Raw genomic sequence first — 57,671 nt, forward strand, 5'->3', positions numbered from 1 at the left:
AGCAGCAAAATGCAGAAGCAATCACTATGATTGCTGATGGCGGCGCGGCGTTTACAAAAGCCCTAGGCCTAACCATGGAAACAGGTGACTTTGGGGGGACACGCTCGCAACGTTACGCCATGATTATTGAAGACGGCAAGGTAACAACATTGAATGTTGAAGAGCCTAAGCAGTTTGAAGTCAGCAAAGCGGAAACGATCCTAGCGGCTCTTTAAAACTTCTTGCACTAGCAATAGCTACAAAAGCTACAAAAAGAGTTACAAAAATCTATAAAAAAAGCCCTAAGTGATTATCAGCTTAGGGCTTTTTTATGCGTTGTATCAATAGGGGATATTGACCAACTTATTGGCTAACGCGAATACCTTCAACGTAAAGCTCAAGGTAAACTGTTTCAGCCGCAGGGCCTAGGTTGTAATCGATACCAAAGTCTTTTAGTTTGATTTCCGCTGTGCCTTCAAAGCCCATACGGTAATCGCCCCAAGGGCTATCACCTTCACCCATTTTTGTAACAGCCATCGTTACAGGCTTAGTCACACCGTGCAGTGTTAAATCGCCTTGTACCGTAGCGGAGTTATCGCTGCCTGGCTCAAACGATGTGCTCACAAATTTCGCCATTGGAAATTCGCTTACATCTAAAAAGTCTTTGCTACGCAAATGCTTATCACGCTCGGCGTGGTTAGAATCTACGCTTTCTGTATCGATCTCTACCGCTACAGTCGATGCTGATGGGTTGGCCGGATCATAACTGAAAGTCCCTTCGAAGTTATTAAAGCGGCCGTTTAACCAGCTAAAGCCTAAATGATTAATCTTAAACTCAACAGCCGCGTGAGCACCTTGCGAGTCAATGACGTACTCGGCAGCAAGTAATGGCGAACTAGCCAGTACAAGGCTGCCAACGGCTAAAGTTTTAGTCATAACGTTTTTCATGGAGTCTCCTGTTTCCCCAACATGCGGTTGAGGGTTTCATCTTTATCAATAAAGTGGTGTTTAAGTGCCGCTACCGCATGCAAACCAGCCAAAATAACCAGCGAGGTGGCGGCATACCAATGTACAGAACCGGCGATATCTTCTTGGTGCTCTATCAGTTCGGGAATAGCAGGCACCATAAACCAGTTAAACACTTCAATACCGCGCCCATCGGCGGTAGAAATTAAGTAACCGGATGCCAAAACAGTCAAAATCAGAGCATACAACGCAATGTGTGCAGCATGAGCGCCTAAACGCACCATTGGGCTGTGTGTTGCGATAGCCGAAGGCGTTTTGTTTACCAAGCGCCACACAATACGTATGCCAACAACAGCGGCCAGAATCAGGCCAATGCTTTTGTGAATATGGGGAATAGTGCGGTATTCAGGATCGTAATACGTGAGGGTATCAATGTACCAGCCTAACGGATACATGCCGATTACTGCTAGCGCAACAATCCAGTGCAATGCAATTGCTCCCCAACCATACGTATCTGTTTGATTAGTGAGTGTGTTAACCATTGGCATTCTCATTTCCCTTTATAGCCATAATTGATATGACCAGTGTAGAGGGATATAGTTCTTTCATATAATGCATTTTGGTGAATCTAACTATGCGCGAAGTGAATTTGCGATCCATTGACTTGAATCTGCTGGTGGTCCTAGAGGCTTTATTAGAAGAGCGACAAGTCACCAAAGCTGCTGAGCGATTACACATGAGCCAGCCCGCCGTGAGCCGAGCATTACAACGCTTGCGCCATACCTTCTCGGACCCTTTGCTGGTCCGATCCGGCGATGGTTATGATCTGTCCGAAAGAGCCAAACAGATCAGCACCGATGTGAAATCAGTGTTGGCTAACATCAAACAGATTATTGCTGAGCCGCAGTTCGATCCCGCCACGTCCAAACAGATCATTCAAATAGCGGGCCCTGATCTCGAAATGGCGCTGTATTTGTCGGATCTTTTAGGCGTGTTGCAAGATGCCGCACCCTTGATGCAAGTAGAGCTCGATTCACGCCCCGCCGATTACTTCGAAATGCTCGCACGTGACGATATTCACTTTGCGGTGTCTGGCTTTGGGCCAAACGTAGGTGAAGACCAGTTCCATCGAACGGTTCTTGGTCAAACGGGCTTAGCCATCGTGATGGGAGCCAATAACCCACTGGCCAATAAAGAAATAACATTAGATGAGTACCTAAATGCGCGTCATGGGTATGTGTCATTAACGGGGCAAGGCCCTGCATTTATGGATACCCACTTAAAAGAACTACGCCGTAAGCGAACAACCGTACTGCGCCTAACTAGCTTTATGGGAGTGGCCGATTTTTGCGAAACCACCGACCTGCTTTTTATGTTGCCTGTCTCGCTTATAGAACGCCTAGCGATAGGGCGCAATGTAGTAACGCGGCCTTTACCCACCGATTTAAAATTACCTAACTTAAATATTTATCTGTACTGGCACGCCCGACACCACAATGACCCTATGCACCGTTGGGTTCGAGAGCAAATTGCTCATACTTTAAACAAAAAAGTACCCAACATGAGATAGCTGGCCACTTAGTTAAGGAATTTTTTGCAATCCATTTTCATGCTGTTATACTTCGCGCCAGCTAACGAGTTAACCACTCTGATTGCCGTTATGGTAGTCCTGCTGGTCCTCTCGCAATGATAAACCGTGAACCTGGTCAGGCCCGGAAGGGAGCAGCCACAGCGGTGGATTCATGTGCCGGGATGTGGCTGGTGGGGCTGCCCCCATACCTTCCTCTTTGTTATTTTTAAGCCTCATCCAGCAGGCTTGTACAATTCCTCTTTTTTATATTTCTAAAGCAACATTCTTTGCAGCTTAACAGTGGCTCGTCTTCAACTACGCGCCTTGTGGATAGCTATGTCTTATTGTTTGTGTGCTTATACCGTGCATTTTGGATAAGTATAAAATATGGCTTGGTTTGCAAAGCGAGCATACACTTTTTGATACTGGACAACGGCTAGAAACGATCTAGAATCAATAAACTATCGTTATCAACAAGGAAGATAACGCGCACAGCCAAGAATGATCATGCGCAAGCGCGAATACAGGGAGCTGTACTTTTTGAATAACTCCACTTATTTACTATTAAATAATACGTTAAGTGCTATTCCTGACCTTATAGTCAGGGGTGTAAACGCGCGTACGCATGAATAAAAATTTTAGATTTTAAAAAAGGAAGTTTGTGCCCATGCTCCCAGTTCAGACAATTGAAGAGCTAATTAGCGAGTCCTACGTTAGTGCGATTGTCGCTCGGTCTGGCTTTGTTCCAAATTCGATTTCAAAGGACTTCGGTATTGATCTTGAAGTTCGCAATATCACTTCCTATGGAAACAAACGTATTGATATGGGGGCATTTCTTTCTCTACAGCTTAAAGCAAGCGTAAATTGGTCTTTGGAAGATGATTATGTTGTCTACGATTTAGAAGCCGATGCATTCAATCGACTTGTTTTCAGGCGGGACCAGTCAGCTCTGCCATGTGCTTTGGTTTTGTGTTGTCTACCGGGTGACAAATCTTTGTGGATGGCCGCATGTGAAGACGAGTTGACCATAAAAAAATGCTGTTACTATTACTTCGTCGAAGGGCCTAAATCTCCTAACTCACGCTCGAAGCGTATTAGAATACCTAGAGATCAATTACTTACACCAAAATCATTGCAGAGCCTTAGAGAAAAGCTACTAGTGGGAGCTGTCTCGTGATTCGCTCGGATAAAAGGTTTTTGAAGAACATAGATCGAGTTAGGTTGTTTGATCTAAAAAATTATTTGTATCGAAAAGGTTGGAAACAATCTGCAAATAATGGACAAAAATGGCAGATATTTAAATTTGATGTGGATTCCACAAATTCTTTGGATCTCATACTCCCAAGTAATGAGTCATTCATCGATTTTAGAGAACGTATCCAGCAATCTATAGAAGCTTTATCTCAGATAGAAGATAAGTCCGTTTCTGAACTACTTGCAGAGTTAATGGTAGAAAATGCGGACTCGGTGAAACTTAGACTTAAAGTGCCTAAATCCGTCAACTCATTGCCGATTGAAGATGCTTCTAGACATATCAAGGCGATAAAAAATCTTTTTCTTTACTCGGGCTGTTCAGAAATAAAAAACTTTCCTCATTTCGAGCAACCTCTACCGGCTGCTCAGGAATTTCTTAGCGATTTTGAATTTTGCCATACCTTCCGAGGTAGCTTTGGGTTTGAAGTTTCAAGTACGATTATTAAGGAGAAAGAGGATCGAGATTTATTTGAAATACCGTCAAATAGACGAATTGTAGAGAGAATAGCTAGAGGGCTTTCTGCTCTAGATCAAGCTGTTCGAAGCGATGACCCAGATATCCTAATTTCGTCCTATGAAACGGCGCTGAACGCACGCATGTGTGATGCTTTAACTCAAATTGGTTTAGGGGGGCAGATAAACTTCGCTGTTGATATCGATTGGGCAAATATTTTGGAGCCTTCCGAAGATGTCCTTTTTTTTCATGGCCTAACCATAGGTGAAGCCCAAGTTAGTATACTTAATTATGCATCCGAAAAGTTGAAGGTTGTCGAACCAACGATGCAAGAAATATCTGGACGAGTAGTAAATTTACACTGTGTTGCGAATCCTTCGGAGGGAGGCGCAAGACGGTCTGTTGCTATTAAGGTAGATCATTCAGAACATGGTCTGATCGAAGTTCGTCTAGCTCTTGGTCCTGATGCATATTTGCAAGCTATAAAAGCTCATACGGAAGGTAGGGAATTGGTAGCATCCGGCCAATTACAAAGGAAAGGAAACACATGGAGTCTGGACGCTATAACTTCGGTGAGGGAAGGTCTAGAATCTAACAAATGAATTAAACTGACCATTTTTTCGCTGTCGCTAAAAATTCGCGGTTTATTCAAAGCGTTATATGTGAAGGAGGGAGAAGTTTATGCAGACTCTATTGGATTTTTTGGGGTGGGATAGTGGAGATTTGGATAAGTCCGGTGGATTTTGCACTATTGAGGTTATGGGGCCGTTAAAGAATATTTGCTTTAAATCTCATCCAACTGCTGACCGCTCGAAGCATAAACTGGTATCAGATGTAATAGAGGTTGGAGATAAGATAAAGTTTTCCAAGGCTATCAAGTATCAGAAGATGGAAGCAAAGTTTTCGTTCAACCCAATGACTTGGCTCGTATGGATAGTTGAGTTTATTTACTCGAAGTTTAATGGGAACTATAAAAGGCTTAATATAATGGAGCTATCTATGGAAGGGTTTAACAATCCTTCTTTTGATATAAATGACTTCCCTTTTGATGAGCCTTTAAATGTTGATATGGTTATATCTAGCTATGATGATATGAGATCTAAAATTGTGGGTAGAACTTTAATATCGCTCTTGCATGGTGAAGAAAGGTGGTTTTTATCATTTGATGTTTTCTCAAATGTTACTCTGATTGAGATCGATAAAGCGAATATAAATTGATTGCTATTATGGGATATTGACAATGCATTCATATAACAAAGCGTTCAAAATCAGTTGCTACGCTCTTTGGGGGCCATAAAAGCTATGCTTCTTTAACGCAGCGTTAGGCAGGACAATATTCAGGTAAAAGAGTATAACTGAACTAATAAAAACTGATGAAGAAAAAATTGGCTGGTACCCAGTATCCATTGGATAGCTTGAAGGGCTTCTCGAAAGCGCTATCCATACAGACTTGGTTATAGCACTCTTAAGAGCTTCCTAAGAACCTCGCTTACGACCAGCAGTATATTCAATTTCAAGACAGGATTTTGCAAGACATAAAGCTGAGTTCGGTTCTATATACCCAAACAGTAAAAACTATGGTTCTAGTTGGCTGCGGTGTTATCAAGTCAATCTTGCACTTTATGCCATCATCAATGAAGTCTATTCCGCGACCGAATGGAAAGAAAAGGTGAAATTCAAAGGTAATCAAAAGGAAATAAATGGTGCCAATGTTAAAATTGATACCATTATGTATGAAAAACTATATAACCAAAAATTAAAGTAATATGACATTCGATGCAATAATAAAAATGCAAAGGCTAATAATATATTTGGCTCTGGCCCAGCCATCTACCAAAAGCTCGAATTCCTGAGGTCTTTACGGAACAAGGTTCACCTCCAAGTTATTAATGAGCCAATAGGTACGGATTGGAATTCATTTAATCCTGTACATTTATCTGATATTTGCAAAGTGCTACACGCCGTAATGACAAGTAGCATCTTTTCGCCAACAACTGACCAAAAGGCGTATTTTGTTTACTTGCGTAGAAACTTCATTGCCTAAAAAGCGACGAAATAGCTGCAATTTACTGCGGCGTTGTGGCTGCTGAATAAGTCCAGCATCTTCCAACTTACCGCCAAAAGCTCGAGTAAACTGTCCCAAACAAACTTTACCCCGCTAGGTGCAACGGATGGCGCGATTCAAACACTACGATTACGAGCAAACCAAGATGATCCCGCTGCGCTATGCGGATCAGATACAACCGGGTACGTTTGAATATACCCTCAGCCACGTTGTTGATATTGAACGCGGCCTCATTTTTTGGTGATCATGAAGCTAATGGTTGTCTGCCGGTTTTCAATACATTAAAGAAGGCTCTTGATCCCAAAAAAACCATGCTAATCCCGAATATTAGTAGTGATACATTTCAACAGATATGTATTCTGAATAATTGGTTCGAGTAATAACATTATTGTCTAGAACGTATTCGTTGTTAACTAGTTTATAACCATTACCTGAAAGATAGATATCTATCTTTTGAAGCGCGCTAGCATTACATGAGCTCATTTCAACTTTTTGAATTTCTGGTGAAACACCGTCTGCAGGTATGTACGAAAATATAGAACGGCAATCAGAAATTTCACTCACTTCCTTTATAAGATCGTCAACTAATAAAAAGTAGGTTATTGAATTTTTCTTTATGTTATTATGCTCTTGTAAGGAGGTGTAAAGAAAATAAAATAGAAATAGAATTATTAGCGTTAAAACCGCTGGTAAAACTATTTTAGCGTACTTCATTAAAATAGCTTCCTTCTTGGGTAGGTTTGATTGTGTTCAATATTGCAGGTAAGACACTTTTCCTCGGGTATGTCGTCGAATCATCTTGAAGAGGGTATAAATAGGGAGAAAGCGTTCTGTTTTTTAAGCCTCCTACTGCACCAAATTTATCCCAAATATAAGTGGATTCTGATTTAGAGACAGGTTGACATATTTCTAAGAAGTTAATGGTAGGATAAATTGCTCTATATACGCCAATAATATTAGATATTAAATCCTCAGAGCTAAACCCACTATCAGTAATTAGTGAGTAAAACCAGTTGCTTTGCATGGTTTCGAATTCCAAAGAAACCTTTAAAACTATGCTTAGAGCAATAGATTTTTTTATATCTAATGATAAGCCTTTCTGTATTTCAAATTTTTTTCTTTTACCCACAAAAGTATTGGCGTTGTATTTTTTGCTTCCCATGCTTTGCGAATATTCTACGGTGAAGTTATTTTGTGAACTCGAGTCATTGTGTTGACTCCTTTCATTCAAGATGCTTTCCCAAAGCTTACTAGCTGAGTCAGGGTAGGCATGGCCTAGATCTATCCAGCCGCACTTTTTAGTATAGATTAATCCGAATCTTTTATTCGCAAGATTGTTGTTATCAATAATATGATGGCGTTTGGACATATTCTCAACTTCCTTGTTGTAGATTTAAAGATGATCCGTGTGTGATGGTATTCCAGAGATCTGATGCGATCAAGTTAAAGTACTACCTATCTTAAAGACAGTGTTACATCGAAAAGTAAAAAGCATTACGATGGGGCTGCGGAATATAAGGGAATACATTGAAAATGGAAGGTTTATCATCCTCACATGATGCTTTAACACTGCATTTATCCACTGGTAAAGCTTCCCATCAAGAGATAGCTAACTTAGAGAACATCTACTGTCTACTGGTTGGTAGTGATGTACAGTCAAATGATTCAATCTGTTTTATGTTCAAGTTTAAGAATGAATTATGGGTTGTTCCTGAATCAAGTCAGTATAGGTCACTCAAAGAGGTGTTAGCTAAAGAACCATACAATGGCATGGTTGTTGTTGCTCAAGTTGACTACTTGCCATTTACATGGCGCAGAAACAGGTTCCTTTTAGGAATGGAGGGGAATTTAGCTATTAAGGATATTTCGAAATTTTCTGAAATTGAAGATGAATTGACGATATTAAATGACTGCACGTTAGATAGTGTTTTTTATATACTTGGGAAAGGATGATCAAGGAATCTAGAATATGGGTACGTTAGAAAAAGCAATTGCAATTGCGGCGAAAGCACATGAAGGCCAGTCCGACAAAGCAGGCGAGCCATACATACTGCACCCTATTCAAGTGATGCTACGTGTTACGGGTACAGAGGCCCGGATCGCCGCTGTTCTTCACGATGTCGTTGAAGATTCAGACCTTACAATCGAAGAGCTGCGCATCGAGGGTTTCTCGGAGACAGTGCTCGAAGCAGTTGAGGCCCTCACTAAACGGAAGGATGAAAATCGAATCGAGGCAGCGATGAGAGCCGCTGCGAATGAAATCGCACGGGTTGTAAAGTTGGCCGATAATGCAGAAAACATGAATCTTGGCCGAATTCCGAATCCTACTGAAAAGGATTTTGCGAGGATGAAAGAGTATGAAAAGGTGCGGGAGATCCTACTTGGGCACGGTAGCGCCTGATGAGGTTCTTTCATTGAATTCAATTCATTTTCAATGAAAGAAATCTCTTATAGGTAAAAAGCCACCTAAGGGTGGCTTTTTACCTTGCGGCCTGCAGACCATTTGAAAATAAAAAAAAATAAAGCTGACAAAGCTAGAGTGTAGTAGGGGGTGATAAAAAACTTAATATCACTAGCAAGAAGCCCAGCCTTCGTATCAGGTATGAGTAGCCACCCTTTAATCATTGTTACTGCAATAAATAACAAGCCAGATAAGAGAATGTAATAATACTTAGCTTTCTTATGTTTGAGAATAGACGCTGTAAAGGTTATGAAGCCACCAAGCGCAAACAAGCCGAAAGCATAAAAAATGCCATGCATGCCAGACTCTCTTGGCGTCGTATAAACGACGTTTAAATCAAAAGTCGATAAAATGCTGTTGTATAAAATCAGTGATAATAAGAATAAAAAAGCACCGAAAATTAGAGATAGGATTAATGATCTAAACATTGTGGCTCTCTATTTTATGAGTTCAGATATTATTTGTTTCTTTTTAACCGGATCTAAAATCTGCTCAATTTTTCGCGCTTCTTTACTATATTTTGCAACAGCGACAGGATATGAACCATTGCCTGGCATGCTAAAAGTAACGCCCGGTCTACCAAAAAGTTTGATTTCAGGGATAGGGTCTTTCCCAAATGTGAAAAGTTTGCCGAGATCACCTATGAAGTAATCCTTCGAAAGTGCTTTAACTAAGTCGTTGTTATAGTTAAGATCTGATATGGGTTTTACGTAATTTCTACTGCCCATGTAGCGTGTGATAACTCTTTGCTCACCGGTGTTCTCTGTACGTACTCTCTCACCACCGCTCAAAAAATCCTTCAAAAGTTCCAAGCCTGACAGTGGTCGATCAATTTTTTGTCATCAAAATAAACCTCTTGAAAATTACATACACTGTAAATTCTACGGTAAATTTGTGTTGATACAGAAACTTTATGTATACCGGCTGTGTGTATAGACTCAATGATAATATATGTGTCTTCGTTTGGGATGCAGATTTGCTCGTCCATGATATTTATCTCCTTATAAATTATGAACCTCGCCTAGTATAAAAAAATGTACTTTCATTACAACCAGTAATTGTCTTTGTACATGCGTAAAACAGGATGCGAAGGTGCGAATAAGCTCTTCCTACCCTTTGCGATTTCAATAAATCCTGCCTTTAGCGTTACAAAGGCCAAACCAGCAAAATAAGCGGCACGGCGAGCAGTACGATCATTATTTCAAGTGGTAAACCCATGCGCCAGTAGTCTCCAAAGGCGTAGCCACCTGGGCCCAGTACTAGTGTGTTGGACTGGTGGCCGATAGGGGTGAGGAATGCACAAGAGGCACCTACAGCAACCGCCATGAAAAACGGGTCCGCACTGACGCCTAGCCCCATCGCAATACCATACGCTAATGGCGCCATGATCACGGCCGTGGCGGCATTATTAATGATGTCCGATAAAAACATGGTAACGACTAACACCAGACCAATAATAAGATAGACGGGCATCCCTTGGGTGAGCGTTAATACTTGCGTGGCGAGTAACTCTGTTAGGCCTGTGCTTTGTAGGGCAGAGCCTACCGGGATCATGGCGGATAACAGGATAATAACCGGCCAGTCGATGGCGTCGTAAAGGTTACGAACAGGCAAAATATCCAGTAACAGATAGACGATAACGGCAAGGCAAAATACGATCGCCAGTGGCAGTATTTTGGCCATACCCAGAGCGATGGCGATGGTAAAGATAGCCAATGAAATGGCAATTTTTTTCGGCTGGCCTAAGTTGATATTGCGCTCGGCAAGGGGAATCATACCTAGTTCGCTAAGCCGTTCGTTGATGTCATCTACAGCGCCTTGTAATAACAAGATGTCGCCTGCTTTAAACTGTTTACGTCGCAGCCTGCGAATATGCTGCCCTTCGCGCGCTAGGCCCACTAATGCTAGTGAGCCACCACTTCGCCTACGTAAAAAGGGTACATCACGGCCTTCCAGTACCGAGCCTTTTTTGATTACACCTTCTACTAATGTGAGTTCGCCTTGGGTTAGTTTAGAAAACTTTTTATCGGCACTGGTGATCAGTTCTAGCTCGTTTTTGTCGAGCAGGGGTTGGACTTCTGAGGGATCAGCCTGCAAGAGCAAAATGTCGCCAGCATTAAGCAATTGCCCTGCACGCATCGACATCGTTTTACCATGTCGGTGGGCTATGCCCACAATTTCGATGCTAGCGTCTTGTAAGCCATCTATCTCGTCTACTGATTTACCCACTAAGCTTGAGTCGGCGGTGACGATGACTTCGGTGAGGTACTCGTCTATAGCAAATAGCTGATCGGGCGAGCTGCTTTTAAGTCGAGCGGCGGGGATTAATCGCCATCCAACTAGTGTAATAAAAAGAACGCCCATGATGGCGATAGCAACACCGACTGGCGAAAAATCAAACATGCTGAATGATTCACCGCTGGCTTCGGCTCGCATCATGGCAATAATGATATTGGGCGGAGTGCCTATGGCGGTTGTCATGCCGCCCAAGATGCTGCCAAAAGCTAGAGGCATCAAAATTAGCGCTGGCGAGCGTTGATGTTTGCTACAGGTGGCGAGTGCCACAGGTAACATGAGCGCGAGGGCTCCTACGTTATTCATAAAAGCGGAGGCCACGGTGACGACCGTTGTCATGATCAGAATATGGCTGAGCGGGCTTTCGGTGTAGGGTAAGATTTTTTGTACAATCACATCTACCACACCTGAGCGGCGCAGTGCATCGGATATGACCAGTACGGCCGCTACGGTGATTACCGCTGGGTGGCTAAAGCCTACAAAAGCTTCATCAGCCGCGACTAAACCTGCCAGTACACACAGCCCCAAGGCGATGGCTGCCACAATATCATGGCGATACTTTCCCCACACAAAGAGAACCAGCGTTAACATCAAAATTGCAGTAATCAGCCATTGATCGGTATTCAAATGCAGCTCCCTATAAAAGCCTTAGACGGTGAGAAACAGTGCCGCTTACTATTCAGAATACGTAGGTAAGCCCAAAAAAACTACTGGCTTTTCAAAGCATATGATTAATGGGAGTGTAGCGAACCATACAAAGTGTGAGGTGTTGATCGGAGATAAGGGCCTATGGAATTATTCATAACTGCACAGGCATGAGAAGCGTTAAATTAAAAACGGCGCTCTTAAGAGCGCCGTTATTGATGGTTACTGACTAGTCTTGGTCTTTTACAAAGGTCTTATCTTTCTCACCTGCAAAGAAGTCGCGGCCATAGACCAGTATGCATAGCACTACACCCACGGCGAATGCCCATGTTGCACCTCGGGTGGCTAGAACAGCGGCCACTATACCGGCAATACCCAGGTCTCTTTGAGAGCGTGCTTCCATAATGCCTATTTTGACCGATACATAGCCTTGGATCAGCAGTGTTAGTGCTAGGGCTACGCCCAAGATCGGCTGCACTAGGGTTACGATTGGCATAAATAATAAGCCAGTATTGGTACCCCAGCGGAAAGAGCCTGCACCGCCAAAAATAGAGTACATGGCTTTTTTGCCTTGGCTAAAACGCTCCACAATAACGACATGCATTGCTGCCCATAATGGACCGCACATGGTGACATCTGGACCTAAGATAGACATAGCTGAGTTACGTGCACCAAAGATCATGTGAGCACGGTCTGGGCTGTAATCAATCTTCTCATCGGGGCGTGCTTGGTCTGCTTCTTCTAGAATGGCGCGGCTTTGTAAAACATCACCAAATAGAACGATGTAGGCTGCTAGTACCGTAGGAATAGCGCTGATAAACATAGCGATTGGTGGGAAGCCAATACCAAACACTGTGTACTCATTCCACAGTGTGACAAAGTCAGGAGAAGAGAAGCCCCATTCAAGCGTAGGCCAGTTTGTTTCACCGACGGTAGGCGCAATGATGATCGCTAAGACAATGATCGGGAATACACCTAATTTTCCGATGAGGTTGAACAGTGCATTGCTTTGTTTTAGCTCGGCAAAGTGACGAGAAAAAATGACATAGAATGCGATACCAACCGCTAGGGTAATGGTGATTGGGTACAAGTCAAAGCGACCATCTACCTTAAATACGGCCATTACGGCAGCGATACCGGCACCAATAATGATCCCTGATTTGATCGCTTGCGGGATAAGCGATACGACTCGGTGCGCGAGCCCCGAGGCGCCAATGAAGATGGCAAATACCCCTAAGAGCAGTTGGAATGAGACGAGTGCGTGTATTCGTTCGGGGCCTTCAGGGAAGGCGGCGCAGTAAGCCATGAGTAGTGGGATAGCAGGTGTGATCCAGCCTGGTACTACAGGGTCACCTAACAGGTGATGTAGTAAGTAGAATAGACCGTTAAGCATAACAACAGCCAATGCGACTTCAAACGGCATGCCCAATAGTTCGGTCATCAGTGGTATTGCCGCTAAATCTACGGCACACATCAATAAGCCTTGAAAGTAATCTGGCCACTCAAAGCGGTAATGTATAAAGGGCAAGCGCACCTTGAAAGGTCCCATAGACCAATACGGTGTTTCTTGGCCGTCTATGCGTTCTTCTCTCATTATTATTTCCTTTATTTTTTTAATAATGTAGGAGCCTCAGCGTTGATGGCTGAGGCAATCAGGGCCTGTTAAAACAGGGTTTATTAAAAGGCTTCTCGGTATAAGTTAAGGGCGTCTTCTTCTGTCACTGGCACAGGGTTGTTGCCAAGTAGACGAGTTTGAAGCATGGCGTCTTTCGCTAGGGTAGGCAGGCTCTCTTCTGTCACATCAACTTCCCTCAGCTTTTGTGGCGCGCCAGATGCGTTCATTAACGATTGCATGTGGTCTACGAACCGGCTTGCTTTAGTGGCCGTATCTTCTTGGCTTTCGCCTAACAAGACATCGGCTAGCTCGGCATACAACTCGGCGGCTGCTTTCATGTTGAAGCGAAGCACAGGGCCAAGCATTAAGGCGTTAGTTAGGCCATGAGGTAAGTGATAGTGGCCACCTAATGGGTAAGCTAATGCGTGAACGGCCGCTACAGGGCTGTTCGAAAAGGCTTGGCCAGCTAGGTTGGCTCCCAATAGCATTGCTTCGCGTGCTGCTCGGTTTGTGCCGTCTGTGCAGGCGGTAATGAGGTTGTTAGCAAGCAAGCGTAGAGCTTCTTTCGCTAGCGCATCCGATACGGGGTTTTTTAGGTGCGCTGAAGTGTAGGCTTCAATTGCATGGACCATGGCATCGATACCTGTCGCCGCCGTCGGTAGGGCAGGTAAGCCGACGGTGAGTTCGGCATCCAGCAGTACTCTGTCTGCATAAAGCTGTTGTGCCACTACACCCATTTTGGTCGTTTCGCCGGTCGTCAAAATCGTAATATTGGTCACTTCGGAGCCTGTGCCCGCTGTTGTCGGCACTTGGATCAGCGGCGTTCGAGAACCTTGAACGTTTCCAATGCCGTAGAGTTCTGACAATGGCTGCTCTGATGTCAGCATCACGGCGACCAATTTGGCGATATCCATTGACGAGCCGCCACCCAGCCCTAAAACAATATCGGCCTGCTGGGATTTACCCAGTTCAACACATGACATGAGTACGTGTTCTGGTGGGTCCGCAACAACATCATCAAAGATAATGGTATGAAAACCGTGCGCTTTTAATGAGGCTTTGGTTTCTTCTAGTAAGCCACTTTCGTTTAGGAACTTGTCGGTAACGATTAATAAGTTACGCTCTTTGAACCAGCCTGAAAGCAGCTCTCCTAACCGTTTTGCGCCACCCCATTCAACATGCATTGATCCGGGCGTGTTAAAAGAAAAAGGTTTAATGCCGTTGTTCATAGTGATCTTCCTAAAGATTAAAGAGCGCTGCAGATGTATTTCAGCTCTAGATACTCATCGATGCCGTATTTAGAGCCTTCACGGCCTAAACCTGACTGTTTTACACCGCCAAACGGGGCAACTTCGTTTGAAATGATGCCGGTGTTGTGGCCAACCATTCCGTATTCCAGTGCTTCGGCAACGCGTATGCTGCGGGCGTAGTCTTTGGTAAAGAAGTAAGCGGCGAGGCCAAAAATGGTATCGTTTGCCATGGCTACGGCTTCTTCTTCGGTATCAAACGGGAATAAAGGAGCCATTGGGCCAAAGGTTTCTTCTTGGGCGACTTTCATGTCTGGTGTGACGTCGGTCAGGATAGAGGGCTTTAGAAAGAGTCCGCCTAGACGCTCGCCACCATAGAGCAGGGTAGCGCCTTTACTCACGGCGTCTTGGATATGCTCTTCGACTTTGGCTATGGCTTTTTCTTCAATCATAGGACCAATATCAGTGCCGGGTTGTGTGCCATCTCCAACGTTAAGCGCTTTGACTTTCTCAAGCAGCTTTTCTGAAAAAGCTTTATAAACCCCGCGTTGTACCAAAATACGGTTTGCGCACACGCATGTTTGGCCAGCGTTACGGTATTTAGAAGCCATGGCTCCTTCTACCGCTTTATCTAGGTCGGCATCGTCAAACACAATAAAAGGGGCGTTACCGCCAAGCTCCAACGACATTTTTTTAATGGTCTCGGCGCATTGAGCCATTAATAACCGGCCCACTTCGGTCGACCCTGTGAATGACAATTTAGTCACCGTTGTGCTGTCGGTGAGTACCTTGCCGATTTTGCTAGCTGAACCGGTAACGACTTGGAAAACACCGTCAGGAATACCCGCTCGTTGTGCTAACTCACCTATTGCTAAAGCGGTAAGCGGTGTGAGGTCGGCAGGTCGTACAATCATTGAGCAGCCCGCGGCTAATGCCGGTGCCGCTTTGCGTGTGATCATGGCGGCTGGGAAGTTCCATGGAGTAATGGCCGCAGTTACGCCGATAGGCTGTTTGATGACGGTTAAGCGCTGGTTAGCCAGCGGAGCTGGAATCGTATCACCGTAGATTCGTTTCGCTTCTTCGGCGAACCATTCAATAAACGAGGCTGCGTAAGCGATCTCGCCTTTGGCTTCGGCTAGGGGCTTACCTTGTTCAGTCGTCATGAGTAACGCTAAATCATCGGCATTTTCTAATAGCAGCTCGAACCAACGTCGCAGAATTTTTGAGCGTTCTTTGGCGGCCATCGCAGCCCACTCGCGCTGAGCCACTTGTGAGGCCGAAATGACGGCAGGGATTTCAGAGGCTGATAAATGAGGGATGCTGGTGATGACATCGCCTGTGGCCGGGTTGATGACATCGATTGTGCTTTTGTTTTCAGCTTCTACCCACTGTCCATTGACTAAACAACGGTCTTTGAGAAGGGACATGTCTTTTAACATGAGTGCTACCATTTATTATATTAAGTTTTGCTCTGCCCAACGAAGGTGTAAACGTAAGGAGTTAGCAGAGCACCAACAGAACTGTCTTTTCAGATGAGATTAACGATGAGTAGAGTGGCCGTACGAGCGCCGATCATCTTCGTTTTATTGTTGTTCTGAAGAGAGCAGTGTTGTTTAGAGGTAGCAAGCGAAGTGCCAGTTTTTTGATTGCAGGTAAGTTGCTGAAAATATTGAATAAAAATCGATGTTGGGTGAGGCGTGGTAAATTTTTGAGCGGAAACCGCTCATCGAATTTTGAAAAGCGAGCGCTAAGCGCTCGTTATCGGTTAGCGCTCAGGATAATAGATCTTCCAGTGGCTGAGTAAGCGGGGAAGGGATAGCTTGCTGTTTGAACCTGTGGTTGTTCCTATCGCTATGACCTGTTGCAACTGGTGGGTCTTTGGGTCCATGAAAGAGGAGAAGCCTTCGGGGTCTTCGGGTAAGCGTAATGATAGGTGTTCCAGTGCCGTCTTTAATGCGTCGTTAGAAGCATCGACCCCTGTTAAGTGAACGGCCTCGGCTATTGCCATGATTCCAGAGTAGGCACCTTCAGCGGCATAAGAAGGGTATCGGCCACTGAGTTCATAAAAACGTGATACAAACCATTGATTTAGCGGCGTATGAGGCCAGTTATTATGATGTCTGGCTGACATGATAAGCCCTTCGGGGAGGTCTTTACCCAGCTCGACTAATACTTCGTAGTTACCGCCTGTATCAAAGTTTGCAAACTTTGCGTGGCTAAACAGCGATGTATTGTTGGCCTGTTGAATGAAGGCGACCAGGTCGCCACCCCACATGGAATTAATCACTAAGTCCGTAGGCTTTTCTAATAGCGCTTTAATAAATGCGCTGTAATTAGGTTCGTAAAGCCGTGGCCACAGGGTCGTCACTACCTGATAGTGCACGCCGAGTGAGTCTAATGCGTCTACTAGATCTTGCCATATGGTATAGCCGTAGTCGTAATCAGGCGCTATATGCGAGATGCGAATAGGTTTTTCGGCGCTGTTTGGGAAATACTCTTTAATGTATTTAGCACCAGCTATAGCGCTCTGTTGGGTGTTGTTGTTCACTCTAAAATAATACGGGCTTACCAACGGTGATGTCATTCGGGAGGATGCATGATCTGTCCCGATAAAAAATACCTCTTCTTGGGCGGCGACTTTGGCAACTTGCCAAGCAACCGACGAGTTCACCACGCCACAGATGAACCGGCTACGGCCTTTTTCGACAAAGTCTTTCACTATGCGTGTTGCTCGTGAAGCCTTTGAGCGCGTATCTTCAATAACGACTTTTAGCGTCGGATAAACATCGGGGCTTTGTGCAAGTTTTTCCAAGGCTATTTGAATACCTATCTGGCTATCGCGGCCGTATAGACCTCCGCGGCCTGTCAGTGGAAAAAGGCAGCCCACATTGATATCAGCATCGTTTTGTTCGCCCAACACAATAGCGCCAGCCACTGTTGAGGGGTGCAGTAATGTGCTGAGTAAAATGACAAGTACATATCTATGCGTCAGATTTTTGATCATCATTGTTGTGCGTATCATGTCGGTTAACTTTCAATGTTAAGGCGCTGTAAGCGTCTTTTAAGTGCGTGCCTAGAAATGCCCAGTTTTTCAGCCGCCACACTCTTTCGTCCATTGCTGTCGCTCAGTGCTTTAAGAATGATTTCTCGCTCTTTGCTTTCTACTTGAGAGGTAAGCTCGGGGGTGTTGGACTCGGGTGTTTGTATCGCCTGTTGCGGAGCGTACTCGGGCGGTAAATGCTGCGCTGTTGCCGTGATACCTGGGTAAAGAATCGTAAATCGCTCAACAAGGTTTTTCAATTCGCGTATGTTGCCCGGCCAAGCGTATGTTTGTAAGAGCTGGATGAGCGCAGGGTCCCACAATGGTGCTTTGGAGCCTTCTTTGCTGGAAAATTGCTCGGTAAAGTACTTAATCAGTAATGGGATATCTTTGGGTCTTTCACGTAATGCGGGTGCGTGAATGGGGAGTACGTTTAATCGGTAAAATAAATCTTCCCTGAAAGCACCGTCTGTTACCGCTTGTTTGAGATCGCGGTTGGTGGCTGCTATTACCACGACATTTGCTTGTTTTATACGGTTACCACCGATGGGGCGATAACTCCTGTTTTCTAAAAAGCTGAGTAATTTTGTTTGAGCTGATAGTGGCATTTCTCCAATCTCATCAAGAAATAAGGTGCCAGTATCCGCCAGAGCGATCAGCCCATCCCTTTTTTGAGAGGCCCCAGTATAAGCGCCACGTTCAGCGCCAAACAGTTCGGCTTCGATAAGTTGCTCAGGTAAGGCGGCACAATTAATTTCGATGAAAGGGGCGTCTTTAAAGCGCGTGTCATGGACGCAACGGGCAATAAGTGATTTGCCCGTACCAGACTCTCCGGTAATAAGGACCGTTTTTGCCGAGCTATTCCCGATTTGTTCAATAAAGGCTTTGAGTTGTGTTGTAGTGGCGTCCAGCCCAACAATGGATTGTGTTTCGCCTTGTTTGGCACGTAAAAACGATAGTTCTTTTTGTGTGCGTTGTTGCTCTGCACAGCGGTGGATTAATACTTCTAATTCATCAATATCAAAAGGCTTAGTGAGATAATCCACGGCGCCATCTTTAACGGCTTGAACAGCTGTACGTGTATCACCATGTGCCGAGATCATAATGACGGGGGTGTCGGCATTGAGTGTTTTTAGCTGATGCAATACGTCTAATCCGGACATGTCGGGCAGGCCTAAATCCAGCAGCACCACATCGGGACGACTCTTTTGAAACTGCTCAACCCCGTCTTTACCGGTGTGAGCCGCGGCTACTTCGATGGAAGGGTCGCTCAAAGAAAAGATAATACTGCGTATTAGGTTTTTCTCATCATCAATAATTAAAACCGATAAGTTACTCATGGGTATCTGCTTGCTTTGGAGGAAGGTTAAAGGAGAGGTGAACGCTTGTACCGACACCTATTTCACTTTCGATCGTTAATTCTGCATGGTTTGCATTTAATAAGGTTTTACAAATTGAAAGGCCTAACCCTGTTCCTGCTGTTTTAGTAGTAAAGAATGGCTCAAAAACTCTCGCTAGTTCTGTATCACTGATACCTGGGCCGTTATCGATAACCGATAAAACGATGTGGTGCTCCTGCTTTTGCCCGCTTAATAATATCTCCCCGCCTGCAGGCGGCATCGCTTGAATGGCGTTAAGGATCAGGTTCATCAATACTTGGCGAACATGCGAAGGGTCGGCGAGTATGGTGAGATCCTGTGGACATTCTATTGTGAGGATAACATGTTGCTTTCTTGCGGAGGCATCCACAAGAGCCGCAATGCTATCTAATTCATCAGAAAGGTGTAGGTGTTCCTGTTTGGGGGGATTAGGCCGCGCGTAATTTAATAAATTATTGACGACTTGCTCAACCCGATCGATTTCTTCTTCAACCATATGCAGCATTTCTACATGCTTGGGTTTGGCTTCGCGTTTTATCAGCGTTTTTATGGTCATGCCGACAATCGTTAATGGGTTTCGTATATCGTGAGCTAGCCCAGCAGCGAGTTGACCCAAAGAGGCTTGCCGCTCTATATCGATGGTGGCTTTAATGGTTTGGTTGAGTTGTCCTCTCATGCGCTCGATAGCATGCGTTAGACGCTCTACTTCGGTGCCCGGCTGTAAGGGCACGGGAGAGTCTAAATCGCCAGCGGCAACTCGCTCTACGCCTTTAATAAGGCTGTCCAGTTGTCTTTCTAAATGCTTAGAAACGTAGAAATGCAGAATCAGTAAAAGGCCAGCGGTTAGGAGCACTAAGCTAATCAGACCATTACGCATGGCTGCACTGGGTGGGCTGACTAAATCTTTATTTTGAATAAGTTGTAAGTTCCACTCGGGGATTAACGGATAGCCTTTAACGGCTTTGGTGTGGTGCTCTACTGGCTGCCCGACAATATCGAATAACCGGTGGCCAGGCACTTCAAGCAATGGAGTGTAGATACCTTCTGCACCTAAGTTTTTAGGGAGAGAAGCCAGCGAGTTAAACCGAAGTACTAACCCGATATAGTATTGTTCAGATGCGTTAAAGCTTGCGGCAATGGGTTTGAGCATCAATACTGCCGGTGGGTGATTAAAACTGTATGGCTCAGGCCCGTAGAGTTCTGTGTCGTCAAAGGCGATTGGGCCATAACTTAGTGATGATTGATAACGTTCAGCCGAGTAAGCATTGTCCGGAAAGCTCCATAAAAAACGTCGCTGTTTATCAAAAAAAACAATGCCATACACATTGTGTAAGTCGGTTTGTAGCCGTAACAGTGTTTGCAGTTCGGTTGATAGCGAGTTGACTCCCGATTCGCTGTAAATGACGGGGGAGTCTAGTTCGTCGGCGAGCACATCTAACTGATAGGCTCGCTCTCGTAAATGCACTTGAAATTCATTTTGAACCGCGGCTACTCGGCTGCCTAATTGGGCGTTAGTCACTTTGCCTAGCAACTGAAAAAAGTAAGAGTCATAAATACTGGCAAACAGCAGCAATGGAACGAGCGCAACCAGCAAGGATAAAAGCAAATATCTATTGGTGAGGCGGCTACTGCGTTTGGGATTCAAGGGGAGACTCTTGCTGGTATGTTTTGTTTATTATGCGAGTAATAATGGCGAAGTTTTCTTGTTCAATCCAGTATTGTATGACTTAGTTGTTATCTAATGCAGTCAAAGTTAATAACGGCTCCCGCTGTAATCCATATTAGGCAGGTTAATGCGTCTCGATAAATACATTTGTAAAAGCACCCAGCTCTCTAAAGCTGAGGCCGTTTGTTCTATACAGGCGGGGAGGGTGAGTGTTAATGAAACCGTGGCGATTGATGCCGCGCTACAAGTACATGAAAACAACACAATTGAATTAGACGGGGTACAGCTTAAACCCAGAGCATTTCGTTATCTTTTGATGCATAAACCCGCTGGTTTGGTCTGCTCTAATGTGGATGAGGCCTACCCATCGCTTTTTAATCTATTGGATATCGACCGAGTGTCAGAGCTACATATTGTTGGGCGTTTAGATGTAGATACCACAGGTTTAGTGCTAATAACTGACGATGGCCGATGGTCTTTTCATATAACGCAACCAGCTAATGCTTGCCCTAAAGTGTATCGCGTTGGTTTAGCGCGGGCTTTATCGGCAGGGGATATCGATGAATTAGTTGCGCAATTTAAGCAAGGGATTCGGCTACAAGGTGAACAACGCTTAACATTACCTGCTACCCTAGAGGTCATATCCTCCAAAGATGTGCGTTTAACGATTACCGAAGGTCGGTTCCATCAGGTGAAGCGTATGTTTGCTGCCGTGGGTAACCGAGTCGCTTCGCTGCATCGTGAGCAAATAGGTGATGTTCTCGTCGATGTTGATGAAGGCCAGTGGCGTTATTTACATGATACCGAAGTTCAGTCCTTTAGCCTGGCTCAATAAGCTTTATGTAGGCTATTAATCCATTGATTTAACCAGAGTAATAAAGCGATACCATGACAAGAAAGACACTCAGCTTGAAGGTAAAACGTACCCCCGTCGAGCCAATTGATACAGCGCAAGATTTGTATCCCAATGACCCTAAACAGCGTTTTTTGAATGGTGTAGCTATACACCCTTCACCCTGTATTCGTTTGGAGTTGGGCTCTCAGGAATATTCTACCCGTGCGATGGACTTAATAACGCCCATCGGTATGGGGCAGCGCGGTTTGGTCGTTGCGCCACCCGGATCAGGAAAAACAACAACCCTAAAGCATATCTGCCAAGCCGTTGGTAAGGCGTATCCTGATATCAAGCTTTATGCATTGTTAATTGATGAGCGCCCAGAAGAGGTTACAGACTTTACTCGGGGCGTAGCGGCCGAAGTGCATGCATCATCGTCAGATCAAAGCTATGCCCACCATGCGCGGTTAGCGGATGAGTTACTCGATAAAGCCTGTAAAGAGGCTGGAGAAGGTAACAATGTCATGATTGTTATTGATTCACTAACGCGTTTGGCGCGTGTCCACAATGCCGAACGCAAAAGCAGTGGCCGCACTATGTCGGGCGGCGTTGATGCCAGAGCGCTGGAGATTCCGCGCAAGCTGTTTGGTGCTGCTCGTAAAATTGAAAACGGTGGCTCGCTAACGATCTTAGCGACTATTTTGGTGGATACCGGCAGCCGCATGGATCAGGTGATTTTTGAGGAGTTTAAAGGCACAGGTAATATGGAGTTGGTATTGTCACGCGAGATTGCGAACCATCGTATATTCCCCGCGATCGATATCGCAAAAAGCAGCACACGCCGTGAAGAGTTCTTATTAGACGCTAAAAGTATTGATCAGGTAAGAAGCTTAAGGCGTGCTTTAACTTCACTTAAGCCAATCGAAGGTGCAAAGCGATTAGCCGAATTACTTGAAAAATACCCGACCAATACTGAGTTGTTAGATGCGTTTAAACCGAGTATCTCATCAACGTGAAAAGCTGTTTTTGTCGCTGCTCCGGCGTATGTGTTTTGTATTTTAGTTGAGTAACGCATCTTGGCTAATGACTCCTTTTGCGATCAGCTGCTTTAATACTTGGGTGCTTTTTTCTTTTAATAAATCCCGTAAGTTGCACGTCTATATGGCCAAGCGTTACTCGTGATTATAAAGCCCTACGGTTTGTCCGTCGGGCTTTGTGCTTTAGGGCTAAGTGACGCGCATCGTTTGGAGCAATACTTAACGTTGGGCCAGTCTCGCTCCCATTTTTTTCGCCATGTAAAAGGGCGGTTGCAGGTACGGCATATTTTGCTGGGAAGCTGCGATTTTTTCATATGTCATTTCATACTAATGGGCCAGCCAGACGCATCAAGCGAATCCAAAGCGGCGGTGTGCTCATCGCCTTGCCATTTGTGAATAAATTCATGGTGTGGATCAAACATTTGAGTTTGTTTTTCAAGGTTAAAATGACGTCCGCCGCGCGGGTCGGTCCCCACTCCGGCAATGTATTGCCAATTGCCCCAATTGGAAGCGACATCGTGGTCAATTAACCTTTCTTGAAAATAGGCAGCGCCATATCGCCAATCAATACCCAACTCGTTGATTAAGCAGCTAGCGGTTAGTTGTCGGCCTCTATTTGACATATAGCCTGTGGCATTTAATTGCTTCATGCAGGCATTTACTAGTGGGTAAGGGGTACTACCTTGGCACCATTTGGTAAATCGTTCGGCAAAGAAACTTGTGAGCGGAGGTGAGCTTGCCATACCTCTAAAGCGGAAAAGTGTAGACCCTATCTTGAGGGCTACCCAATTAAAGTACTCACGCCAGAGTAGCTCAAACTTAATCCAATAGGTGTCATCATTTTTAATATTGATCGCTTCGTAGGTGTTTACAGCCTTCCATATTTGGCGAGGCGATAAGTTACCATGGGCAAGGTAGGGGCTAAATTTTGTAGAATTATCCCATCCGTCCAGCGCGTTACGGGTTTGTTTATAGGTGCTTGGGGAGCTTGTACCGAAATAATCATTCAGGTGACACTGAGCCGCTAACTCTCCGGGAATGAAGGATAAGTTTTGAGCATTCTCAAGTCTAGATAACTTATTGTCATTCATTTTTAGAAAATCGGATAAATCCTGCACTTTTTTGAAAAGCCCTTTAAGGTCTAGTGGCTCTGGTAAGTTTAATGGCTGTTCTATTTGGGCTGGTGTGGGAAGGATATCGCGTTGCTCAACGAATTGCCGGAAGGTCGAAAAGGATTTTAATATCGAGAGGCTTTCCTTTTTTGTGCTGCTTTGTTGATGGCTGTTTAACTGTTCTGGGCTGTACAGGTAGTTATTCCATCTTGCGTGTATACTATTGGGTCTAAGCTTTTGTTGAATGCTTTGGTGTGTTTTACGCTCGTACCAACCGCTGTGAGCGTTACAGCCCATGATATCAATTCCGTTTTGCTGAACTATGGTGGGTATGATATCGACAGGGTTGCCGATAAGAATATGGAAACGGTGCCCCATTGCGCGGAGCTGTTGTTCCAAATCGATTAAGGATTCAATAATAAATTGTAGGCTGAATTCACCAATTAATCGGTGTTGATAATTTCTTGGGGCAATCCATGCTGGGTTAAAAACATAGAGAAAGGCCAAACGTTGACTCTGACGAGCCACATGTTCCAGTGCCATATTGTCTTTAAGTCGTAGGTCGTTAGTAAACCAGTACAGCGCTGTTTTATCAGACAAAACGAATTTCCCGTATTCGAAAATGTGTTCTATCTCTACGAGCTCTAGGCGTGTTTAGTTCATGTAGGCTTAACTGGTTTGGTTGAGGTAACGGCGCTCGGGACGGCCGACACTGCCGTAACTTACTTCGGCCGTTAATTCTCCACAGCTCACTAGATATTCTAGGTAACGTCGCGCGGTAGTACGGCTGGCTTCAATTTGTGAGCCGACTTCCTCGGCATTGCGCGAGCTATCGGCTTCTAACAAGACTTTGCGTACTTTGTCTAAGGTGAGGGCATCAATCCCTTTAGGTAGGTTTGTATTCGGTACCGGTTGGCTGGTGTTGGGGGTGGCATTACGAGGTAATAGGCGGTCGACATCGCCTTGGACAAGGGATTCCATATTACGCAGTTTATCTAAGTGCTCGGCGTAATGGTTAAGTGCATCTCGGAGACGCTCAAACACCAGCGGTTTTAAAATATAGTCGAACACGCCCCCATGCATGGCGGCTTTTAAGGTGTCTACCTCGCGGGCAGCCGTAATTAATATAACATCTGTCGAGCTGTTGCCAGAGCGTAGTTCCCGCAGTAAATCTAAGCCCGTGCCTTTTGGAAAGTGAACATCCAACAGCAGCAGTTCGGGTTTGAGTATGTCCACCAGATCGCGAGCTTCATCTAGGCCGTGGGCTAGGCCCACCAGTTCAAATCCTTCGATGCGTTCTAAGAAACGTTGTTGAATTTCGGCTATTTGGTGGTCATCTTCGGCGATCACTACACGAATGCTGCTCATGCAGGGCTTCCTTTTGTGGACTTGGGTGTATGGTTTGGATTTATTTTTGGTATATACACGGTAAAACGGCTGCCGCCTCGTTCTGTGGGGTCTATGGTAACGGTTCCGGCTAAGCGATGCAGCAATGTCTCAACTAAGTGTAGACCAATGCCGTGTCCGGGTTCATGCTTGCTCGACACGCCTTTTTCGAAAATACGTGCTTGTTCGTCTAAGGGGATTCCCGCGCCTTGGTCTTCAATTTCGAAGATAAGGTCGTTGCCGAGGTCCGTCATCGTTAAGAAAACTTCACCGCCAGCGCCGGTGTGCGCCAATGTGGCATCAAAGGCATTATCAAGTAGGTTACCAATAATACTGACAAGTTGATCACGCGGCAGGCGCTCAGGTAAGTCGGTCATTCGGCTTTCGGTATCCACTTTTAAGTGAAGCCCCAACTCGCGAGCACGGTTGTACTTCCCAAGTAGGCAGCCTGCTAATACGGGGTCGGGTACAGCTTCTACCAACAGGTGAATGAGCGTTTGGTGGTTTTCTGTTTCTTGCCCAATCAGGTTAAGCGCTTCATTGTTCGCCCCTATTTGAATGAGCCCTGCTATGGTGTGGAGTTTGTTGGAGTATTCGTGAGTTTGACTGCGCAAGCTGTCAGCATACTGCTGGATGCGGGTTAGTTTTCGGCTAACCATATCGAGCTCATCTTTACGGCGAAAACTCGACACCACACCGATGATTTGATCGTTTTGGCATACGGGAATACGGTTTGCAATGAGGCAGGTTTCACCGACCCAAAATTCTTGGTCAAATTGAGGCTCACCGTTGGCGAGGACTTCTAATAGCTGGCTGCCAGGCAAGATTGTTTGGATAGGCTTACCTAGCAAAGGGGTCTTATCGGTTAGCTCTAAGGTGTGTAGCGCTGCTCGGTTGAAGGTGGTGATCAACCCTTGGGAATTAATGGCGATTATGCCTTCACGGATAGATTCGAGAGTCGCATTGCGCTCCTCAAATAATAGCCCGATTTGTTCTGGCTCTAGGCCAAAAATAGCTTTTTTAAAGTGGTTAGCAAACCAAATAGCCGTAAGGACGCTAAGCAAAAACGCAGATAAAATGGCGACAGTGAGGGTGGTGCGATAACGTGCAATGATGGAGTCTACGTTGTCCAGTAAAAAGCCGACTGATACGACGCCTATGACTGTTTCTCCTGTGGAATCAAATATAGGCGATTTCCCGCGGATCGATGCTCCTAAGCTACCAATGGCTTTTTGTACGTAAGGCCTTCCTTCCAGCAGCGCAGGCTCGTTGTAGTCGCCATCATCGTCATACATTGGCTGTCCAACCCGTTCGTAGTTAGGGTGTGCTAAGCGTATGCTGTTGATATCACCAATGACGACAAAGCGAGCATCAATGGTGTCTGCTAATTGCAGACTAGTCGGTTGTAGAAAGTCGCTGTCCCTTTGTTCCACTGCGCTGATTATTTGCGGTATGACTGCGATGGTTTTAGCGACATGAACAGCTTGCTGCCCCATTTGCTCTTCAAGCGAGTTATCAAGGTAATTGAGAGCAAATATGCCAAGTAGCCCTGTTTGCAAAAGGGCCATAAGCCCTAAGACTAGCGACATACGAGTTCTGATTTTTAACTTACGAAGCGTAAGGTGCTGTAATGTTTTTTTTATTATGGTCACGCGATTGCTCTTTGATACGGCGGCATTGATGCAGGTAAAGGATAACAATGCCCAATGATTTTTTATGCCATCTTAGCTAAGAAATAGCACGAATGCCTGTGAACTAAATGAACAAAATGCATTTAAAGATTTTTATAGCCTTTAAATACACAATATTTTTTAAAAATAGCTTGGCGTCTATATTGATCCTCAGTAACTACAAAAAAATATAAAAACAAATTGAGGATACGTCATGTTATCTAAATTTTTCTCCCGCAATCGCTCTACGTTATTGGCTGCTGCATTAGTTTCTACACTAGGAGCTGGAACAGTTCAGGCTGAAGTAGATGAAATCCACTTCCTTATTCCGGGTGGCGCAGGTGGCGGCTGGGATGGTACCGCTCGTGGTGTGGGTGAAGCATTGACAAAATCGGGTTTGGTTGAGAGTGCGTCATACGAAAACCTTTCTGGCGGTGGTGGCGGTAAAGCAATCGCTCATTTAATCGAAATGGCCGATCAAAGCCACAACACGCTCATGGTTAACTCTACGCCTATCGTTATTCGTTCATTGTCTAAAGTTTTCCCACAGTCCTTCCGTGACTTGACGCCTATCGCGGCGGTTGTTGGTGACTATGGCGCGTTTGTGGTCCCAACGGATTCTAAATATAAGAGCTTTACCGACGTTGTAAAAGATTACAGTAAGAACCCTCGTTCGGTTGCTATTGCTGGTGGTTCGGCACGCGGCAGTATGGATCACTTGGTTGCTGCCATGGCCTTTAAGGCAGCTGGCGGTGATGCGCGTAAATTAAAGTACGTTGCTTATGATGCTGGTGGTAAAGCCATGGCCGGTATTTTGTCAGGTGAAGCACATTTGTTATCTACAGGCTTTAGTGAGGCATTAGCGCTGGCCGAAGCGGGTGAAGTACGTATTTTGGCAATCACAGGCGATGAGCGTTCTGCGACAGCTCCAGACGTTCCTACACTAAAAGAACTTGGCTATGACGCGACGTTTGTGAACTGGCGTGGTTTCTTCGGCGCACCAGGATTACCTGATGCAGAAGCTGACGAGTACGCAGCTACTCTAGGAAAAATGTACGAAACAGGTGAGTGGGAAGTGGTTCGTGACCGTAACGGCTGGACTGAAATATTCAAGCCACGTGCTGAGTTTGTTGCTTTCCTAGAAAACCAAGAAGAAGTTGTTGGCAACCTGATGCGTGAGCTTGGCTTCTTAAAATAATCGCGCTTTCGTAGCGGTTATCTTTGAGCTTCAAATGAGTCTCGGTGGCTGGTTTGAAGCTCTTTAATCATTCCCTTATTTAGATAGGCGGGCGTAGTACCGTCAAAGGTGAACCCTATGATTATTACTAAAGATCATATTGGCGGTTTGGTATTTCTGTGCCTGTCTGCTGCCTATGGATATTACATTGGTGATATCTCGATGTTGCCAGGTGATGAGTATGAACCTTTCAACGCGCAAACCGTACCGACGGCTTTAGCTTATATGGGTGGCGTGTTATCGATTGCGCTGATCGTAACGGCCAGCCGCGATGCGGGTGATCGACTTTCTCTTAAAGGTTACGACTTTGCCATTGTCGTTAAGTTGCTGGCGTTGGTGGTGCTCTTCGGTTTAGCCCTTGAGTGGGTAGGCTTTTTAGTGTCGACCATCTTATTTTTGATTGGCGGCTATTGGTTATTAGGCGAGCGCCGAATTAAAACACTCTTGATTGCGTCCGTTCCTTTTGCCGTTTTCATTTGGTTCGCGCTTTCTCAATTACTTGATATCTATCTTGCCCCTGGGCGATTGATCACTACGTTGTTTGGAGGTTAGTGCCATGTTAGATGGAATCTTTACAGGGCTTGGTACGGCGTTAATGCCGTTTAACATTATGATGGTTGTAGTGGGCTGTTTTGCCGGTACTTTCATCGGAATGCTGCCTGGACTGGGGCCTATCTCTGCTGTTGCTTTGATGATCCCTATTACTTACGGGCTTGACCCCGCATCCGGTATTATCTTGATGGCCGGTGTTTATTACGGTGCCGTGTTTGGCGGTTCGACCTCTTCTATTTTGATTAACGCGCCTGGGTGCGCCAGTACAGTGGTTACCTCGTTTGATGGCTACCCGTTAGCGCAGAAAGGACAAGCCGGCAAAGCCTTAGCATTGGCCGCATACTGCTCGTTTACGGGGGGGACTGTCGGTGCGATTATTCTGCTGTTTGCTGCACCGGCCTTAGCGAAAGTCTCACTCAGTTTCCAATCGGGCGATTATTTTGCATTGATGGTGTTAGGTTTGACGGCTGTGGCTGCTTTTTCAGGTAAAGGGCAAGTCATAAAAGCCATGATTATGACGGTTTTTGGTTTGATGATCGCTACCGTCGGTGCTGATGCAATGACAGGAGCGCCTCGCTTTACGTTTGGCAGTGTTGATTTGTTAGACGGCGTTAGCTTTTTGCTGTTGGCGATGGCGACGTTTGCGTTAACCGAAGTAGTGATGTCCGTCATGAAACGTCAGCATTTGGAAGAAGACCCCGAAATTGATATGGCTGCGTTGGGTAGCATGAAGTTAAATAAAGAAGAAGTAAAAGAGATAGCCCCAACGGTGGCTCGTTCTTCGGTGTTTGGCTTTATCATTGGTGTTTTACCCGGTGCAGGTGCAACCATTGCCTCTTTCTTGGCCTATGGTATGGAGCGTAACTTCGCATCCGCTAAAGAGAAGCTAAAGTTTGGTAAAGGGGCATTACGAGGTTTGGCGGCGCCTGAAACCGCAAATAATGCGGCGTCTACTGGCTCGTTTGTACCGCTACTAACTTTGGGTATTCCAGGCTCGGGTACAACCGCTATTATGTTGGGGGCGCTTATTGCCGCCGGAGTTCAGCCAGGGCCTCGTTTATTTGTTGATAACCCAGATGTGTTTTGGTCTGTAATTATATCAATGTACTTTGGTAACTTGGTGCTACTAATCCTAAATTTACCATTGATTCCTTACATTTCACGCCTACTGGCTATCCCACGACCGATCTTAATTCCGCTGATTCTGTTTTTCTCAGTGACGGGTGTGTATTTGGTGAGCTTTAACACCTTTGATATTCAGATGATGGTCTTTATTACTGCGATAGCGATCTTCCTTAAATTGTTGGAATTTCCAATGGCACCTATGCTGCTAGGCTACATCCTGGGTGGGATTATGGAGCAAAATTTGAGTCGCTCACTGGTGATGTCTGATGGGAGCTTATCTTTTATTTGGGAGCGACCGTTAACGTTATCCATCATCGTGATTGCCGTTATCCTATTGTTTTTGCCACTGATCAGTAAATTGTTTGCTGCTAAAGGGCAAAAAGGCATGGAGCAAGCGATAAACGAAGGCGAGGGTGGCTAACCTCTATCAACTAACACATCTTTTTTTGTCGAGGGCAGTGGCGTAAAAGCGCTACTGCCTTTTTTTATGCTGGGGATTCGGTGGCGGATTCTAAGACCGCAACGACCTGCTCCAAATCGTACAGCTTTAAAGCATGTTGTATATTTTGATAAAGGGGATCGTGTTTATCAAAGGAGGCTTGGCAAAGTTGGGCCACAGCATCGAAATCGCCTTCTTGTGCGGATACTTTGATGCGGCTGATCAGGGTGGGGGACAGTGTTTGTCTGATCGATGAGGTAGAAGATGCCGCAACGGGCTTAACTTCGTGTTCTACTGACATCTCTTGGCTCGCTTGAGGGCTTACTAAGCTTGTGCTCAATTGCTCTTCAATAACGGTTATTAGCCAGTTAAAGTCTATGGGTTTGCCAACGAAGTCACTAAATCCCTGTTGTAAGTAATAGCGGCGTTCATGCTCTAGGCTAGAAGCCGTCACTGCTACGATGGGGATTCTCGCTAAACTGTAATATTGTCTCAGTTTATTGAGCAAGCTTACACCGTCCATGGCGGGCATGCGTATATCGGTGAATACGATATCGGGTTTTAGCTCGCAGGCTTTGCTGAGCCCTTCTAGGCCGTCCTCTGCTAGGATAATGTTAAAGCCGGTATCCAGTAGAAATTGTTTGAGTATGTCGCGGCTCATGGCGTCATCTTCAACGATGAGCGCTGTAAATTGTTGATCAGGGGGCAGTATCAAGCCCTGCTCAAAGCTAACAAGGCTTTTATCAACTGGCGTTAATGGCTGCTGAGGCAAGGGTAAATTGATGCGTACTTGAGTACCTTGGTGAAGGACACTCTCCATAGTCAACGTGCCGCCAAGCGCTTCAACGATATGGCGTGAGAGTACAAGCCCTAAGCCAGTCCCGCCGTTTTGGTTACCCGAGCGTCCTTGCACAAAAGGCTGAAATAACTGGTTTAGTTCTTGTGATGATATGCCCGCGCCAGTATCGCTGATACAAATACGGACTTCGTGTTTAGTGCGATGAGCTTCGACACGCACTTCACCTTGTTGTGTAAATTTGATGGCGTTGTTGATGAGGTTGATAATGACTTGCCCAAATTTAGTTTTGTCTGTGGTGACCCAGTCGTTTTTATCTATGTTTATGTCAGCGATTAAGGATAGGTGTTTAGCATCAGCTTTTTCTTTATGAAGCGTTATAAGCTCAGTCAGTTCATCGGTTAAGTTAATAGAGTCTTGGTTTAGCGTGAATTTACCGGCTTCAATTTTTGATAGATCTAATACATCGTTGATCAAACTCAGCAACCGTTGCCCCGCATTATTAATACGCCGCACTTGCTCTTTGCATTCGCTGTTAAGGTCTGGCTCCTTCATGAGCAACTGAGAATAGCCCAGCACAGCATTGAGCGGAGTCCTTATTTCGTGACTCATGTTGGTTAAAAAGGTTGATTTACTGGCGTTAGCTCGGTCAGCTTCTTGTTTTGCGTGTTCTAGAGCCAGCTGAGTTTCTTTTTCAGCCGAGATGTCGATGATCACATCCCCAATGTATAAAGGTTCGTTATCTGGGCCTAAAACTAAAAAGAAAGTTTCGAGTGTCGGTATGGTTTTGCCATCCGGCGTTAAGAGCTCAAGCTCGCCTCGCCATAGCCCGTGATTGAGTACAGCTGGCAAAATTTCTTCGGCTATTTGGGTGTGGTACTCAACAGGATAAAAATCATAAAAAGACCGATTCAAGTACTCGGCTTCGTCATTACCTAAGAGCCAGCGACAAAGGGTAGGGTTTAGATAACACATAGTTGTATCAAAGTGTGCCATTCCCATGCCCTGTTCGGAATACTCTGCAAAGAGTTTAAACTGCTCAAGCTCTTGAGTCAGTTGATAACGCTCGGTGCTGTTACGGGAAACGGAGAGTATGCCGGATACATCACCGTTCTCATCAAAGACGGGCGTTTTTATTATTTCAAAATAGGACGGGTTGCCATATGAGTCGGTCGCCCAAGTTGAATACGCTTTCTTCTCTGTCGTTGCTATTACTTGTTGCTCAATGTCTGCTATCGCTTCACTCAGCTCTGGGTTTAATAGGCCTTGGTCGCTATACCCAATAAGGCTTTCACTTGGACAGAAAAAGTTCTGAAAAGCGTTGTTAGTGAATACATATTTTCGATCCAACCCTTTAAGCGAGACTAAATCTGGCATGGTATCTAGCAGGGAGGCGAGCAGTTGATCTTTTTGTTTCAGCTCCGTAGATGAGCGCCTGAGCTCTGTGATGTCTTCAATTGTACCTGCCAGCTTACGTTGGCTAGTGATCGAGCCTTTTTGAATACCTCGGCCTTTAATCGAAATCCAAATAGGCGTGGTATCGGATAACGGGTTTTTGAGTCTGCACTGGATATCGAGCAAGTTGATATCAGTGGGTAGTGCGTCGCTAAATACCTCGATTGGCCCAAAGTCAGGAGCTTCTAACAGTGACGTAAAGGCTGCTATAACGTGAGGTTGGTCTTCGGGTTCAATCCAGTTGTAGAGGTCATTTAAATGATGCGTAGCCGATTGCTCTGTGATACCTACGTTTTCGAGGAAGGCGGGGGATAAGTATAATTTTAAGGTGTGTTTATTGAGTTCCCATTCTCCGGCATTAATAGCGGCTAGCGCTTGTGCATAACGTTGCTCTCGGCGTTCAAGCCGTTTTTGCTGACGCCTAGCCATGATGATCCATATAAATAACACGACAACGACGGAAACCGATAAGCCTATTAGGCGCCATAAATCTCGGTTGTCTTGAAAGTAGTCGCTGTTTTGAAGATACCAAGATTCAGCAATTTGATATCGTTGCTCGGGTGATAGCGAAGCAATGGCTTTGTTGAGAATACTAACGAGTTCTGGCCAGTCTTTTCTGACAGCTAAACCTAATTCAATATTGATAGGAAGCTGGCCTCGTAAATGCAAATGAGCTGAGTTATTGGCTTTCGCAATGTGAAATTGACCAACCGTCTGCGTGATCACTAGGTAGTCTATTTGCCGGTTATTCAGCTTTTCGAGACCGTCCTGTATGGTGTCCACATCGATCATATTAGCTTGAGGGTAAGCCTCCCATAAATCCCAAACGTATCCATATTCTTTGACAATACCAATGGGGGCGTCGCCTAGCTCATTTAGATCCCTGATGGGGGTGCCAACTTCACGAGAGAGGACAACCAACGGGCTGGTTATGTAAGGGGCAGTAAAAGAGTGCGTTCGGCTGACCGTTTCGTTAGCGAGCACATCTGAAATGACATCAACCTGGCCTTGTTCTGCCATTTCTATCGCTTGTTGCCAGCTGGTGTTCTGTTTTATTACGAAATGGATGCCAAGCTGCTTTTCTATTGTTGCTAAGTAATTGGCAACTAAGCCTATGTAGGTGCCGTTTGTGTCAAAAGCCTCAAAAGGCAGCCAGTTAGGGTCACCCGTGAAGGTTATTTCAGGATGATCAGCAAGCCAGGCTGCTTCATCGGCTGATAAGGTAAGTGGTGTGACTCTCACTTGCGCAATGAGCGACGGGTTACTAAATAGTAGTAATATGCAGGCGGTCAGTATGAGCTGTGAAGTCTTTCTGATCACACCACTTCCTTTATTTGAGATAAGCGTTCGATACAGGCCGGTGTCAGCAGTTCGGGGCGATGGAAGTGGTAGCCTTGCCCCCAGTGTACGCCAATGCTTTTAAGGAGTGTGGCAATGGATTCGCGCTCGACAAATTCAGCCACCACCGGTTTGTTGAGCTTGGCAGCAATATCAACAATGGAGCGAACCATTTCGTAGTTAGCCTCAATGTGTTCCATATCACGGATAAAGACGCCGTCTATTTTTATTTGGTCGAACGGCAATTCTCGTAAATAGTTGAATGAAGCGTAGCCGCTACCAAAGTCATCAATAGAGATCTGGCAACCTAAATGACTGATGTCTAACAGCATGTTGGCAGCACTTTCTATATTGACAAAGCGCTCGGTTTCAGTAATTTCAAAGACGAGAAGCTTGGCTGGCAGTTGATACTTTTTAAGTACGCTGGCGATGTATTGACATAAGTCGGGTTCGCCTAGAGTTAGTGCTGATAAATTGATTGAAATTGATGATATTTGTTGATGTAAGCTTGGATGATCGTGCAAAAAAAGACAAACATGTTCTATCATCCACCGATCAATACTCGGGGTAAGATGGAAGCGCTCAGCTGAGGGCATAAATTGATCGGGTGTGAGTATTTGGTCGTTACTTGCATCATATAAGCGAACTAGCGCCTCCATTTTTATGGGCTCATGCAGACCAAGAGGGTTGTCTTTAAGCGAATTTATTTTTTGGACAAAGATACGAAAGTGATCAAACTTTAGCGCATCGACTAAGCGTAGCGCCCAGTTGATACGAGTGCGGTTTACGACAGCTAAAGGTGTGTTCTCATTATAGGTGGATATTGCTTTGCCGCCTTCCTTTTTCGCTAAATACATGACTTCATCTGCCATAATTAATAGCTGGTCGAAGCTGTAAATGTCTAAATTGAAGGGCACAATTGCAATGCTAACGCCTACGTTAAAAGAGCGCTCATCCCATTCAAATGAAAACTCTGAAAACTGTTGGTAAATAAGATGCGCTAACGACTGTGCTGCTTGGTTGCTCTGTCTATTACTGACTATGGCAAAACGGTCACCACCTATACGAGCAAAAAAGTCGTCCTTCGTTAGACAGTTAGCTATGAGTTCTCCACATTCTTTAAGTAGCTCATCACCAGCAATACATCCGCAGCTTTCATTAATTAAGCGAAACCGATCAAGGTCAATCTGTAAAAAATTAGCCGGTTGGCTACGGAGCTGAAACGCTTCAATGGTATCTGCAATGTGTGCGTCCAAGGCGTTGCGGTTATAAAGCCGCGTTACGAAGTCGTGCTCTGCTAGGTATCTCAACCTATCCTGCATATATCGCCGTTCGTTAATTTCTTCACGTAGCTGCTGATTAGCGACCGCTAGTTTTGCTGTCCGATCTCGCACTTTCTGCTCAAGTTCATTGTTTAGTGCTTGCATCTCGCGTAACAGCGACAGACGCTCGAGTTGATGCTTAACACGTGCGACCACTTCATCGGTGTTGATTGGTTTAGTAATGTAGTCATTTCCACCGACGCTAAAGCCTAAACTAATATCATCTTGGCGTCCGGTAACGAAAATTATGGGTAGGTCCGCTGTCTTTGGGTTTTGCCTTAATTGCGTACAAACCTCAAAGCCATCAATACCAGGCATCATAACGTCCAGCAACACTAAATCCGGCGGGTTCTTATTGATGAGTGATAGCGCGCGTTCGCCTGACGTGGCTACTAGAACTGTACAGTCCAGTGTTGAAACGACCCGTCGTAATATATCTATGTTGTCGGGTGTATCGTCGACGACTAGAACTTTTAAAGACATCCGTGCCGCTCCTAAAGTCGAAAAATAGTGCGAAAGTACGTTCTCTTTTTTATGGTTTGCAAAGAGTAGGCTTGTGTTCCTAAAGCAAAGGAAGGCGTACCGTTATATGCTTAATTATTAAGCAATATATAGTTAACTGGCGCCAATTTATAGGTTTAATCGCGGGTTTAGTTCTGCGCTAGCTTCAGCCCCCAGATATCAAGGCTGTATTTGTTGTTATCCATTTCGGCTATTCCAGGAAGATGCCCCCACTGCGTAAAACCATGATTCTCTAATAGTGAAATGCTAGCGCGATTGTGAGAAAAGACAAAACCGAGCAGGTTCGAAATGTTCAGTGTGGGTGCTAGGTCAATGCAGTATGCTACTAATTGCTTGCCTAGCCCTTGGCCTTGGTAGGCAGAGTCGATGTATATGCTGAGTTCAACAGTGGCATAATATGCAGGGCGGCCGTAAAAATCGTTTAGACTGGCCCAGCCAGCAATTTGATTGTCGATTTCAGCGACTAGCAATGGGCGCTTTTCGTGATGAGCTGTAAACCAGTCATGGCGGCTTTCGACACTCACAATGTGCGTATCGGCTGTTGCTAATCGACTTGGGATAGTTTGATTGTAGATGTTAACAATATCAGCTAAATCATCGATAACTGCGCGGCGGATGTTGATAGCCATAAAAGTGACCCTTGTAAGGTGAGGCTTAGGATTGTTTATACGGATAATATAGTAAAGATGAAGGCGCAACGTGGATGCTAAAAACGAATGCGCTTGCTATAACACTGTATAGTTCATTAATTAGTTAGGATAGATTATGCGAAAATTGCAGCGTGCATTAAAGTGCTTTGTTACCGCCTGTACTTTGTTAACATTGAGTGTTTATGCTCAAGAGGACAAAAACCTCGGTAATCCTGAATCAACCCATCAAGTGGGTACGATACCCGTAGCTCTAAGTGTCTATAAGAGCCCAACGTGTGGCTGCTGTGCCGAATGGATTACACACGTCGAAGAACGTCATTTTTCAACCCAAATACACCACCCTAGAAGCCTAGCTGAAACTAAGTCCCAGTTAGGTATCGATGCTAAGTATCGTTCGTGCCATACGGCTGTTGATGCTCAGGGGTTTGTCTTCGAAGGCCATGTACCCGCCAAGTTGATTTCTCAGTTTTTAGCTAACCCACCCGCGAATGCTTTGGGGTTGTCGGTGCCAGGTATGCCTGCCGGAAGCCCCGGAATGGAAATGGCGAATACCTTTACGCCGTATCCCGTTTTGCTCTTAATGAAGGATGGCTCAGCGCAGATTTATGCCACGATAAAAGATCAGGATCAGCAGTATTAATTAAGCCCTCCATTAGGGGCGTCGGTTGCAAGTGCCGCGCTTGTTTTGGGTAGCTATATAGAGCAGTTATCGGTAGCATTAGCGTTTGATTTTTAGTGTGGTATGAGCGGTTTATGAGTTACCAGGTACTCGCAAGAAAATGGCGTCCAAAACGTTTTACCGAGATGGTAGGGCAGGAACATGTTCTCAAGGCGTTAGTTAATGCGTTGGATGAAGATCGGTTGCATCATGCATACCTCTTTACAGGGACGCGTGGTGTAGGCAAAACATCAATAGCGCGTCTATTTGCAAAGTCTTTAAACTGCGAGACCGGTGTATCTTCTGAGCCTTGCGGCGTCTGTAGTGCATGTCGTGAAATTGCCGAAGGTCGTTTTGTTGATTTAATTGAAGTTGATGCCGCTTCGCGAACCAAAGTAGAAGATACCCGGGAGCTGCTCGAAAACGTTCAATATGCGCCGACACATGGGCGCTTTAAAGTGTACCTCATAGACGAAGTACATATGTTATCCAGCCACTCTTTCAATGCGCTGTTAAAAACATTAGAAGAGCCGCCTCCACACGTAAAGTTTTTATTAGCCACTACCGACCCACAAAAACTGCCAGTAACCATTTTGTCGCGCTGCTTGCAGTTCAACCTTAAAAACTTGATCCCTGAGCGTATCGTTCACCATCTGCAGTTTGTTCTGGGTGAAGAGCAAATTGCGTTTGAAGATCCGGCATTATGGTTACTGGCGCGCTCGGCTGATGGCTCTATGCGTGATGCTTTGAGTTTGACAGATCAAGCAATTGCGTTCGGTGCCGGAAGCGTTAACGAAAACGACGTGCGAGCTATGCTCGGAACGATTGATCAGCGTTTGGTGTACCGTATGCTGGATGCGCTTGTAGCGCATGATGCTAAGCTGCTTTTAAGTTCGGTAGCGGAGTTGTCTCGTTTTTCTCCGGATTATATGACTGTCCTCGGTGATATGATCAGCTTGCTGCACCGTGTAGCTGTCGCGCAAACGCTCCCCGAAGCGGTTGATAATAGTATGGGAGACCAACAACAGGTCACGACATTAGCGGGCCAGTTAACCGCTGAAGATGTGCAGCTGTTTTATCAAATTGCATTGATGGGGCGTAAAGACTTACCGTATGTGCCGGATGCACGGGAAGGTCTTGAAATGGTGTTGCTGCGTATGTTGGCTTTCCGTCCAGCCGATACTGCCGCGCGCCCGGTAACATTGAATCCCTCTTCAGACAGTAAACCGACAGAAAGCCAAGAAGCACCTGCTGGGTTAGCTCCGGTAACTGATCAACCAGCACCGGTCGAGCCTCAAGCTGAATCAGCTCCTATCGCTGCGCAGTCTGTCGAACCAATGCCAGCATCAGAGACGTCAAACTCTCGTACTGAAGATACGCCTCCATGGGAAGAGCAGCCGTTAGATAAACCGCAAGAGGCTGCCCAGCCTTCAGTTACAGCAGTACCATCACGAATAAACGCGCCGGTAGAGCCTTCTGCTCCTTCAGCATCCGATTTAGCACCGCCGTTTTATGATGAAAGTGATATTCCAGCTCAGGAGGCTGATGAGAACTACGCATCAAAAAAGCCTTCTAATGCGAGTGAGCAACCCTCGCAGAATGTATCCCCTGCGGAGCATAAAGCACCAGTAGTGGCGGCTTCTCAGCAATCCAGTGTGGCTGTACCCCAGCGCCAACCAATGATGGATGCTGCTAACGCGATTGAAACGCCCGACTCATCAGCCGAAGCGCACATCGTCAAAACAGCCGATATGCCGCCGGTAACGTTAGATAAGAAAATTGCATTCAACGAATTTTCGCTCGATTTGTGGGTCTCAGTCGTAAGCCAGTTAGGCTTGACAGGTATGACAGCCAGTTTGGCCAATACGTTATCGCTAGAAGAGGTCGGTAGTGCTGAGCTGGTTTATCATTACACAGCTGATCAAGAAGCGTTACTTAGTGGTGTTCATAAAGAACGCATTCAAGATGCTATCTTGGACTATTTTAATGCCTCTATTGAAGTAAAATTTGTTAAAAATACGCAAACAAGAGAGACACCCAGCCAATATTTTTCGCGGAAAAAGGCTGAGCGTTTAGAAGAAGCGATAGTCTCCTTTGAGCAAGATCTTGTTGTTCAAACGTTAGTAGAAGAGTTTCAAGGAGTGGTGATACGCGACTCTATTGTTCCGATTGATACGAACGGCTTATAAATATCCTATGATAGCCAGTCTATAGACAAGAAAAGGTGATTGAAAATGATGAAAGGTGGAATGGGCAATATCATGAAGCAAGCCCAAAAAATGCAAGAAGATTTGCAAAAGGCGCAAGCTGAAATCGCTATGGCAGAAATCACCGGCGAATCAGGTGCGGGGCTTGTTAAGGTTCAGATGAATGGCCGTCACGATGTTAAGCGTGTCTCTATCGATGACAGCTTGATGGAAGAAGATAAAGAGATTTTAGAAGATTTGATTACGGCAGCGGTCAACGATGCTGTTCGTAAAGTTGAATCTCACACTAAAGAAAAAATGGCTTCAATTACCGGCGGCATGGGTATGCCACCGGGCTTTAATATGCCTTTTTAAATTATGTCATTAAGTCCACTTATTCAGCAGTTGGTAACGTCTTTACGCTGCTTGCCGGGTGTTGGGCCTAAGTCCGCGCAGCGTATGGCGTTTCACTTATTAGAGCGTGACCGTGAAGCCGCTATGGAGTTGTCGCAGGCGTTGCAACAGGCTGCTGAAAACGTGGCTCATTGTGAACGTTGTCATACTCTCAGTGAGGCCAAGATATGTGCTTTGTGCTCGTCCTCTCAGCGGGATGAGTCAACGCTATGTGTCTTAGAATCCCCAATGGATGTTATGGCTATCGAGCAAACCAGTGGTTTTTCGGGGCTATATTATGTGTTGGGCGGTCATTTATCGCCAATTGATGGCATAGGGCCAGAAGATTTGGGGATCGACGAGCTATTAGCGCGTGTGCGCAGTGGCGAAGTTAAAGAAATGATATTAGCGACTAACCCTACTGTTGAAGGGGAGGCAACAGCACATTACATCGCTCAACAGCTTAAAGGTACAGATGTAAAAGTAACACGTATAGCGCACGGGGTGCCTGTGGGCGGCGAGTTAGAATATGTCGATGGCGGCACGTTAGCGCATGCACTAGCAGGCCGCCGCTTATTATGAGAGAGCCGATGAACGAAAAAGCCTATGATTGGTCGTTATTAGAAGCGGCAGCTCATGATCCTGTGTACGTAACAACCAATGAAGAGTTAGCCGCCTATTGCGATCATTGGCTGTCGTTACCGATGATTGCACTCGATACCGAATTCCAGCGTGTAGATACTTTTTATCCTATTCCCGGTTTGATACAAATCGCGGATGATCAGCGTTGCTACTTGATTGATCCATTAGAAGTCACTGATTTCGAGCCGTTGGTTAATGTCTTTAACAAACCCGATTTGCTCAAAATTATTCATGCAGGCAGTGAAGACTTAGAGCTGTTTAATCATACGTTAGGTGCTTTACCTAGCCCTATCTTTGACACGCAAATGGCAGCTGCTTTTGCGGGTTGGGGTTTTACGATGGGGTTGTTGCGCTTGGTTGAGCATGCCTTGGGGGTGCAGCTTGGCAAAGGAGAGACAACATCGGACTGGTTACGTCGTCCGCTTAGCCGTGATCAAGAGGTGTATGCGGCCTTGGATGTTGCATATTTGCCCGCGATTTGTCAGCAGTTAACAACTATTTTGCTAGAAAAAGGCTCATTAGACTGGCTGATGAGTGAGTCGATAGATGTACTGGATAATGTAATAGATAAGGATCCAGAAGGGCATGTATATTATCAGCGCTTTAGCCAAGTGTGGGGGCTGCCTCCTCATAAGCTAGCTGGCTTGCGTGACTTGACGAGCTGGCGTGAGCAACAAAGCCGAAAACGTAATGTGCCACGTAACCGGATATTACGTAACCAAACGTTGATTACGTTAATAGAGCGTTGGCCACGTAACTCGCTAGAGCTATCACGAGTACCAGATATGCGTTCTAAAATAATCCGTGAAGACGGCGATACTATTTTAGAGATTTTGGCTAATGCGAAAGACAGTGCTGAAAAGAACCCTGCAGAGCCGATCAATAGGCCTTTACCTATAATTTGGAATAGTCGCTTAAAAAAGCTCAAAGCAATATCGAGATCGGTAGCTCAAAAGCGTGGTATAGCTCCGGAAATTCTATTGCGTAAGAAGGATTTGGACGCGCTGGTGCGGAGTAAGGAGCTTACAGGTGAATATCAGTTGCCCCCCGCTCTATGTGGGTGGCGTCGAGAGTTGATAGGTGAAGCGCTATTAGCTCAACTCAAACAATTTGAGCAGTAGGGTGTTGTATGTTGATTTGTAGTATTTATAAAAGCTCTAAAAAAGATGAAATGTATCTATATGTAGATAAACGTGATGTGCTAACGGCTGTTCCTGATGAGCTAATGGCTATGTTTGGTACTGCTATACACGTAATGGACATGCCAATGAAAGAAGGGCGAAAGTTAGCTCGTGTGGATGTAAAAAAGGTGTTGGCAGGTATTGTTGATAAAGGGTATTTTTTGCAAATGCCGCCGCCTAAAGATGATTACATGCTTGATCTTTTTAAAGGCCGACCTGAGTCAGGTGTGCGCTAGTGGTTGCCCAAGAGGTCTTTTGGCGTAGTAAAACACTTGAGCAAATGACTCCTATGGAGTGGGAGTCTTTATGTGACGGTTGTGCGTTATGTTGTTTGCATAAAATAGAAGACGAAGATACGGACGAAGTATTTTATACAACGGTAGTGTGTCATCTCATGGATGATAACTGTCGTTGCACTCAATACGAGAAGCGTACCGAGTTAGTGCCTAGTTGTGTAAAGCTACGTCCTGAGGATGTGTCGGAGTTTCACTGGTTGCCGCCGACATGTGCATATAGGCTTGTTTATGAAGGGAAGGATTTACCTGAATGGCACCCATTATTGTCAGGGCGTGATGATTCAGTTATTAAGGCGAATGCCTCTGTATTAAGTATTTATGAAGTGAAAGATAATGAAATCAGTGAGGACCAGCTGATTGATTATGTTTTAGCTGACTAATAGGTAGTGTAGATAGCGAATGGCGCTAATCAGATGTCGTTTGTGTTGAGACTAAATAAAAAAGGGCATTAAAAAAGGAGCGCTAAGCGCTCCTTTTTTGTGGTTACTCAAAACACGTCTTAGTTGTTTTGGTTAGCCATTTGAGCTTTGATCAGATCACCGATAGTCGTTGGACCAGCGGTTTCAACTTCTTGGCTACGAACAGCGGCGATAGCTGCTTTTTCGTCTGCCTGATCTTTAGCACGGATAGAAAGAGCGATAGCGCGGTTACGACGATCGATGTTAACGATCTTCGCTTCAACTTCTTCGCCTTCTTTCAGTGCAGTAGTTGCGTCTTCGATGCGCTCAGCGCTGATCTCAGAAACTTTCAGGTAGCCTTCGATGCCTTCAGCCAGTTCAATGGTAGCGCCTTTAGCGTCTACAGCTTTAACTGTACCTTTAACGATAGTGTTTTTATCGTTTGCAGCAGCGTATTCAGCAAATGGATCGCTGTCTAATTGTTTAACGCCCAAAGAGATACGCTCTTTTTCTGCGTCGATAGACAGGATAACCGCTTCAACTTCGTCACCTTTCTTGAATTGACGTAATGCAGCTTCTGCATCGCCTTCCCAAGTAATGTCAGACATGTGAACCAGACCGTCAAGGTCGTTTTCTAGGCCAACAAAGATACCGAAATCAGTGATCGTTTTGATCTGACCAGATACTTTATCGTTAGTAGCGTATTGCTCAGCGAAAGCAACCCATGGGTTGATTGTGCACTGTTTAATACCTAGAGAAATACGACGACGCTCTTCGTCAACGTCTAAGATCATAACTTCAACTTCTTCACCGATCTGAACAACTTTAGATGGGTGGATGTTTTTGTTAGTCCAAGACATTTCAGAAACGTGTACTAAGCCTTCTACGCCGTCTTCGATTGATGCGAAGCAGCCGTAATCAGTCAGGTTGGTGATGCGCGCGTTGCACTTCGTGCCTGCTGGGTAACGGTTTTTGATAGCTTCCCATGGATCTTCAGACAACTGCTTAAGACCTAGAGAGATACGGCTAGTTTCTTTGTCAAACTTGATGATCTTAACAGAGATCTCGTCACCTGGGTTTAGCATTTCGCTAGGGTGAGAGATGCGCTTCCACGCCATGTCAGTGATGTGTAGCAAGCCGTCAACACCGCCTAGGTCGATGAATGCACCGTAGTTAGTTAGGTTCTTAACGAAACCTTTAACTACTTGGCCTTCTTCTAGCGTAGCTAGAATTTCATCGCGCTGAGCGCTGTTAGCTTCTTGAAGAACAGCACGACGAGAAACAACAACGTTGTTACGCTTCTGGTCTAGCTTGATCAGTTTGAATTCAAGTTCTTTGCCTTCAAGGTGGTCAACATCACGTACTGGGCGAACATCTACCAATGAACCAGGTAGGAAGCCTTGAATGTTGTTGATGCTAACAGTGAAACCACCTTTAACTTTACCGCTGATGAAACCGTTAACTGTCTCTTCTGCATCGAACTTAGCTTGTAAGATTTCCCAAGCTTCAGCACGCTTAGCTTTTTCGCGAGATAGTTTAGTTTCACCGAAACCGTCTTCAACGGCTTCAAGAGATACTTTAACGCTGTCGCCGATCTTGATTTCAAGTTCGTTGGCATCGTTCAAGAACTGAGAACGAGGAATAACCGCTTCAGATTTAAGGCCTGCGTTAACAGTAACCCAGTCGCTATCGATATCAATAACTTCACCAGTTACAAGTGTACCTGGAGTCATGTCTACGTTCTGAAGGGATTCTTCAAACAGTTCAGCAAAGCTTTCGCTCATGAAAGTGTCCTATAGTTTGGCCAGCTAGCCGAGGAATAAGTGGCTTGACCGGCACAGTCCTACAACACCAGCTTGTAGGGTCAGTTATAAAGGCTAGTACATTGTGAAGGCTGGTGCACAATGAGATGCCTTGGAATTTAGTGTGCGTATTGTACAGTAATTGACAGAAATAAAGTAGTGCTATGTCAGATAGCCTCAAAAAGCTAATTTAGCCCTGGCTTGTGTCGGTAGAATTGTTGTCAAGACGTGTGCGAATAGCCAGCTGACACGGGGCCACAACGCTCGATAGATCTTGCGCTAAGGCTTGGGGGAGTATGCTTCCATCATCGGTGCGGAAGTAAGTGGCTAGCAGGCGCTCTTCTTGTGGGGAATTAGCCGCTATGTCTACACCATCGCCTACACAAAAAGCATAAGCGGGTAGATAATCGCTAATAACTTGCTGCTTCTGGTCGGCTGAAAGCATTAAACGGTTTCTTGTAATATAAGCTTTATATTCAGCAGCACTGGCCGCCGCCATAATTTCTATTTGTAGCGTGCTAAAGCGTTCAGCATCTGAGCTTCGAATTAAAAAAGCTTTAACGCGACGTTCAACTTCGTTGAGCTCATCCGCTAAGCGATTAGGTGCAAAGTGTTCATTAAGTTGTTTGTACTCTTCTAAGTCCGCAATACGAGCTTTGAGCGATTCTATCTCTTGTTGTAGTGCTTCATTATTTTGGATGAGAGTGTCTTTATCGTTCAATAAGCCGCGTATGACTTTTTGAGTTGGGGGTATCTTTCCTTCGTCAAAGGTCGATGGGAGTTGTTTCTCGCCGAGTTCGCCGGTTGACTCAAAGCTCCGTGAAGAGGCAACCATTTGGTAACCAAACTGCTCCAGCTCTTTTGCATTGATGGCAGTTTGTTGAGTTATATTGGTGTAGGCAAAATAACCGGCTATCGCAGCAATTACGATAGCTAGAAGGGTTATTATGCCGATCACTAGCCCTTTTTTTGATGATTTTACAGCTGGGCTAGTTTCTTGATCGGTCATAATAGCGGTTGCCTTCAATAACGAAATTACTGGTTAGATGCGGTTTTAAACGACTGCTCTAAAGTAGCTAAGTCTAATAAAATACGTGCACTTTCTTCCAGTATAGCCTCAGATTCTGTCGTTATTGGTCGTCCTGACTTATCTTTTTGCAGTTCATCGTCAATTTCGGATAATTTGCTAATAGGTTTTTCTCCTTTAGCGAGTCGACGGCGGTTTTCTGCATCTAATTGCCATTGTTCGGCAGCATCACGTTTTGCTTTTAATTGCTCTTTGTTAAGCGGTAAAAGCTCATCATCTTTAGTCGCTAAAACGCGAGCGATTTGTTCGCGCATAAAGTTGAAGTCGGGTTGGCTTTTCACACGCTGGTTATGCAAGGTTACAAGCTCTTTTTTTACCGGTGGGAGGTCGGTATAAATGCCGTGGCGTGCTTGTTTAACAGTGTCCCATGGTAAAGCGCCGTCGAGTGCACTCTCGCCGATTTCAGTCGGATCGTAGAGACTCGGGAATTCGATATCGGGTATAACCCCTTTATTTTGGGTACTTTCCCCTGAGATTCGGTAAAATTTAGCGTGGGTTAACTTAAGTTGGCCATGCTCCAGAGGCTGTAGAGTTTGCACTGTGCCTTTACCAAAAGTTTGGCCGCCCAAAATAACACCTCGGTCATAATCCTGAATTGCGCCGGCAAATATCTCAGAAGCCGATGCGCTAAGGCGATTAACAACTACCGCGAGCGGGCCGTCGTAAGCGACTTTAGGGTTGAAATCACCCATGATATCCACTCGACCATTAGGGTCCCGTATTTGTACTGTCGGGCCTCGATCAATAAAGAGTCCCACTAGTTCGTTGGCTTCACGCAATGAGCCACCGCCGTTGTTTCGAAGGTCAATGACAAGTCCTTCAATGTTTTCGGTTTTGAGCTCGTTAATTAGTTTCTCTACGTCACGTGTAGTACTTTTATACTGAGGGTCGCCTTTTTGGAGGGCAGCGAAATCAATATAGAAGGCAGGTATGTCGATGATGCCTACCTTATGAGAAATACCCTTAGGGTCTTCTATGTTGAGAACGCGCTTTTGTGCTGCTTGTTCTTCTAGTTTGACGGTATTGCGCTCGATGGAGACTACTTTGCGAATCGTTTTGTCTTCGCCATCAGAGGGGATGATTTCTAAACGGACGGTTGATCCTTTTGGACCACGAATGAGATCAACCACGTCGTCTAAACGCCACCCTACAACGTCTTCTATCTCTCCTGTTTTACCTTGGCCTACACCCACGATAACGTCGGCTGGTTTTAACTGACCATTCTTATCAGCAGGCCCAGCAGGCACTAAACGAACCACTTTGGTATTTTCATTTTCACTTTGAAGCACGGCGCCAATGCCTTCGAGCGACAAGCTCATGTTAATCTTAAAGTTTTCGCTGCCTCGTGGCGAAAAGTAAGAGGTATGCGGATCAAAGTGTTCTGTAAAGATATTGGCAAAGCGCTGAAATACGTCTTCACTTTTTGTTTGGGATAAACGCGCTTGTTGGTTCTTGTAACGCTTAAGAAGCGTTTCGCGCGCTTGGGCTTCGGTTTTGTCGGCTAGAACTAGGTTGAGCAGGCCGCTCTTAATGCGTTTGCGCCATAAATCATCCATGTCTTGCTCTGTCGCTATCCACGGATCATTGGAGCGGTCGGTGTCTATTGATTCATCTAACTCAAAATTAAAGGGCGTTGGGTCTTCAAGGCGAGCAATTACTTTTTCTAGGCGCTCGTTAATACGTTGTTGTATACGGTTGAAGATAATATACGCAGGATGCAAGTCGCCTTTGATGATGCTGTCGTCTAATTGGTCTTTGTATGCTGAAAACTCATCAATATCTGATTGGTAAAAGTAACTTCGGGCAGGGTCAAGTGCATCTAAATACTTAGAGAGGATTTCTTCAGAGAGGGCATCATCGATGGTAACTTTGTTGTAATGCCCAGCCGTTAGACGAGCCGTAATTTCTTGAATTGTTTTGGCGTGGACTTTTTCCGGTTGTAAAGCCGTCAACTCTACGTTGGCAAAAGCCAAGGTTGGCGCTAGTGCCAATGCAATTAACGATGAACGTAATGTGATCTTCATAACAACTCTACTTCCGGTTCCGTTTCATGTGAATTAAGACAGGCAGTTGCGTTAGTTGTTCCCTCTAACCTGCACTGTGAGTGTAGCTATCGGCTTGGTTAATGTAAAATCAATACCTTATTACGTTTGTTTTGTAACGTAGGATCACCATTAGGATTTAGAATTGATGAAAAAACGCACTGTATTTAAGCATTTAGGTGCTGTTTTCTGCGCTTGCGTGTTACTGGTGGGCTGCAGTGATGCACAAGAAGAGCGCCAACGAGAGGCATTTAGACAGTCTTTAGTTGATAAAGCGGTCAATGATGATACGCGTAAACAAGGGGATGCTTTTTTAGCAGAAAACAAGGAACGAGATGGCATTATCGAAATGCCATCTGGTTTGCAGTATCGCATTTTGAAAACGGGTGATGGTCACGTATCTCCATCGTTTGATCAGGCTGTTGTCGTTCATTATCAAGGGCGGCGAATTGATGGTTTTGTATTTGATGATACCGCCCGGCGAGGAGAACCTTCCGTTTTTCCCGTGAATAAAGTGATAAGGGGATGGCAGCAAGCGTTAATCAAAATGCATGTGGGCGATCAATGGGAGTTATATGTTCCAGCAGATTTGGCATATGGAGCGACAAGCCCATCAACCGATATTCCTGCTAATTCTGTTTTGATTTTTACCGTTGAGTTACTCGATATTCAATCACACGACGGCCGTTCTATAGAAGGATAGTAAGATGAACCAATCCAATGCACCGCTAGAGAGTTTGATCCGCTTTTTAAATGAATCGCCAACACCGTTTCATGCAGTGGCCGCCATGAGTACACGTCTTGAGTCTGCTGGGTTTGAGTACTTAAACGAGCGTGATACATGGAATGTTAAAGCAGGCGGTCGCTATTACACCCAACGGAATGGTTCGTCTATTATAGCTTGGACAATGCCAACCACACGCTCTTTAGTGGATTCTGGTTTTCGTATGGTTGGCGCACATACTGATTCACCGTGTCTGCGGGTTAAGCCTAATCCAGAGATGCATCGTCACGGCTATTCTCAATTGGGAGTTGAGGTTTATGGCGGCGTATTATTAGCGCCATGGTTTGATCGTGATCTTTCTATTGCCGGCCGTGTGAGCTTTAAAAATACCGAAGGCGAACTAGACGCTGCGCTGATCAATTTTGAGAGACCCATCGCCATTATTCCAAGTTTAGCCATTCATCTGGACCGTGAAGCAAACAGTGGGCGTGCCATTAATGCGCAAACATTCCTGCCACCTATACTAGGACAATCGGATAAGAAAGCCGATTTTAGGGCCCTGCTCAAAACGCAGTTAGAGGAGGGCGGGCATTCAGTGAGTGAAGTCTTAAACTATGAATTGAGCTTTTATGATACGCAGTCAGCTGCTTTGATTGGTTTGGACGAAGCGTTTTTGGTGTCGGCTCGCTTAGATAACTTGCTAAGCTGCTACATGGGGCTAACAGCGCTTATCAACGCGAATAGCGACGAGGGCATGTTGTTAGTCTGTAATGATCATGAGGAAGTCGGCAGTATGAGTGCCGTTGGTGCGCAAGGTCCAATGTTGGAGCACCTGTTGGAGCGTTTAGTAGTAAAGAGTGAAGACCGGAGCCGGATGTTAGCGCGATCTATGATGATTTCCGCTGATAACGCCCATGGAATCCATCCTAACTTTGCAGATAAGCATGATGCTAACCATGGCCCTTTGTTGAACAAAGGTCCCGTGATTAAGATTAACGCCAACCAGCGTTACGCAACAACAGACGTGACCAGTTCTCAGTTCCGTTTGTTAGCACAAGCTGTTGGGGCCAATGTGCAGGAGTTCGTTGTACGCTCGGATATGGCATGCGGCAGTACGATAGGGCCAATTACTTCGGCTGAAATAGGGGTTAAAACGATTGATATTGGTGTGCCACAGTTTGCCATGCACTCTATTCGCGAAATGGCGGGTACTGCAGACGTGATGGATACAATAGAGATCTTTAAAGCATTTTATCAATTAGAAAACGTGTAATAAGCGAATGGGCTTATGTTCCTCAAAGGAGTAAGCCCATTACACAACAGCGACAGTGCGTCGATTAAATGTGAGATGTACTTCTGACGGGTATCTCTAGATCTATTGAGCGTGAGCTAGGCCACTCTTTGAGTCTGAGCAGATTGATTGTCAGTGTTGTAAAAGCCTTCTAAAAGCATTTCCCACATGTTTTCGTGGAAATGCAGGTAGCTGTCACACGCTTTGCATTTAAAAAGATGACTGCCCGGAATTTTGCTGATTAGGTTTAATTGCTGGTGTGCAGGCTTATTGTGTTGATCAATTAATTTATTGCACTCGGGGCATGTAGTTGACATGGGATAGCATCCTTGCTGGTTTCAAACTAAAAAATATATTAGTAGAAATTAATACGTGAAAAAATAGGACTTATTCCTATTTTTGATCGCGATTCATTTTTTTGATTGTAATGTCTCGCTACTTGTGTGATTGCTCATCTTCTTGAGATGGACAAGAAAAGGGGCTGGCGGTCGGCGTTTACATCAATTTACTAACGGAAATTCTATGCTACATATTACAAATGGTGATTTTGCTTCTCAGCGTATTCGAGAGCTGGATATTGAGGGCGGGCAATTGGCATGGTCGGATGTGCTGCACGAAGGCCCTGTACCTGGCAACCTGACATTAGAAGAAATGTCGATGGTGAGAGCGAGTTTTATTGCTGATTGCGGTTGGGCAACGAATATGGAGGCTCAGTTTCACTTTCAGACCCGTGACGCTGTTTTTTTAAGTGCAGCAAACACCGGTGATGTTGTGCTGTGGGTAACCCATGAGTTATACGATCAACTGCACATGATGCAGGTATTGGCATGGTATGCGACAGAAGGCGCGGATAAAGCAAAGCCCGAACTCGTGTTTATTGATCAGCATTTAAGCCCTGATACACCCGCAGCAGCAGTTACCGAAGCGTTTTCTAATCGTCGACAAGCGACACAGGATGATATTCAGCAGGCTTATCAGGCATGGGTCGCTTTTACGGCTTTAAATCCTCGTAGCTTAGAGTCAATTGCTGCATTTGACACTAGGCTTCCGTTCCTTAAAGCAGGTATTGAACGGCTTAAACATGAGTATCCTGATCAGCAAGGCATATCGTTAACTGAGCGACATGCGTTAACTGTATTAGCCGGCAGTGTGTCAGCTGCACCGTATGAATTATTTGGCAACGTTCGTCTTAAAGAAGCCGTTCCTTTTATGGGGGATGCGAGTTTTTGGCGAATTCTACAGGCAATGACTGAATCCGCGCAGCCACTCATGACCTGTGATGATCAAGCACGTTTTGAGCTGCCAGGCTTATATCAACATGCCGATAACTTTAATGAGCGCCGTTTAGCAATTACTGATGCGGGCAGGGCTGTTTTGGCTGGGGAGTTGGATTGGCTAGTTGAACACGCTATTCACCGATGGGTTGGGGGTGTTAGATTGCAATCACCAGGTTGTTGGCGCTTTGATACAAATACACAAAGTTTTGTACGTAAATAAGCGATCCGGTAGTTTTTTTGAACTGTGCAGGTTAGGATGTCGACCACGTTCTGTCAGGTTTTGGGTTTTGTTGGTTTGCTAACTGATTCGGACCCTTTCAGTGAAGCAAATAGACATTGATATGGGAGATTCTCATGCAGGTTGCTGACAAATCCGTTGTCTCAATCCATTACACTCTGACTAACAGCGCAGGCGAGACACTTGACTCATCTGTTGGTCAGGCTCCATTAGCTTATCTGCATGGAGCTAGCAACATCGTTCCCGGTTTAGAGAACGCATTAGTGGGTAAAGCAGTAGGCGATAAACTTGATGTGCAAGTGACCGCTGAAGAAGGTTATGGGCCGTTACGTGAAGAGCTGGTACAAAAAGTACCGCATGAAAACTTTCAAGGCGTAGAAGACTTGCAAGTTGGCATGCAGTTTATGGCGCAAGCCCCGTGGGGCGAGCAGCCAGTTACAGTGGTAAAGGTTGAAGAAGACGGCGTAACATTGGATGGTAACCATCCATTAGCGGGCCAAGATCTCACTTTTGCTGTTGAAATCGTTGAAATTCGCGATGCAACAGAAGAAGAAATGACTCATGGCCATGCGCATGGCGAAGGTGGTCACCACCACTAAGCTAAGCAATAGCTTTAAAAACGCAGCACTGAAAAGTGGCTGCGTTTTTTTTGTCTTAAAATTGAGTGATTGGCCGATACTTAATGTCTGAGCTGTATAAACTATACTTTTAGTCCATCTGTAAGGAGTAGGGAATGCAAGATCGCGTAATGCAAGCGATTGAAACTATATCGTCAGTTATTTACGGTAAAGAACATACGGTAAAACTAGCAGTAACTTGCCTGTTAGCTAAAGGCCATTTGTTGTTAGAAGACCTGCCAGGAATGGGAAAAACGACTTTAGCGCATACTCTTGCGCATGTTTTTGGGTTGGACTACCGTCGTGTGCAGTTTACAAGTGACTTACTGCCTGCAGATGTGTTGGGGAGTATGGTGTTTGAGCCTAGCGCAGGTACTTTTCGGTTTCACGCAGGCCCGGTTTTCACGCAATTGTTGTTGGCTGATGAGGTGAATCGCGCTACAGCAAAAACACAGAGTGCGTTGTTAGAGGCAATGGAAGAGCGCCAAGTCTCTCTCGATGGAACTACCCGCGAACTACCGTCGCCTTTTTTTGTGATCGCCACACAAAACCCAATCACCCAATTAGGCACTTACCCCTTGCCTGAATCACAGTTAGACCGCTTTTTAATGAGGCTTTCTATGGGGTACCCCGACGCAGAGACGGAGCGCCGTTTATTAATGCACGGCGATACTCGGCATGACATTGCTGCTTTACCTGCCTGTTTGTTGGCGGAGGACTTGTTAGCATTGCAGCAGGCGTGCGATCAGGTATCGTTATCCGATGCGGTGGTAAATTATGTACAACGGTTGGCTGAAGCCTCTCGTCAATCAGATTTCATCAGTTTAGGCTTATCTCCACGAGGAGCATTGGCAGTAATCCAATCGGCTAAAGCATGGGCATTTTTGAGTGGTCGTGACTATTTGCTACCTGATGATATACAAGCCGTATTTCCGAGTGTTGTTTCTCACCGTCTGCTGGTTCGCACTGAGTTAGGTACCGGTAAAGATCCAGCTACAGAGCTTTTGTCTCAAGTCGATGTTCTTCAGTAAAGGGTCGTTTTTTGAAAAAGCATTTACAACAATGGTTGGATCAACGATTCCCTGCCAGCAACAATATTAAACTTACACAGAATCGCATCTATATCTTGCCCACAAAAGCGGGCATTGGATATTTAATCGTTGCTTGTGCGGTTTTATTGTTAGGTATCAATTATCAGAATAACCTCGCTTATGCTGTCTGCTTTTTGATGGTTTCAATGCTGATTACAGCGATATTGCATACTTTTTCAAACTTATCGGGCTTACACATTAATACAGGTGCTGTCATGCCTGTATTCGCAGGACAAAATGCTCATGTATCCGTTGTCTTAGCATCGGTTCGAGACCAGCAGCAATTATCGATTGGATTTTTGCGCGAAGCATTTCAAACGACTGATGTCCCTGTGAGCAACCCCGTAACCGTTGTTATATCTCGCTCAACTCGTTGGCGAGGCTGGTTGGAACCGGGGCTTTTAGTGATATCCACGGTTTATCCATTTGGTCTTTTAAAGTCATGGAGCCGTGTTCGTATCGATCAGAAAATATTAGTTTACCCTAGGCCAATTCAAGGCGGCGACATTCAATCTCTGACATCGGGAATCCTCGATGATACGGGTAGTGGGCGCTCCGATGAGAACCTAGACGCGCTAAAAAGTTATGAAACGGGTGAGTCGATTAGCCGTATTGCTTGGAAAGTTTACGCCAAAGGGCAGGGCTTACATTCATTAAACTTTGAGCGAGAATCACAAGATAATATCTGGTTACATTGGGCCTTGTGGCCCGAGCTGACAAGGGAAGCTCGCTTGTCCCGTCTGGCATATTGGGCCGTTGAGCTTAGCCGTCAAAACCTATCTTTTGGTTTGCAAATACCTGGCGCGCGCGTGGAAATAAACCAGGGTGACGAGCATATGCATGCAGTACTAACGTGCTTGGCTCTGTATGAAGGGAAGGAACAGTAATGAAAAAGACTTTGGTTCCTTTGCCTTTTTATGCCGGTTGCTGGCTGGTCATTATGGTGGCAGTGATGAGTATTGCGCATGCGCCCCAGTTGCCACTTTGGTCAATTATTTTTTCGGTTATGACGCTGGCTTGGTCTTGGTTAGTGCTACAGCAAAAAGTGAAGCCGATCTCTGCACTGATGAAGCATCTTGTGATGGCTATTGTGGTAATCGCCACGCTTGCCTCAGCTATTTCTGCCGATGGGCTTGCCGGCTTGTCCACCTTGCTGGTGACAGGCTCTATGTTAAAACTTTTGGAAACTAGAACTAGGCGCGATGGTTGGGTACTAGTGCTCGCTAGTTGCTTTGCTACCGCCGTGAGTTTTTTGTTTAACCAAACCATGTTATCGGCTTTATTGGGTTTGATATCTATAGTGGTCATCTTTTGTGCGTTGGTTTCGATGCACTCGTTTGGCGAATACAATAAACAGCCCTTTAATGCCGCTTTTGTTAAGCCGCTAAGACGCAGTAGCGCGTTATTGGTCCAATCACTTCCGATGATGATTGTTCTCTTCGTTGTGTTTCCCCGGATAGGTCCTTTGTGGAGCGTGGAATATAAAAATGGTGCTGCTAAAACTGGGCTCTCGGAGAGTATATCGCCCGGTCAAGTGGGTCGTTTAACCCGCTCAGACGCTGTCGCCTTTCGAGTGTCTTTTGAAGGAGACCAGCCCCCGCCGCGTCAAGATCGTTATTGGCGGGCCATGACGTTGAGCCGCTTTGACGGTGAACAGTGGTTTATGGATGATTTTTTACGACGTGAAGCCACCGTTGCGCCCAGTGGAACTAGGTCAGAAAATCGCTATCAGTACCAAGTGATAGCGGAGCCATCAGCTAACCCATGGTTATTTTTATTGGACTACCCCACACAGGTGAGTGGTGAGCAAATACAGTTGGCTAGCAATAAAACCACACGCGCAATTAAACCCTTGGACAACCGCTTTACGTATCAGGCAAGTAGTGTAGTAAGTGACCGTTTCTTTCAAACAGAGCTCAAATGGGCTGAACGTTATACCGCGGTGCCCAATGGTGGGAATCCTAAGACGCGTGCATTGGTGGCTCAGTGGCGGGAACAGCGTTTGAGTCATTCCGAAATTATTGAGCAGATTTACAATTTATTTAATCGTTCGTTTCGTTACACCCTATCGCCACCTGTATTAGTCGCCGATCAGCAAGATGCTTTTCTGTTCGATACACAAGCTGGTTTTTGTGAGCATTTCGCATCGGCCACCGCTTATATGTTGCGCCTAGCGGGTATTCCAGCGCGATTGGTTGGGGGATACCAAGGTGGTGAGTGGAATGCCTACGAGTCATATATGTTGGTTCGCCAATTTGAGGCGCATGTGTGGGTCGAGTATTGGCAGCAGGGAGAAGGGTGGATTCGATTAGATCCGACAGCCTTTGTTGCTCCTGAGCGTATTGAGCAATCTTTCGACCAACTTTTTGGCGACGATACAAATTTTGCGGCTGACTCTGCTGCATCTCTCATTCGTTGGGAAAAGCGTTGGTCGTGGGTAGGTGATTTGCGATTACGCTATGATGCGGTTAACTATCGTTGGCACAGGTGGATTTTGGGGTATCATGAAACACAACAATTACTGTTGAGTGATTGGCTGAGCGGTAAAAATCGTCTTGCGTTAATCGCCTTGGTTGTCCTGCCTGTTAGTGTGTTTCTTGCGGTAACGCTATGGTGGTTATTACGTAAAAAAGACCACTACCTAAACGCTAGGAGTCGCGATATTGAAAAGGTGTCACGTCTTCTAGAGCAAAAGGACGGACGCTTACGGCGCAAAAAAGAGGAAACATTGCGCCGTTATTTAGAGCGGGTTGTGGCTTATTACCCCGAGTTGGCAGCTGTTGCGCCAGCTTGGTTAACTGCTTACGAGCGCTTAGAATATTTGCCTCAGGGTAAAACGGCGTCACCCCTGCAAAAAACGTATACTTTTGCCTATCGACACTTTTACCGTGGTGTAAAGCGTTTGTCTGCTAAACGGTAGCAACAGTTAACTGCATCATCTTTATTCATCATGTGTTTGAATCACACACTCAAGGACGTACCATATTTTATATGAACGCACGCGTGCTTAAACAGCCCATCACAATTATGGTTAATGGTGAACCATACGAGCCTGATGTGCGATTCAGCCGACGAAAAACAGCAGCGTTGGAAATTCGCCACGGTGAGTTGCTAGTGCGTGTTCCGCTAAGAACATCCAGAGCATGGGTGCTAAGCTTTATCCAATCGCGAATTGAATGGATAGAAAAGCACTTAACCAGTCAGTGTGAGCAAATGAGGATTCATTTGCCTGACCCTGTTGAACAAAGCCGCGTGCTGTTAAGAGGCCAGTCTTTACACTTCAGTTTCTCGGTTGCGACGGTGGCTAAGTCATATGTTGAGCTAACCGAAGAGGGGGTTGATGCATTGATTAGCACGCGGGTAAAAAAAGCCCCTGAAGAGGCGGCTGTTTTGATCTTGAAGGCATGGTTGCATGAGCAAGCCGAGCTGTTTTTTCAACAGCGTACTCATTTTTGGGCAGGGCAGATGCAGCTTACTCCCCATTGCGTAAAAACAGCCAATTTCAAACGTATGTGGGGGCGCTGTTCATCGAAAGGGGAAATAGCTTTAAATTGGCGGCTCATTATGGCCCCGGAAGAGGCGATTGATTACGTCATTATTCATGAACTTGCTCACCTAGTTGAGTTTAACCATTCTCTAGCATTTTGGGAAAATGTGGAAAAGTTCTGTCCCGAATACCGTCAGTGGAAGCAGTTTTTTCAAGATCGATCATCTTGGTTGCTTTGGTGATTTTCAATATTGATGCCCCCAAATATTTGATTTAGGTCATACCAGTTAGTGCTTTGGTCTTGTTTTGCCGTGACGCCTAGAAAAAGGCGCCTTTTAAACTACACTTTTTCAATGTTAAGCCGATGGAACAAGTAACCATAAAAATAACGGCTACATTGATAACGTCCTTTCCTCGGCTTTACTGAAGTAGCTAGATACCCATCACAACTTTCAGGATTTATTATGAGTTTATACGCATCGGTTGAGCGCACGTTTTTTAACTCGTTAACTAAGAAAATAGTCGGAAATGTTATTTTTTTATTATCTCCTCATTTCGTCATGTTGCTGATCGGTTGGCATTATGTAAATGAAATGAAGTCTTTATTGGTTAGCGCTGAGTTAGCTAATCCATTACGTATGAGTTTAGTTGAGCAAATCGACAGCTTCATGATATGGGGTCTGGTGACGATTGGGTTTGCGGCAGCAGCCGCTTTGTTCACTATCTTTTTTATGCGGCATTTATTTTTAAGGCCAATCAAAGCAATAACTGGCGTATTAAAGCAAATTAAAGACAACGATGGGGACATTTCCGTTACGTTGCCCGAGTTTACCTACGATGAAATTCGTGACATGGCCCGTAACTATAATGAATTTTCTTCGCGCCTTAAAAAAATGATTTCGGAATCTCGACGTCGAACGGTGAGCGTTGCTTTGTGTGCCACCAAAATGCAGAAGGTACTTTCCCAGGCCAGCCAATCGGTCACCAAGCAAGAAGAGCGGGCCCAGCTTGTCTTCCAGTCAAGCCAGGAAGCCTCTCAGGCTGTACAGGAAGTGGCCGCCACAACGATGCGTATCAGTGAGCAGAATAGTTCAAACATGACTGACGTACGCCGTTCTAGTGATGAGTTAATGAAAGTTCAGGATCAAGTTAGGTCAATAAGCGAACTGGTAACTAATTTCCAAGATACGGTTCAGCAGTTGAATGATAACTCGGACAACATCACTAAAATTTTATCTATGGTTCAAGACTTCTCTGACCAGACAAACTTGTTAGCCCTGAACGCGTCCATTGAGGCGGCAAGAGCCGGTGATGCAGGGCGAGGGTTTGCAGTGGTGGCCGATGAAGTTCGTACGCTGTCACAAAAAGTGAGCGTCGCGACCAGTGAAATAGATAAGAACATCAGCCAAATGGGGAGCCTCATGGAATACACGCGCTCTCGTGCTGATAATATCCGGGAGTATGTGCATAACACAGAGGGCTTTATTGAGAATACAAACTCACAGTTTATGAGTTTGGTTAAAGACTTTGAGGCGGTTAATGGCGAGTTGTCAGGTATCAGTGCGGCCATTGATGAGCTTTCTTATAGTAATAAACAATCACATGGCCATGTAACTGAAATCACCTCTATCGCTCGTGATATTGATAATGAAATGAGGGAGTCACAGAAGCACTCATCTGATCTTGAAGTGGCTACTGAGGAAACGCAAGAGCTGCTTTCTCGCTTTATTATCGGTTATGGCGGTTTTGAAAGTATGATTCAGGCAGGACGGGGCTGGGCACAGAAAACACAACAGGCACTGCAGCAGCTAGCCGATTCTGGGCAGAATATATTTGATATGAATTACAAACGACTCAACCCGCAGCAATTGCCCGAGAAGTTTGATGTTTCTTATGCGTCGGCTTACGAAGGGGTGATGCGTCCTCTGTTTGATAGCTTTATCGCTGAGCGGTCAGAGTTTATTTATGCCATAGCCGTAGATAGAAATGGCTATGCAGCAGCGCATCACACAAAAGTATCCAACGCAATGACCGGCAATTTTGAGGTGGATAACTTGAAAAGTCGTCATCGCCGTAAATTTGATGGCAACAGAGCTGAGCAGCGCAGGGCCTCCCACACTAGTCCGTTTTTGCTGCAGACGTTTATACG

The 57,671-nt window shown here is 45.3% G+C and carries 54 protein-coding genes and 1 other RNA gene (2 of these 55 cut by a window edge); 30 read left to right on the plus strand and 25 right to left on the minus strand.

The window, feature by feature from the left end:
• On the plus strand, nucleotides 1-215 hold the final stretch of the coding sequence (locus OW491_RS16685) for a peroxiredoxin (RefSeq protein ID WP_075178402.1). Its footprint begins 259 nt before the window's first position; 215 of the gene's 474 nt are visible here — the last part of the coding sequence; its start codon lies beyond the left edge, outside the window; the stop codon is at nucleotides 213-215.
• A 127-nt stretch (nucleotides 216-342) separates the two neighbouring features.
• Here the strand turns inward: OW491_RS16685 and OW491_RS16690 are convergent, their stop codons facing one another.
• Entirely contained in the window at nucleotides 343-927 is a 585-nt protein-coding gene (locus OW491_RS16690) for a YceI family protein (RefSeq protein WP_290037020.1), read from the minus strand.
• Nucleotides 924-1,493 carry a cytochrome b gene (locus tag OW491_RS16695; RefSeq protein WP_246813462.1) on the minus strand — a complete coding sequence of 190 codons (570 nt, stop codon included), beginning with the start codon at nucleotides 1,491-1,493 and terminating at the stop codon, nucleotides 924-926. Before OW491_RS16695 ends, OW491_RS16690 begins: the two co-directional genes overlap by 4 nt.
• 86 nt (nucleotides 1,494-1,579) lie before the next feature.
• Between OW491_RS16695 and OW491_RS16700 the strand changes: the two genes are divergently transcribed.
• The 5 genes from OW491_RS16700 (at nucleotide 1,580) to OW491_RS16720 (ending at nucleotide 5,441) form a co-directional block, all read left to right on the plus strand.
• Complete coding sequence (locus OW491_RS16700) at nucleotides 1,580-2,515, plus strand: LysR family transcriptional regulator (RefSeq protein ID WP_290037021.1); 936 nt, start codon at nucleotides 1,580-1,582, stop codon at nucleotides 2,513-2,515.
• Between the two features lie 100 nt (nucleotides 2,516-2,615).
• An RNA gene (ffs, locus tag OW491_RS16705) (signal recognition particle sRNA small type) lies at nucleotides 2,616-2,712 on the plus strand.
• Between the two features lie 470 nt (nucleotides 2,713-3,182).
• On the plus strand, nucleotides 3,183-3,692 hold the full coding sequence (locus OW491_RS16710; RefSeq protein WP_290037022.1) for a DUF4365 domain-containing protein: 510 nt from the start codon (nucleotides 3,183-3,185) through the stop codon (nucleotides 3,690-3,692).
• The gene (locus OW491_RS16715; RefSeq protein ID WP_290037024.1) at nucleotides 3,689-4,825 is read left to right on the plus strand and encodes a hypothetical protein; all 1,137 of its coding nucleotides are present in this window, start codon (nucleotides 3,689-3,691) and stop codon (nucleotides 4,823-4,825) included. The genes OW491_RS16710 and OW491_RS16715 overlap by 4 nt, the downstream gene beginning before the upstream one ends.
• Before the next feature lie 79 nt (nucleotides 4,826-4,904).
• Nucleotides 4,905-5,441 (plus strand): hypothetical protein, encoded by a 537-nt coding sequence (locus OW491_RS16720; RefSeq protein ID WP_290037025.1) that lies wholly within the window; start codon nucleotides 4,905-4,907, stop codon nucleotides 5,439-5,441.
• A 736-nt stretch (nucleotides 5,442-6,177) separates the two neighbouring features.
• On the opposite strand, the gene OW491_RS16725 is transcribed toward OW491_RS16720, so the two are convergent.
• Complete coding sequence (locus OW491_RS16725; protein WP_290037026.1) at nucleotides 6,178-6,366, minus strand: hypothetical protein; 189 nt, start codon at nucleotides 6,364-6,366, stop codon at nucleotides 6,178-6,180.
• A gap of 28 nt (nucleotides 6,367-6,394) precedes the next feature.
• Here OW491_RS16725 and OW491_RS16730 point away from each other — a divergent pair, with 28 nt between their 5' ends.
• The gene (locus OW491_RS16730; RefSeq protein ID WP_290037028.1) at nucleotides 6,395-6,532 is read left to right on the plus strand and encodes a hypothetical protein; all 138 of its coding nucleotides are present in this window, start codon (nucleotides 6,395-6,397) and stop codon (nucleotides 6,530-6,532) included.
• Between the two features lie 83 nt (nucleotides 6,533-6,615).
• Here OW491_RS16730 and OW491_RS16735 read toward each other — a convergent pair whose 3' ends face one another.
• Nucleotides 6,616-7,002 carry a hypothetical protein gene (locus OW491_RS16735; protein WP_290037029.1) on the minus strand — a complete coding sequence of 129 codons (387 nt, stop codon included), beginning with the start codon at nucleotides 7,000-7,002 and terminating at the stop codon, nucleotides 6,616-6,618.
• Nucleotides 6,989-7,657 carry a DUF4056 domain-containing protein gene (locus OW491_RS16740; RefSeq protein WP_290037030.1) on the minus strand — a complete coding sequence of 223 codons (669 nt, stop codon included), beginning with the start codon at nucleotides 7,655-7,657 and terminating at the stop codon, nucleotides 6,989-6,991. The genes OW491_RS16735 and OW491_RS16740 overlap by 14 nt, the downstream gene beginning before the upstream one ends.
• 164 nt (nucleotides 7,658-7,821) lie before the next feature.
• Between OW491_RS16740 and OW491_RS16745 the strand changes: the two genes are divergently transcribed.
• Both OW491_RS16745 and OW491_RS16750 read left to right on the plus strand, forming a co-directional pair.
• On the plus strand, nucleotides 7,822-8,241 hold the full coding sequence (locus OW491_RS16745) for a hypothetical protein (protein WP_290037031.1): 420 nt from the start codon (nucleotides 7,822-7,824) through the stop codon (nucleotides 8,239-8,241).
• Nucleotides 8,242-8,257: 16 nt separating this feature from the next.
• Nucleotides 8,258-8,689: an HD domain-containing protein gene (locus tag OW491_RS16750; protein WP_290037032.1), complete on the plus strand. Its 432-nt coding sequence runs from the start codon at nucleotides 8,258-8,260 to the stop codon at nucleotides 8,687-8,689.
• 65 nt (nucleotides 8,690-8,754) lie between these two features.
• On the opposite strand, the gene OW491_RS16755 is transcribed toward OW491_RS16750, so the two are convergent.
• The 9 genes from OW491_RS16755 to OW491_RS16795 all read right to left on the minus strand — a co-directional run bounded on the left by OW491_RS16755 (nucleotide 8,755) and on the right by OW491_RS16795 (nucleotide 20,615).
• Complete coding sequence (locus OW491_RS16755; protein WP_290037033.1) at nucleotides 8,755-9,048, minus strand: hypothetical protein; 294 nt, start codon at nucleotides 9,046-9,048, stop codon at nucleotides 8,755-8,757.
• 138 nt (nucleotides 9,049-9,186) lie between these two features.
• Nucleotides 9,187-9,552 carry a hypothetical protein gene (locus OW491_RS16760; protein ID WP_290037035.1) on the minus strand — a complete coding sequence of 122 codons (366 nt, stop codon included), beginning with the start codon at nucleotides 9,550-9,552 and terminating at the stop codon, nucleotides 9,187-9,189.
• 343 nt (nucleotides 9,553-9,895) lie between these two features.
• Complete coding sequence (locus OW491_RS16765) at nucleotides 9,896-11,671, minus strand: SLC13 family permease (protein ID WP_178969055.1); 1,776 nt, start codon at nucleotides 11,669-11,671, stop codon at nucleotides 9,896-9,898.
• Nucleotides 11,672-11,918: 247 nt separating this feature from the next.
• A complete protein-coding gene (locus OW491_RS16770) occupies nucleotides 11,919-13,283 on the minus strand; it encodes a hypothetical protein (protein WP_075178384.1) in 1,365 nt (454 codons plus the stop codon).
• A gap of 83 nt (nucleotides 13,284-13,366) precedes the next feature.
• Nucleotides 13,367-14,533 (minus strand): iron-containing alcohol dehydrogenase, encoded by a 1,167-nt coding sequence (locus tag OW491_RS16775; protein ID WP_075172712.1) that lies wholly within the window; start codon nucleotides 14,531-14,533, stop codon nucleotides 13,367-13,369.
• A gap of 17 nt (nucleotides 14,534-14,550) precedes the next feature.
• Nucleotides 14,551-15,990 (minus strand): NAD-dependent succinate-semialdehyde dehydrogenase, encoded by a 1,440-nt coding sequence (locus OW491_RS16780; protein ID WP_212667425.1) that lies wholly within the window; start codon nucleotides 15,988-15,990, stop codon nucleotides 14,551-14,553.
• A gap of 326 nt (nucleotides 15,991-16,316) precedes the next feature.
• Complete coding sequence (locus tag OW491_RS16785) at nucleotides 16,317-17,573, minus strand: ABC transporter substrate-binding protein (RefSeq protein WP_246813461.1); 1,257 nt, start codon at nucleotides 17,571-17,573, stop codon at nucleotides 16,317-16,319.
• 5 nt (nucleotides 17,574-17,578) lie between these two features.
• Nucleotides 17,579-18,931 (minus strand): sigma-54 dependent transcriptional regulator, encoded by a 1,353-nt coding sequence (locus tag OW491_RS16790; RefSeq protein ID WP_075172710.1) that lies wholly within the window; start codon nucleotides 18,929-18,931, stop codon nucleotides 17,579-17,581.
• Nucleotides 18,924-20,615, minus strand: a complete 1,692-nt coding sequence (locus OW491_RS16795; RefSeq protein ID WP_290037036.1) for a HAMP domain-containing sensor histidine kinase — start codon at nucleotides 20,613-20,615, stop codon at nucleotides 18,924-18,926. The genes OW491_RS16790 and OW491_RS16795 overlap by 8 nt, the downstream gene beginning before the upstream one ends.
• Nucleotides 20,616-20,841: 226 nt before the next feature.
• Between OW491_RS16795 and OW491_RS16800 the strand changes: the two genes are divergently transcribed.
• Nucleotides 20,842-21,471: a 16S rRNA pseudouridine(516) synthase gene (locus OW491_RS16800; RefSeq protein WP_354669566.1), complete on the plus strand. Its 630-nt coding sequence runs from the start codon at nucleotides 20,842-20,844 to the stop codon at nucleotides 21,469-21,471.
• 53 nt (nucleotides 21,472-21,524) lie between these two features.
• Nucleotides 21,525-22,487 carry a transcription termination factor Rho gene (gene rho / locus OW491_RS16805; RefSeq protein WP_290037040.1) on the plus strand — a complete coding sequence of 321 codons (963 nt, stop codon included), beginning with the start codon at nucleotides 21,525-21,527 and terminating at the stop codon, nucleotides 22,485-22,487.
• Between the two features lie 176 nt (nucleotides 22,488-22,663).
• Here rho and OW491_RS16810 read toward each other — a convergent pair whose 3' ends face one another.
• From OW491_RS16810 to OW491_RS16825, 4 genes are all read right to left on the minus strand, one after another.
• Entirely contained in the window at nucleotides 22,664-22,822 is a 159-nt protein-coding gene (locus OW491_RS16810) for a DUF2256 domain-containing protein (RefSeq protein ID WP_075172703.1), read from the minus strand.
• A 3-nt stretch (nucleotides 22,823-22,825) separates the two neighbouring features.
• Nucleotides 22,826-24,220, minus strand: a complete 1,395-nt coding sequence (locus OW491_RS16815; RefSeq protein WP_290037042.1) for a DASH family cryptochrome — start codon at nucleotides 24,218-24,220, stop codon at nucleotides 22,826-22,828.
• Nucleotides 24,221-24,289: 69 nt separating this feature from the next.
• Entirely contained in the window at nucleotides 24,290-24,988 is a 699-nt protein-coding gene (locus tag OW491_RS16820; protein WP_290037043.1) for a response regulator, read from the minus strand.
• Nucleotides 24,985-26,658: a sensor histidine kinase gene (locus tag OW491_RS16825; protein WP_306460945.1), complete on the minus strand. Its 1,674-nt coding sequence runs from the start codon at nucleotides 26,656-26,658 to the stop codon at nucleotides 24,985-24,987. The genes OW491_RS16820 and OW491_RS16825 overlap by 4 nt, the downstream gene beginning before the upstream one ends.
• Before the next feature lie 232 nt (nucleotides 26,659-26,890).
• On the opposite strand from OW491_RS16825, the gene OW491_RS16830 reads away from it, so the two are divergent.
• From OW491_RS16830 to OW491_RS16840, 3 genes are all read left to right on the plus strand, one after another.
• A complete protein-coding gene (locus OW491_RS16830) occupies nucleotides 26,891-27,874 on the plus strand; it encodes a tripartite tricarboxylate transporter substrate-binding protein (protein WP_290037044.1) in 984 nt (327 codons plus the stop codon).
• Nucleotides 27,875-27,991: 117 nt separating this feature from the next.
• Nucleotides 27,992-28,465, plus strand: a complete 474-nt coding sequence (locus tag OW491_RS16835) for a tripartite tricarboxylate transporter TctB family protein (protein ID WP_075178377.1) — start codon at nucleotides 27,992-27,994, stop codon at nucleotides 28,463-28,465.
• A gap of 4 nt (nucleotides 28,466-28,469) precedes the next feature.
• Nucleotides 28,470-30,011, plus strand: a complete 1,542-nt coding sequence (locus tag OW491_RS16840) for a tripartite tricarboxylate transporter permease (RefSeq protein WP_290037045.1) — start codon at nucleotides 28,470-28,472, stop codon at nucleotides 30,009-30,011.
• Between the two features lie 64 nt (nucleotides 30,012-30,075).
• Here OW491_RS16840 and OW491_RS16845 read toward each other — a convergent pair whose 3' ends face one another.
• The 3 genes from OW491_RS16845 to OW491_RS16855 form a co-directional block, all read right to left on the minus strand.
• Nucleotides 30,076-33,600 carry a transporter substrate-binding domain-containing protein gene (locus tag OW491_RS16845; RefSeq protein ID WP_290037048.1) on the minus strand — a complete coding sequence of 1,175 codons (3,525 nt, stop codon included), beginning with the start codon at nucleotides 33,598-33,600 and terminating at the stop codon, nucleotides 30,076-30,078.
• A complete protein-coding gene (locus tag OW491_RS16850) occupies nucleotides 33,597-35,423 on the minus strand; it encodes an EAL domain-containing protein (RefSeq protein ID WP_290037050.1) in 1,827 nt (608 codons plus the stop codon). The genes OW491_RS16845 and OW491_RS16850 overlap by 4 nt, the downstream gene beginning before the upstream one ends.
• A 167-nt stretch (nucleotides 35,424-35,590) precedes the next feature.
• Entirely contained in the window at nucleotides 35,591-36,091 is a 501-nt protein-coding gene (locus OW491_RS16855; protein WP_290037051.1) for a GNAT family N-acetyltransferase, read from the minus strand.
• A gap of 136 nt (nucleotides 36,092-36,227) precedes the next feature.
• On the opposite strand from OW491_RS16855, the gene OW491_RS16860 reads away from it, so the two are divergent.
• The 7 genes from OW491_RS16860 (at nucleotide 36,228) to OW491_RS16890 (ending at nucleotide 41,848) form a co-directional block, all read left to right on the plus strand.
• Nucleotides 36,228-36,752, plus strand: coding sequence for a DUF411 domain-containing protein (locus OW491_RS16860; RefSeq protein WP_215152286.1), 525 nt, complete (start codon nucleotides 36,228-36,230; stop codon nucleotides 36,750-36,752).
• Between the two features lie 113 nt (nucleotides 36,753-36,865).
• Nucleotides 36,866-38,959 carry a DNA polymerase III subunit gamma/tau gene (gene dnaX / locus OW491_RS16865; protein WP_290037052.1) on the plus strand — a complete coding sequence of 698 codons (2,094 nt, stop codon included), beginning with the start codon at nucleotides 36,866-36,868 and terminating at the stop codon, nucleotides 38,957-38,959.
• 45 nt (nucleotides 38,960-39,004) lie between these two features.
• Nucleotides 39,005-39,331, plus strand: coding sequence for a YbaB/EbfC family nucleoid-associated protein (locus OW491_RS16870; protein WP_075172692.1), 327 nt, complete (start codon nucleotides 39,005-39,007; stop codon nucleotides 39,329-39,331).
• A 3-nt stretch (nucleotides 39,332-39,334) separates the two neighbouring features.
• Complete coding sequence (gene recR / locus OW491_RS16875) at nucleotides 39,335-39,931, plus strand: recombination mediator RecR (protein ID WP_075172691.1); 597 nt, start codon at nucleotides 39,335-39,337, stop codon at nucleotides 39,929-39,931.
• A gap of 8 nt (nucleotides 39,932-39,939) precedes the next feature.
• A complete protein-coding gene (gene rnd / locus OW491_RS16880) occupies nucleotides 39,940-41,112 on the plus strand; it encodes a ribonuclease D (RefSeq protein WP_290037055.1) in 1,173 nt (390 codons plus the stop codon).
• Nucleotides 41,113-41,120: 8 nt separating this feature from the next.
• Nucleotides 41,121-41,408 carry a YcgL domain-containing protein gene (locus tag OW491_RS16885; protein ID WP_290037057.1) on the plus strand — a complete coding sequence of 96 codons (288 nt, stop codon included), beginning with the start codon at nucleotides 41,121-41,123 and terminating at the stop codon, nucleotides 41,406-41,408.
• Nucleotides 41,408-41,848, plus strand: coding sequence for a YcgN family cysteine cluster protein (locus OW491_RS16890; RefSeq protein WP_075172688.1), 441 nt, complete (start codon nucleotides 41,408-41,410; stop codon nucleotides 41,846-41,848). Before OW491_RS16885 ends, OW491_RS16890 begins: the two co-directional genes overlap by 1 nt.
• Nucleotides 41,849-41,967: 119 nt before the next feature.
• Here OW491_RS16890 and rpsA read toward each other — a convergent pair whose 3' ends face one another.
• The 3 genes from rpsA to OW491_RS16905 all read right to left on the minus strand — a co-directional run bounded on the left by rpsA (nucleotide 41,968) and on the right by OW491_RS16905 (nucleotide 46,779).
• The gene (rpsA, locus tag OW491_RS16895; RefSeq protein ID WP_075172687.1) at nucleotides 41,968-43,650 is read right to left on the minus strand and encodes a 30S ribosomal protein S1; all 1,683 of its coding nucleotides are present in this window, start codon (nucleotides 43,648-43,650) and stop codon (nucleotides 41,968-41,970) included.
• A gap of 208 nt (nucleotides 43,651-43,858) precedes the next feature.
• Nucleotides 43,859-44,677 carry a hypothetical protein gene (locus tag OW491_RS16900; protein WP_075172686.1) on the minus strand — a complete coding sequence of 273 codons (819 nt, stop codon included), beginning with the start codon at nucleotides 44,675-44,677 and terminating at the stop codon, nucleotides 43,859-43,861.
• A 26-nt stretch (nucleotides 44,678-44,703) separates the two neighbouring features.
• Nucleotides 44,704-46,779 carry a carboxy terminal-processing peptidase gene (locus OW491_RS16905; protein WP_290037060.1) on the minus strand — a complete coding sequence of 692 codons (2,076 nt, stop codon included), beginning with the start codon at nucleotides 46,777-46,779 and terminating at the stop codon, nucleotides 44,704-44,706.
• A 166-nt stretch (nucleotides 46,780-46,945) separates the two neighbouring features.
• Here OW491_RS16905 and OW491_RS16910 point away from each other — a divergent pair, with 166 nt between their 5' ends.
• Complete coding sequence (locus OW491_RS16910) at nucleotides 46,946-47,500, plus strand: FKBP-type peptidyl-prolyl cis-trans isomerase (RefSeq protein WP_290037061.1); 555 nt, start codon at nucleotides 46,946-46,948, stop codon at nucleotides 47,498-47,500.
• 4 nt (nucleotides 47,501-47,504) lie between these two features.
• Nucleotides 47,505-48,794, plus strand: a complete 1,290-nt coding sequence (locus OW491_RS16915; RefSeq protein WP_215152281.1) for a M18 family aminopeptidase — start codon at nucleotides 47,505-47,507, stop codon at nucleotides 48,792-48,794.
• A gap of 116 nt (nucleotides 48,795-48,910) precedes the next feature.
• Here OW491_RS16915 and OW491_RS16920 read toward each other — a convergent pair whose 3' ends face one another.
• A complete protein-coding gene (locus tag OW491_RS16920; protein WP_075172682.1) occupies nucleotides 48,911-49,129 on the minus strand; it encodes a hypothetical protein in 219 nt (72 codons plus the stop codon).
• Nucleotides 49,130-49,334: 205 nt separating this feature from the next.
• Between OW491_RS16920 and OW491_RS16925 the strand changes: the two genes are divergently transcribed.
• The 7 genes from OW491_RS16925 to OW491_RS16955 form a co-directional block, all read left to right on the plus strand.
• Entirely contained in the window at nucleotides 49,335-50,309 is a 975-nt protein-coding gene (locus OW491_RS16925; RefSeq protein ID WP_290037065.1) for a hypothetical protein, read from the plus strand.
• Nucleotides 50,310-50,443: 134 nt separating this feature from the next.
• Nucleotides 50,444-50,926: a peptidylprolyl isomerase gene (gene slyD, locus OW491_RS16930; RefSeq protein ID WP_075172680.1), complete on the plus strand. Its 483-nt coding sequence runs from the start codon at nucleotides 50,444-50,446 to the stop codon at nucleotides 50,924-50,926.
• 134 nt (nucleotides 50,927-51,060) lie between these two features.
• Nucleotides 51,061-51,975, plus strand: a complete 915-nt coding sequence (locus tag OW491_RS16935) for a MoxR family ATPase (protein ID WP_178969038.1) — start codon at nucleotides 51,061-51,063, stop codon at nucleotides 51,973-51,975.
• A gap of 11 nt (nucleotides 51,976-51,986) precedes the next feature.
• Nucleotides 51,987-52,922, plus strand: coding sequence for a DUF58 domain-containing protein (locus OW491_RS16940; protein ID WP_083609996.1), 936 nt, complete (start codon nucleotides 51,987-51,989; stop codon nucleotides 52,920-52,922).
• Nucleotides 52,922-54,955, plus strand: coding sequence for a transglutaminaseTgpA domain-containing protein (locus tag OW491_RS16945; protein ID WP_290037067.1), 2,034 nt, complete (start codon nucleotides 52,922-52,924; stop codon nucleotides 54,953-54,955). The genes OW491_RS16940 and OW491_RS16945 overlap by 1 nt, the downstream gene beginning before the upstream one ends.
• A 71-nt stretch (nucleotides 54,956-55,026) precedes the next feature.
• On the plus strand, nucleotides 55,027-55,764 hold the full coding sequence (locus tag OW491_RS16950; RefSeq protein WP_290037068.1) for a SprT family zinc-dependent metalloprotease: 738 nt from the start codon (nucleotides 55,027-55,029) through the stop codon (nucleotides 55,762-55,764).
• 222 nt (nucleotides 55,765-55,986) lie between these two features.
• Nucleotides 55,987-57,671, plus strand: the 5' portion of a protein-coding gene (locus OW491_RS16955) for a methyl-accepting chemotaxis protein (protein ID WP_290037069.1). The gene runs 109 nt beyond the window's last position; only the first 1,685 of its 1,794 coding nucleotides appear in the window; its start codon is at nucleotides 55,987-55,989; its stop codon lies off the right edge, out of view.

The sequence above is a fragment of the Neptunomonas sp. CHC150 genome (genome assembly GCF_030397555.1).
In the GTDB taxonomy this organism is placed as follows: Bacteria; Pseudomonadota; Gammaproteobacteria; order Pseudomonadales; family Balneatricaceae; genus Neptunomonas; species Neptunomonas phycophila.

What these genes read in the sequence shown, in the direction of transcription:
- OW491_RS16690 (WP_290037020.1), bottom strand. Translation starts at nt 927, where the DNA reads ATGAAAAACGTTATGACTAAAACTTTAGCCGTTGGCAGCCTTGTACTG.
- OW491_RS16695 (WP_246813462.1), bottom strand. Translation starts at nt 1,493, where the DNA reads ATGCCAATGGTTAACACACTCACTAATCAAACAGATACGTATGGTTGG.
- OW491_RS16700 (WP_290037021.1), top strand. Translation starts at nt 1,580, where the DNA reads ATGCGCGAAGTGAATTTGCGATCCATTGACTTGAATCTGCTGGTGGTC.
- OW491_RS16710 (WP_290037022.1), top strand. Translation starts at nt 3,183, where the DNA reads ATGCTCCCAGTTCAGACAATTGAAGAGCTAATTAGCGAGTCCTACGTT.
- OW491_RS16720 (WP_290037025.1), top strand. Translation starts at nt 4,905, where the DNA reads ATGCAGACTCTATTGGATTTTTTGGGGTGGGATAGTGGAGATTTGGAT.
- OW491_RS16730 (WP_290037028.1), top strand. Translation starts at nt 6,395, where the DNA reads ATGGCGCGATTCAAACACTACGATTACGAGCAAACCAAGATGATCCCG.
- OW491_RS16735 (WP_290037029.1), bottom strand. Translation starts at nt 7,002, where the DNA reads ATGAAGTACGCTAAAATAGTTTTACCAGCGGTTTTAACGCTAATAATT.
- OW491_RS16740 (WP_290037030.1), bottom strand. Translation starts at nt 7,657, where the DNA reads ATGTCCAAACGCCATCATATTATTGATAACAACAATCTTGCGAATAAA.
- OW491_RS16745 (WP_290037031.1), top strand. Translation starts at nt 7,822, where the DNA reads ATGGAAGGTTTATCATCCTCACATGATGCTTTAACACTGCATTTATCC.
- OW491_RS16750 (WP_290037032.1), top strand. Translation starts at nt 8,258, where the DNA reads ATGGGTACGTTAGAAAAAGCAATTGCAATTGCGGCGAAAGCACATGAA.
- OW491_RS16755 (WP_290037033.1), bottom strand. Translation starts at nt 9,048, where the DNA reads ATGCATGGCATTTTTTATGCTTTCGGCTTGTTTGCGCTTGGTGGCTTC.
- OW491_RS16770 (WP_075178384.1), bottom strand. Translation starts at nt 13,283, where the DNA reads ATGAGAGAAGAACGCATAGACGGCCAAGAAACACCGTATTGGTCTATG.
- OW491_RS16775 (WP_075172712.1), bottom strand. Translation starts at nt 14,533, where the DNA reads ATGAACAACGGCATTAAACCTTTTTCTTTTAACACGCCCGGATCAATG.
- OW491_RS16780 (WP_212667425.1), bottom strand. Translation starts at nt 15,990, where the DNA reads ATGTTAAAAGACATGTCCCTTCTCAAAGACCGTTGTTTAGTCAATGGA.
- OW491_RS16785 (WP_246813461.1), bottom strand. Translation starts at nt 17,573, where the DNA reads ATGATACGCACAACAATGATGATCAAAAATCTGACGCATAGATATGTA.
- OW491_RS16790 (WP_075172710.1), bottom strand. Translation starts at nt 18,931, where the DNA reads ATGAGTAACTTATCGGTTTTAATTATTGATGATGAGAAAAACCTAATA.
- rho (WP_290037040.1), top strand. Translation starts at nt 21,525, where the DNA reads ATGACAAGAAAGACACTCAGCTTGAAGGTAAAACGTACCCCCGTCGAG.
- OW491_RS16810 (WP_075172703.1), bottom strand. Translation starts at nt 22,822, where the DNA reads ATGAAAAAATCGCAGCTTCCCAGCAAAATATGCCGTACCTGCAACCGC.
- OW491_RS16820 (WP_290037043.1), bottom strand. Translation starts at nt 24,988, where the DNA reads ATGAGCAGCATTCGTGTAGTGATCGCCGAAGATGACCACCAAATAGCC.
- OW491_RS16830 (WP_290037044.1), top strand. Translation starts at nt 26,891, where the DNA reads ATGTTATCTAAATTTTTCTCCCGCAATCGCTCTACGTTATTGGCTGCT.
- OW491_RS16835 (WP_075178377.1), top strand. Translation starts at nt 27,992, where the DNA reads ATGATTATTACTAAAGATCATATTGGCGGTTTGGTATTTCTGTGCCTG.
- OW491_RS16840 (WP_290037045.1), top strand. Translation starts at nt 28,470, where the DNA reads ATGTTAGATGGAATCTTTACAGGGCTTGGTACGGCGTTAATGCCGTTT.
- OW491_RS16850 (WP_290037050.1), bottom strand. Translation starts at nt 35,423, where the DNA reads ATGTCTTTAAAAGTTCTAGTCGTCGACGATACACCCGACAACATAGAT.
- OW491_RS16855 (WP_290037051.1), bottom strand. Translation starts at nt 36,091, where the DNA reads ATGGCTATCAACATCCGCCGCGCAGTTATCGATGATTTAGCTGATATT.
- OW491_RS16860 (WP_215152286.1), top strand. Translation starts at nt 36,228, where the DNA reads ATGCGAAAATTGCAGCGTGCATTAAAGTGCTTTGTTACCGCCTGTACT.
- dnaX (WP_290037052.1), top strand. Translation starts at nt 36,866, where the DNA reads ATGAGTTACCAGGTACTCGCAAGAAAATGGCGTCCAAAACGTTTTACC.
- OW491_RS16870 (WP_075172692.1), top strand. Translation starts at nt 39,005, where the DNA reads ATGATGAAAGGTGGAATGGGCAATATCATGAAGCAAGCCCAAAAAATG.
- recR (WP_075172691.1), top strand. Translation starts at nt 39,335, where the DNA reads ATGTCATTAAGTCCACTTATTCAGCAGTTGGTAACGTCTTTACGCTGC.
- rnd (WP_290037055.1), top strand. Translation starts at nt 39,940, where the DNA reads ATGAACGAAAAAGCCTATGATTGGTCGTTATTAGAAGCGGCAGCTCAT.
- OW491_RS16885 (WP_290037057.1), top strand. Translation starts at nt 41,121, where the DNA reads ATGTTGATTTGTAGTATTTATAAAAGCTCTAAAAAAGATGAAATGTAT.
- rpsA (WP_075172687.1), bottom strand. Translation starts at nt 43,650, where the DNA reads ATGAGCGAAAGCTTTGCTGAACTGTTTGAAGAATCCCTTCAGAACGTA.
- OW491_RS16900 (WP_075172686.1), bottom strand. Translation starts at nt 44,677, where the DNA reads ATGACCGATCAAGAAACTAGCCCAGCTGTAAAATCATCAAAAAAAGGG.
- OW491_RS16905 (WP_290037060.1), bottom strand. Translation starts at nt 46,779, where the DNA reads ATGAAGATCACATTACGTTCATCGTTAATTGCATTGGCACTAGCGCCA.
- OW491_RS16910 (WP_290037061.1), top strand. Translation starts at nt 46,946, where the DNA reads ATGAAAAAACGCACTGTATTTAAGCATTTAGGTGCTGTTTTCTGCGCT.
- OW491_RS16915 (WP_215152281.1), top strand. Translation starts at nt 47,505, where the DNA reads ATGAACCAATCCAATGCACCGCTAGAGAGTTTGATCCGCTTTTTAAAT.
- OW491_RS16920 (WP_075172682.1), bottom strand. Translation starts at nt 49,129, where the DNA reads ATGTCAACTACATGCCCCGAGTGCAATAAATTAATTGATCAACACAAT.
- OW491_RS16925 (WP_290037065.1), top strand. Translation starts at nt 49,335, where the DNA reads ATGCTACATATTACAAATGGTGATTTTGCTTCTCAGCGTATTCGAGAG.
- slyD (WP_075172680.1), top strand. Translation starts at nt 50,444, where the DNA reads ATGCAGGTTGCTGACAAATCCGTTGTCTCAATCCATTACACTCTGACT.
- OW491_RS16935 (WP_178969038.1), top strand. Translation starts at nt 51,061, where the DNA reads ATGCAAGATCGCGTAATGCAAGCGATTGAAACTATATCGTCAGTTATT.
- OW491_RS16945 (WP_290037067.1), top strand. Translation starts at nt 52,922, where the DNA reads ATGAAAAAGACTTTGGTTCCTTTGCCTTTTTATGCCGGTTGCTGGCTG.
- OW491_RS16950 (WP_290037068.1), top strand. Translation starts at nt 55,027, where the DNA reads ATGAACGCACGCGTGCTTAAACAGCCCATCACAATTATGGTTAATGGT.